Annotated in this window: 64 protein-coding genes, 1 other RNA gene and 12 pseudogenes (2 of these 77 only partly in view); 30 read left to right on the forward strand and 47 right to left on the reverse strand. The window is 38.9% G+C overall.

Going from position 1 to position 56,694, the window contains the following annotated elements:
* A protein-coding gene (gene exlX / locus MHH79_RS10080; RefSeq protein ID WP_003231419.1) for an expansin ExlX crosses the window boundary here: on the reverse strand, positions 1-385 show its 5' portion. Its footprint begins 314 nt before the window's first position; the window shows 385 of its 699 coding nt (coding positions 1-385); its start codon is at positions 383-385; its stop codon lies beyond the left edge, outside the window.
* Between the two features lie 267 nt (positions 386-652).
* Complete coding sequence (locus MHH79_RS10085) at positions 653-1,330, reverse strand: YoaK family protein (protein WP_123373231.1); 678 nt, start codon at positions 1,328-1,330, stop codon at positions 653-655.
* Positions 1,331-1,502: 172 nt separating this feature from the next.
* Between MHH79_RS10085 and MHH79_RS10090 the strand changes: the two genes are divergently transcribed.
* Together MHH79_RS10090 and MHH79_RS10095 are read left to right on the forward strand one after the other, a co-directional pair.
* Positions 1,503-2,540: a polysaccharide lyase family 1 protein gene (locus tag MHH79_RS10090; protein ID WP_123373230.1), complete on the forward strand. Its 1,038-nt coding sequence runs from the start codon at positions 1,503-1,505 to the stop codon at positions 2,538-2,540.
* A 256-nt stretch (positions 2,541-2,796) separates the two neighbouring features.
* Positions 2,797-3,479: pseudogene (locus MHH79_RS10095) on the forward strand (SOS response-associated peptidase).
* Positions 3,480-3,816: 337 nt separating this feature from the next.
* On the opposite strand, the gene MHH79_RS10100 reads toward MHH79_RS10095, so the two are convergent.
* The 8 genes and pseudogenes from MHH79_RS10100 to MHH79_RS10135 form a co-directional block, all read right to left on the reverse strand.
* Positions 3,817-4,122, reverse strand: a complete 306-nt coding sequence (locus tag MHH79_RS10100) for a hypothetical protein (RefSeq protein WP_024571746.1) — start codon at positions 4,120-4,122, stop codon at positions 3,817-3,819.
* 227 nt (positions 4,123-4,349) lie between these two features.
* A complete protein-coding gene (oxdD, locus tag MHH79_RS10105; RefSeq protein ID WP_123373229.1) occupies positions 4,350-5,528 on the reverse strand; it encodes an oxalate decarboxylase in 1,179 nt (392 codons plus the stop codon).
* Positions 5,529-5,650: 122 nt separating this feature from the next.
* On the reverse strand, positions 5,651-6,139 hold the full coding sequence (locus tag MHH79_RS10110) for a DUF4944 domain-containing protein (protein WP_123373268.1): 489 nt from the start codon (positions 6,137-6,139) through the stop codon (positions 5,651-5,653).
* Positions 6,140-6,163: 24 nt separating this feature from the next.
* A pseudogene (locus MHH79_RS10115) lies at positions 6,164-6,323 on the reverse strand (hypothetical protein).
* A gap of 39 nt (positions 6,324-6,362) precedes the next feature.
* Positions 6,363-6,517 (reverse strand): annotated as a pseudogene (locus tag MHH79_RS10120) (YoaP domain-containing protein); the annotation flags it as partial.
* Between the two features lie 42 nt (positions 6,518-6,559).
* Positions 6,560-6,744: pseudogene (locus MHH79_RS10125) on the reverse strand (hypothetical protein).
* 104 nt (positions 6,745-6,848) lie between these two features.
* Positions 6,849-7,346: a hypothetical protein gene (locus MHH79_RS10130; protein ID WP_123373228.1), complete on the reverse strand. Its 498-nt coding sequence runs from the start codon at positions 7,344-7,346 to the stop codon at positions 6,849-6,851.
* A 101-nt stretch (positions 7,347-7,447) separates the two neighbouring features.
* A complete protein-coding gene (locus MHH79_RS10135) occupies positions 7,448-8,359 on the reverse strand; it encodes a VanW family protein (RefSeq protein ID WP_123373227.1) in 912 nt (303 codons plus the stop codon).
* Between the two features lie 346 nt (positions 8,360-8,705).
* Here MHH79_RS10135 and MHH79_RS10140 point away from each other — a divergent pair, with 346 nt between their 5' ends.
* The 3 genes and pseudogenes from MHH79_RS10140 to MHH79_RS10150 all read left to right on the forward strand — a co-directional run bounded on the left by MHH79_RS10140 (position 8,706) and on the right by MHH79_RS10150 (position 10,351).
* A complete protein-coding gene (locus MHH79_RS10140; protein WP_015251949.1) occupies positions 8,706-9,188 on the forward strand; it encodes a DUF2975 domain-containing protein in 483 nt (160 codons plus the stop codon).
* Between the two features lie 9 nt (positions 9,189-9,197).
* A pseudogene (locus MHH79_RS10145) lies at positions 9,198-9,430 on the forward strand (helix-turn-helix transcriptional regulator).
* A 126-nt stretch (positions 9,431-9,556) separates the two neighbouring features.
* Positions 9,557-10,351 (forward strand): DUF817 domain-containing protein, encoded by a 795-nt coding sequence (locus MHH79_RS10150; protein ID WP_339244593.1) that lies wholly within the window; start codon positions 9,557-9,559, stop codon positions 10,349-10,351.
* 117 nt (positions 10,352-10,468) lie between these two features.
* Here the strand turns inward: MHH79_RS10150 and MHH79_RS10155 are convergent, their stop codons facing one another.
* Positions 10,469-11,341: a LysR family transcriptional regulator gene (locus MHH79_RS10155; RefSeq protein ID WP_004399248.1), complete on the reverse strand. Its 873-nt coding sequence runs from the start codon at positions 11,339-11,341 to the stop codon at positions 10,469-10,471.
* 100 nt (positions 11,342-11,441) lie between these two features.
* Between MHH79_RS10155 and MHH79_RS10160 the strand changes: the two genes are divergently transcribed.
* Positions 11,442-12,320, forward strand: coding sequence for a DMT family transporter (locus MHH79_RS10160; RefSeq protein WP_041849917.1), 879 nt, complete (start codon positions 11,442-11,444; stop codon positions 12,318-12,320).
* 173 nt (positions 12,321-12,493) lie between these two features.
* Here the strand turns inward: MHH79_RS10160 and MHH79_RS10165 are convergent, their stop codons facing one another.
* Together MHH79_RS10165 and MHH79_RS10170 are read right to left on the reverse strand one after the other, a co-directional pair.
* Complete coding sequence (locus MHH79_RS10165) at positions 12,494-12,925, reverse strand: hypothetical protein (RefSeq protein ID WP_227057544.1); 432 nt, start codon at positions 12,923-12,925, stop codon at positions 12,494-12,496.
* Positions 12,926-13,188: 263 nt separating this feature from the next.
* The gene (locus MHH79_RS10170) at positions 13,189-13,821 is read right to left on the reverse strand and encodes a type 1 glutamine amidotransferase family protein (protein WP_339244602.1); all 633 of its coding nucleotides are present in this window, start codon (positions 13,819-13,821) and stop codon (positions 13,189-13,191) included.
* A 255-nt stretch (positions 13,822-14,076) separates the two neighbouring features.
* Between MHH79_RS10170 and bla the strand changes: the two genes are divergently transcribed.
* On the forward strand, positions 14,077-14,997 hold the full coding sequence (gene bla / locus MHH79_RS10175) for a class A beta-lactamase (protein ID WP_340035132.1): 921 nt from the start codon (positions 14,077-14,079) through the stop codon (positions 14,995-14,997).
* A 239-nt stretch (positions 14,998-15,236) separates the two neighbouring features.
* Here bla and MHH79_RS10180 read toward each other — a convergent pair whose 3' ends face one another.
* Both MHH79_RS10180 and MHH79_RS10185 read right to left on the reverse strand, forming a co-directional pair.
* Positions 15,237-15,608 (reverse strand): DUF3221 domain-containing protein, encoded by a 372-nt coding sequence (locus tag MHH79_RS10180; RefSeq protein WP_015383836.1) that lies wholly within the window; start codon positions 15,606-15,608, stop codon positions 15,237-15,239.
* Positions 15,541-15,906 (reverse strand): hypothetical protein, encoded by a 366-nt coding sequence (locus tag MHH79_RS10185; RefSeq protein WP_251187729.1) that lies wholly within the window; start codon positions 15,904-15,906, stop codon positions 15,541-15,543. The genes MHH79_RS10180 and MHH79_RS10185 overlap by 68 nt, the downstream gene beginning before the upstream one ends.
* Before the next feature lie 83 nt (positions 15,907-15,989).
* On the opposite strand from MHH79_RS10185, the gene MHH79_RS10190 reads away from it, so the two are divergent.
* Positions 15,990-16,253: a hypothetical protein gene (locus MHH79_RS10190; RefSeq protein ID WP_340035133.1), complete on the forward strand. Its 264-nt coding sequence runs from the start codon at positions 15,990-15,992 to the stop codon at positions 16,251-16,253.
* A 356-nt stretch (positions 16,254-16,609) separates the two neighbouring features.
* On the opposite strand, the gene ppsA is transcribed toward MHH79_RS10190, so the two are convergent.
* Together ppsA and xynA are read right to left on the reverse strand one after the other, a co-directional pair.
* Positions 16,610-19,210: a phosphoenolpyruvate synthase gene (gene ppsA / locus MHH79_RS10195; protein WP_340035134.1), complete on the reverse strand. Its 2,601-nt coding sequence runs from the start codon at positions 19,208-19,210 to the stop codon at positions 16,610-16,612.
* A gap of 668 nt (positions 19,211-19,878) precedes the next feature.
* Positions 19,879-20,520, reverse strand: coding sequence for an endo-1,4-beta-xylanase XynA (gene xynA, locus MHH79_RS10200; protein ID WP_015251938.1), 642 nt, complete (start codon positions 20,518-20,520; stop codon positions 19,879-19,881).
* Positions 20,521-20,821: 301 nt separating this feature from the next.
* On the opposite strand from xynA, the pseudogene MHH79_RS10205 reads away from it, so the two are divergent.
* Both MHH79_RS10205 and MHH79_RS10210 read left to right on the forward strand, forming a co-directional pair.
* A pseudogene (locus tag MHH79_RS10205) lies at positions 20,822-20,998 on the forward strand (ATP-dependent DNA ligase); the annotation flags it as partial.
* A 306-nt stretch (positions 20,999-21,304) separates the two neighbouring features.
* Positions 21,305-21,444: pseudogene (locus MHH79_RS10210) on the forward strand (hypothetical protein).
* A gap of 87 nt (positions 21,445-21,531) precedes the next feature.
* Here MHH79_RS10210 and MHH79_RS10215 read toward each other — a convergent pair.
* Complete coding sequence (locus tag MHH79_RS10215; RefSeq protein ID WP_340035135.1) at positions 21,532-22,155, reverse strand: hypothetical protein; 624 nt, start codon at positions 22,153-22,155, stop codon at positions 21,532-21,534.
* Between the two features lie 496 nt (positions 22,156-22,651).
* On the opposite strand from MHH79_RS10215, the gene MHH79_RS10220 reads away from it, so the two are divergent.
* Positions 22,652-22,882, forward strand: coding sequence for a hypothetical protein (locus tag MHH79_RS10220; protein WP_123373222.1), 231 nt, complete (start codon positions 22,652-22,654; stop codon positions 22,880-22,882).
* A 9-nt stretch (positions 22,883-22,891) separates the two neighbouring features.
* On the opposite strand, the pseudogene MHH79_RS10225 reads toward MHH79_RS10220, so the two are convergent.
* The 6 genes and pseudogenes from MHH79_RS10225 to MHH79_RS10250 all read right to left on the reverse strand — a co-directional run bounded on the left by MHH79_RS10225 (position 22,892) and on the right by MHH79_RS10250 (position 26,439).
* Positions 22,892-23,246 (reverse strand): annotated as a pseudogene (locus MHH79_RS10225) (UPF0715 family protein).
* 57 nt (positions 23,247-23,303) lie between these two features.
* Complete coding sequence (locus MHH79_RS10230) at positions 23,304-23,471, reverse strand: hypothetical protein (RefSeq protein WP_340035136.1); 168 nt, start codon at positions 23,469-23,471, stop codon at positions 23,304-23,306.
* 729 nt (positions 23,472-24,200) lie between these two features.
* Positions 24,201-24,503, reverse strand: coding sequence for a hypothetical protein (locus MHH79_RS10235; RefSeq protein ID WP_007409833.1), 303 nt, complete (start codon positions 24,501-24,503; stop codon positions 24,201-24,203).
* 210 nt (positions 24,504-24,713) lie between these two features.
* Positions 24,714-25,100, reverse strand: a complete 387-nt coding sequence (locus tag MHH79_RS10240) for a hypothetical protein (RefSeq protein WP_340035137.1) — start codon at positions 25,098-25,100, stop codon at positions 24,714-24,716.
* Positions 25,075-25,446, reverse strand: coding sequence for a hypothetical protein (locus tag MHH79_RS10245; protein ID WP_340035138.1), 372 nt, complete (start codon positions 25,444-25,446; stop codon positions 25,075-25,077). The genes MHH79_RS10240 and MHH79_RS10245 overlap by 26 nt, the downstream gene beginning before the upstream one ends.
* 108 nt (positions 25,447-25,554) lie before the next feature.
* Positions 25,555-26,439: a hypothetical protein gene (locus tag MHH79_RS10250; protein ID WP_340035139.1), complete on the reverse strand. Its 885-nt coding sequence runs from the start codon at positions 26,437-26,439 to the stop codon at positions 25,555-25,557.
* A gap of 230 nt (positions 26,440-26,669) precedes the next feature.
* On the opposite strand from MHH79_RS10250, the pseudogene MHH79_RS10255 reads away from it, so the two are divergent.
* The 7 genes and pseudogenes from MHH79_RS10255 to MHH79_RS10285 form a co-directional block, all read left to right on the forward strand.
* Positions 26,670-27,338, forward strand: a pseudogene (locus tag MHH79_RS10255) (SAR2788 family putative toxin); the annotation flags it as partial.
* Between the two features lie 30 nt (positions 27,339-27,368).
* The gene (locus tag MHH79_RS10260; protein ID WP_071577897.1) at positions 27,369-27,734 is read left to right on the forward strand and encodes a hypothetical protein; all 366 of its coding nucleotides are present in this window, start codon (positions 27,369-27,371) and stop codon (positions 27,732-27,734) included.
* A gap of 180 nt (positions 27,735-27,914) precedes the next feature.
* Positions 27,915-28,190 (forward strand): annotated as a pseudogene (locus tag MHH79_RS10265) (SOS response-associated peptidase family protein); the annotation flags it as partial.
* A gap of 274 nt (positions 28,191-28,464) precedes the next feature.
* Entirely contained in the window at positions 28,465-28,839 is a 375-nt protein-coding gene (locus MHH79_RS10270; RefSeq protein ID WP_340035140.1) for a YoqO family protein, read from the forward strand.
* A gap of 861 nt (positions 28,840-29,700) precedes the next feature.
* Positions 29,701-29,850 carry a tetratricopeptide repeat protein gene (locus tag MHH79_RS10275; protein ID WP_340035156.1) on the forward strand — a complete coding sequence of 50 codons (150 nt, stop codon included), beginning with the start codon at positions 29,701-29,703 and terminating at the stop codon, positions 29,848-29,850.
* Between the two features lie 18 nt (positions 29,851-29,868).
* Positions 29,869-30,255 (forward strand): hypothetical protein, encoded by a 387-nt coding sequence (locus tag MHH79_RS10280; protein WP_340035141.1) that lies wholly within the window; start codon positions 29,869-29,871, stop codon positions 30,253-30,255.
* A complete protein-coding gene (locus MHH79_RS10285; protein WP_340035142.1) occupies positions 30,245-30,388 on the forward strand; it encodes a hypothetical protein in 144 nt (47 codons plus the stop codon). Before MHH79_RS10280 ends, MHH79_RS10285 begins: the two co-directional genes overlap by 11 nt.
* A 153-nt stretch (positions 30,389-30,541) precedes the next feature.
* On the opposite strand, the gene MHH79_RS10290 is transcribed toward MHH79_RS10285, so the two are convergent.
* The 4 genes and pseudogenes from MHH79_RS10290 to MHH79_RS10305 all read right to left on the reverse strand — a co-directional run bounded on the left by MHH79_RS10290 (position 30,542) and on the right by MHH79_RS10305 (position 32,133).
* A complete protein-coding gene (locus MHH79_RS10290) occupies positions 30,542-30,742 on the reverse strand; it encodes a hypothetical protein (RefSeq protein ID WP_123373215.1) in 201 nt (66 codons plus the stop codon).
* A 221-nt stretch (positions 30,743-30,963) separates the two neighbouring features.
* Positions 30,964-31,325, reverse strand: a pseudogene (locus MHH79_RS10295) (UV damage repair protein UvrX); the annotation flags it as partial.
* Positions 31,326-31,333: 8 nt separating this feature from the next.
* A pseudogene (locus tag MHH79_RS10300) lies at positions 31,334-31,477 on the reverse strand (T7SS effector LXG polymorphic toxin); the annotation flags it as partial.
* A gap of 98 nt (positions 31,478-31,575) precedes the next feature.
* The gene (locus MHH79_RS10305; RefSeq protein WP_340035143.1) at positions 31,576-32,133 is read right to left on the reverse strand and encodes an SMI1/KNR4 family protein; all 558 of its coding nucleotides are present in this window, start codon (positions 32,131-32,133) and stop codon (positions 31,576-31,578) included.
* Positions 32,134-32,260: 127 nt separating this feature from the next.
* Here MHH79_RS10305 and MHH79_RS10310 point away from each other — a divergent pair, with 127 nt between their 5' ends.
* On the forward strand, positions 32,261-33,697 hold the full coding sequence (locus tag MHH79_RS10310; protein WP_340034306.1) for a flavin monoamine oxidase family protein: 1,437 nt from the start codon (positions 32,261-32,263) through the stop codon (positions 33,695-33,697).
* Between the two features lie 249 nt (positions 33,698-33,946).
* Here MHH79_RS10310 and csaA read toward each other — a convergent pair whose 3' ends face one another.
* The 7 genes from csaA to MHH79_RS10345 all read right to left on the reverse strand — a co-directional run bounded on the left by csaA (position 33,947) and on the right by MHH79_RS10345 (position 38,741).
* The gene (csaA, locus tag MHH79_RS10315) at positions 33,947-34,279 is read right to left on the reverse strand and encodes a chaperone CsaA (RefSeq protein ID WP_340034308.1); all 333 of its coding nucleotides are present in this window, start codon (positions 34,277-34,279) and stop codon (positions 33,947-33,949) included.
* Positions 34,280-34,343: 64 nt separating this feature from the next.
* On the reverse strand, positions 34,344-35,069 hold the full coding sequence (locus MHH79_RS10320; RefSeq protein WP_340034310.1) for a helix-turn-helix domain-containing protein: 726 nt from the start codon (positions 35,067-35,069) through the stop codon (positions 34,344-34,346).
* A 14-nt stretch (positions 35,070-35,083) separates the two neighbouring features.
* The gene (locus MHH79_RS10325; RefSeq protein ID WP_340034311.1) at positions 35,084-35,827 is read right to left on the reverse strand and encodes a GNAT family N-acetyltransferase; all 744 of its coding nucleotides are present in this window, start codon (positions 35,825-35,827) and stop codon (positions 35,084-35,086) included.
* Positions 35,828-35,904: 77 nt separating this feature from the next.
* Positions 35,905-36,480, reverse strand: a complete 576-nt coding sequence (locus tag MHH79_RS10330) for a WHG domain-containing protein (RefSeq protein ID WP_340034312.1) — start codon at positions 36,478-36,480, stop codon at positions 35,905-35,907.
* Positions 36,481-36,485: 5 nt separating this feature from the next.
* Positions 36,486-37,187, reverse strand: a complete 702-nt coding sequence (locus MHH79_RS10335) for an MBL fold metallo-hydrolase (protein WP_340034313.1) — start codon at positions 37,185-37,187, stop codon at positions 36,486-36,488.
* A gap of 76 nt (positions 37,188-37,263) precedes the next feature.
* Positions 37,264-37,746 carry a GyrI-like domain-containing protein gene (locus MHH79_RS10340; RefSeq protein ID WP_014480008.1) on the reverse strand — a complete coding sequence of 161 codons (483 nt, stop codon included), beginning with the start codon at positions 37,744-37,746 and terminating at the stop codon, positions 37,264-37,266.
* A gap of 53 nt (positions 37,747-37,799) precedes the next feature.
* Positions 37,800-38,741, reverse strand: coding sequence for a YafY family protein (locus tag MHH79_RS10345; protein WP_340034314.1), 942 nt, complete (start codon positions 38,739-38,741; stop codon positions 37,800-37,802).
* 205 nt (positions 38,742-38,946) lie between these two features.
* Here MHH79_RS10345 and csk22 point away from each other — a divergent pair, with 205 nt between their 5' ends.
* Positions 38,947-39,492, forward strand: a complete 546-nt coding sequence (gene csk22, locus MHH79_RS10350) for a mother cell-specific sporulation protein Csk22 (protein WP_326209383.1) — start codon at positions 38,947-38,949, stop codon at positions 39,490-39,492.
* A gap of 26 nt (positions 39,493-39,518) precedes the next feature.
* On the opposite strand, the gene czrA is transcribed toward csk22, so the two are convergent.
* Positions 39,519-39,842, reverse strand: coding sequence for a Zn(II)-responsive metalloregulatory transcriptional repressor CzrA (gene czrA / locus MHH79_RS10355; RefSeq protein ID WP_003231284.1), 324 nt, complete (start codon positions 39,840-39,842; stop codon positions 39,519-39,521).
* A 192-nt stretch (positions 39,843-40,034) separates the two neighbouring features.
* Here czrA and MHH79_RS10360 point away from each other — a divergent pair, with 192 nt between their 5' ends.
* Positions 40,035-40,712: a lysozyme family protein gene (locus tag MHH79_RS10360; RefSeq protein ID WP_003231283.1), complete on the forward strand. Its 678-nt coding sequence runs from the start codon at positions 40,035-40,037 to the stop codon at positions 40,710-40,712.
* 89 nt (positions 40,713-40,801) lie between these two features.
* Here the strand turns inward: MHH79_RS10360 and MHH79_RS10365 are convergent, their stop codons facing one another.
* Together MHH79_RS10365 and MHH79_RS10370 are read right to left on the reverse strand one after the other, a co-directional pair.
* Positions 40,802-41,338 (reverse strand): DUF420 domain-containing protein, encoded by a 537-nt coding sequence (locus MHH79_RS10365; RefSeq protein WP_003231280.1) that lies wholly within the window; start codon positions 41,336-41,338, stop codon positions 40,802-40,804.
* 136 nt (positions 41,339-41,474) lie between these two features.
* Positions 41,475-42,257 (reverse strand): VLRF1 family aeRF1-type release factor, encoded by a 783-nt coding sequence (locus tag MHH79_RS10370; RefSeq protein WP_123373206.1) that lies wholly within the window; start codon positions 42,255-42,257, stop codon positions 41,475-41,477.
* A gap of 170 nt (positions 42,258-42,427) precedes the next feature.
* Here MHH79_RS10370 and MHH79_RS10375 point away from each other — a divergent pair, with 170 nt between their 5' ends.
* The 5 genes from MHH79_RS10375 (at position 42,428) to desR (ending at position 47,036) form a co-directional block, all read left to right on the forward strand.
* A complete protein-coding gene (locus MHH79_RS10375) occupies positions 42,428-42,925 on the forward strand; it encodes an N-acetyltransferase (protein ID WP_014477061.1) in 498 nt (165 codons plus the stop codon).
* Positions 42,926-42,988: 63 nt separating this feature from the next.
* Positions 42,989-43,966: an LD-carboxypeptidase gene (locus MHH79_RS10380; protein WP_340034321.1), complete on the forward strand. Its 978-nt coding sequence runs from the start codon at positions 42,989-42,991 to the stop codon at positions 43,964-43,966.
* A 161-nt stretch (positions 43,967-44,127) separates the two neighbouring features.
* Entirely contained in the window at positions 44,128-45,186 is a 1,059-nt protein-coding gene (desE, locus tag MHH79_RS10385; protein ID WP_340034323.1) for a fatty acid desaturase DesE, read from the forward strand.
* Positions 45,187-45,305: 119 nt separating this feature from the next.
* Positions 45,306-46,418, forward strand: coding sequence for a two-component sensor histidine kinase DesK (gene desK / locus MHH79_RS10390; RefSeq protein ID WP_169037870.1), 1,113 nt, complete (start codon positions 45,306-45,308; stop codon positions 46,416-46,418).
* 18 nt (positions 46,419-46,436) lie between these two features.
* Positions 46,437-47,036 carry a two-component system response regulator DesR gene (gene desR, locus MHH79_RS10395; protein WP_004399356.1) on the forward strand — a complete coding sequence of 200 codons (600 nt, stop codon included), beginning with the start codon at positions 46,437-46,439 and terminating at the stop codon, positions 47,034-47,036.
* Positions 47,037-47,643: 607 nt separating this feature from the next.
* On the opposite strand, the gene MHH79_RS10400 is transcribed toward desR, so the two are convergent.
* The 6 genes from MHH79_RS10400 to MHH79_RS10425 all read right to left on the reverse strand — a co-directional run bounded on the left by MHH79_RS10400 (position 47,644) and on the right by MHH79_RS10425 (position 52,770).
* Positions 47,644-48,507: a LysM peptidoglycan-binding domain-containing protein gene (locus MHH79_RS10400; RefSeq protein WP_340034325.1), complete on the reverse strand. Its 864-nt coding sequence runs from the start codon at positions 48,505-48,507 to the stop codon at positions 47,644-47,646.
* A gap of 247 nt (positions 48,508-48,754) precedes the next feature.
* Entirely contained in the window at positions 48,755-50,530 is a 1,776-nt protein-coding gene (gene recQ, locus MHH79_RS10405) for a DNA helicase RecQ (RefSeq protein ID WP_340034326.1), read from the reverse strand.
* Between the two features lie 141 nt (positions 50,531-50,671).
* Positions 50,672-50,858: non-coding RNA, 6S RNA (gene ssrS / locus MHH79_RS10410), on the reverse strand.
* Positions 50,859-51,094: 236 nt separating this feature from the next.
* Positions 51,095-51,721, reverse strand: coding sequence for an FMN-dependent NADH-azoreductase AzoJ (gene azoJ, locus MHH79_RS10415; RefSeq protein WP_003231260.1), 627 nt, complete (start codon positions 51,719-51,721; stop codon positions 51,095-51,097).
* Between the two features lie 150 nt (positions 51,722-51,871).
* Positions 51,872-52,363, reverse strand: coding sequence for a TraR/DksA family transcriptional regulator (locus MHH79_RS10420; RefSeq protein ID WP_340034329.1), 492 nt, complete (start codon positions 52,361-52,363; stop codon positions 51,872-51,874).
* 74 nt (positions 52,364-52,437) lie between these two features.
* Complete coding sequence (locus MHH79_RS10425; RefSeq protein ID WP_015383861.1) at positions 52,438-52,770, reverse strand: hypothetical protein; 333 nt, start codon at positions 52,768-52,770, stop codon at positions 52,438-52,440.
* Between the two features lie 77 nt (positions 52,771-52,847).
* Here MHH79_RS10425 and MHH79_RS10430 point away from each other — a divergent pair, with 77 nt between their 5' ends.
* Positions 52,848-53,075, forward strand: coding sequence for a hypothetical protein (locus MHH79_RS10430; RefSeq protein WP_015383862.1), 228 nt, complete (start codon positions 52,848-52,850; stop codon positions 53,073-53,075).
* Here the strand turns inward: MHH79_RS10430 and yocM are convergent.
* On the reverse strand, positions 53,062-53,538 hold the full coding sequence (gene yocM, locus MHH79_RS10435) for a salt stress-responsive protein YocM (RefSeq protein ID WP_003231255.1): 477 nt from the start codon (positions 53,536-53,538) through the stop codon (positions 53,062-53,064). The two genes, MHH79_RS10430 and yocM, sit on opposite strands and share 14 nt — an antisense overlap.
* Positions 53,539-53,604: 66 nt before the next feature.
* Here yocM and MHH79_RS10440 point away from each other — a divergent pair, with 66 nt between their 5' ends.
* Both MHH79_RS10440 and MHH79_RS10445 read left to right on the forward strand, forming a co-directional pair.
* Positions 53,605-53,868, forward strand: coding sequence for a hypothetical protein (locus MHH79_RS10440; RefSeq protein WP_004399338.1), 264 nt, complete (start codon positions 53,605-53,607; stop codon positions 53,866-53,868).
* 4 nt (positions 53,869-53,872) lie between these two features.
* Complete coding sequence (locus MHH79_RS10445) at positions 53,873-54,106, forward strand: hypothetical protein (RefSeq protein ID WP_003231251.1); 234 nt, start codon at positions 53,873-53,875, stop codon at positions 54,104-54,106.
* 84 nt (positions 54,107-54,190) lie between these two features.
* On the opposite strand, the gene MHH79_RS10450 is transcribed toward MHH79_RS10445, so the two are convergent.
* Together MHH79_RS10450 and MHH79_RS10455 are read right to left on the reverse strand one after the other, a co-directional pair.
* Positions 54,191-54,535 (reverse strand): PH domain-containing protein, encoded by a 345-nt coding sequence (locus tag MHH79_RS10450; RefSeq protein ID WP_003220141.1) that lies wholly within the window; start codon positions 54,533-54,535, stop codon positions 54,191-54,193.
* Between the two features lie 353 nt (positions 54,536-54,888).
* A complete protein-coding gene (locus MHH79_RS10455; RefSeq protein WP_003231245.1) occupies positions 54,889-55,092 on the reverse strand; it encodes a DUF6501 family protein in 204 nt (67 codons plus the stop codon).
* A gap of 229 nt (positions 55,093-55,321) precedes the next feature.
* Here MHH79_RS10455 and dhaS point away from each other — a divergent pair, with 229 nt between their 5' ends.
* Positions 55,322-56,694: the 5' portion of an aldehyde dehydrogenase DhaS gene (gene dhaS / locus MHH79_RS10460; protein ID WP_100506383.1), read on the forward strand. It continues 115 nt past the right edge of the window; the window shows 1,373 of its 1,488 coding nt (coding positions 1-1,373); the start codon lies at positions 55,322-55,324; its stop codon lies beyond the right edge, outside the window.

The following is a 56,694-nucleotide window of genomic DNA, read 5'->3' on the forward strand; positions in this document are numbered from 1 at the left end:
CACGCCATTTAATATTGATTTTTCCGTCTTTCATATTGCCGATTTTACGGAAGGCATTAGGTGACAGATCAAGAGCTCCCCGAGCGCCTTCGGGATAAAGATCAGTAACATATACGGTTGTTTTCCCTTTTGGCCCTTCAACTTCCAAATAAGAGCCGGCAAGTGCTGCTTTTACTCCTCCGTAATTGAGATCCGCCGGATTTATTGCAGTAATCTCCATATCGGAAGGAATGGGATCCAGCAGGAAAGCTCCTCCTGAATAACCTGACCCTGTATACGTTGCATAACCTTCATGCAGGTCGTCATATGCTGCCGAAGCTTGCGGGGAAAAACAGAAGATCGTCAACAAAACCATACCAACAAATGCACTCATGATCTTTTTCATATTTGGTCCTCCTCAAACCAGACTTCAAATGAGAATCATTATCATTATAAGACTCAATCCATCTGCTTTGAAAGAGGAAATAGATTCATAGATGATTTTAAGGCAAATTCACTATCATTCATATATCAAATGTAGCGTACTTATGAAAAAGCCAATACAAATGAACGAATGTGCACTTCAGCCGAATGTCTTATTTTGCCCTCTCAAAATTCGCATAACAATAACGAAATGAGACAGGCTGTTGTGATAACAGCTATACAGGAAAAGCTATTTTTCCCCGCTCAGTTTCAACTTAGCTGTCATCATGATGCCAAATATCAGCACAATCGGAACCCAAATAATGTAGTGATAAAAATCAGGCTCAGCCAGAGCAACAATAATAGCCCCCACACAATACAAAATAATAGCCAGTGCTCTTAACACAGTATCTCTTAAGAAAGTCTTCTTCTGCATCTTAAAAAACAATCGGCCGGATATATCCTCTAAAAGAGAAGCCAAAGTGCCGGTCAACACAGTTGAAGAAATACCTGCGATCCCCAGTTTTTTTGCTGCTATAGTTTGAATTCCCATAGAAATGCTCATGAGTATAATCAGAATGTGCACAGGAACAAATGACCGGTAAAAAGAAAGACAAGCAAAGACAAACAAAATGAATGCTTCAAGTGCGAGGGCTTTTGTTACAGCAGCAGGCCAAAGGGTATTTTCCGCCTTTCCGACCATCAATGTAGCAATGATCACGCCGCATATAAATCCGATTAGCGCAGTCAAGGAATTAAAAACAGTGACCTGAATGGATTTGCCGATAGCTAACCCCAATAATACAATGTTTCCAGTCATATTAGCTGTGAACACATGTCCCAGGCTTAAATACCCGATTACATCCACGATTCCAGCTGTTAAACATAAAAGTGATAGCAAGGTGTTTCGATAAGCTGCTGCAGTCAACGGTGTATCAATCCTTTCTTCTATTTTAATTGTTAGTATGTCTTTTGGCGCAATCTCTATTTTTTAAGTAACCCAACATTAATTAGGAAGATAGAACCTATCATTCCTTTCCATTAACTGTAATAATAATCCCCGCAAGGAAATTATTAAAATTGAAAGGAAGCATATTGTGATGAAACGACTTTTTTTATGGTTCACCGTCTTTAGTTTGTTTTTGGTTCTCTTGCCTGAAAAAGCATTAGGTGCAGTCGATTTTCCGAATACCTCAACAAATGGCCTTTTAGGTTTTGCCGGAAATGCCAAAAATGAAAAAGGCATTTCTAAAACGGGCACAACGGGTGGAAAAAACGGGCAGATTGTTTACATTCAAAGCGTAAATGATTTAAAAACCCACCTAGGAGGATCCACTCCGAAAATTTTAGTGCTTCAAAATGATCTTTCCGCATCTGCGAAAACAACAGTTACCATTGGCTCAAATAAAACACTCGTGGGCTCTTACGCGAAAAAAACGCTGAAAAATATTTATTTAACAACTTCATCAGCTTCTGGAAATGTCATTTTTCAAAATTTAACGTTTGAACACAGTCCGAAGATTAACGGAAATAATGATATCCAGCTTTATTTAGATTCCGGTATGAACTATTGGATTGATCACGTCACATTCTCAGGTCATAGCTATAATGCAAGCGGAAGCGATTTGGACAAACTCGTGTATATCGGAAAATCCGCAGATTATATCACGATCAGCAACTCAAAATTTGCGAATCATAAATACGGTTTGATTTTAGGATACCCGGATGATTCTCAGCATCAATATGACGGCTACCCCCACATGACAATCGCCAATAATTATTTTGAGAACTTGTATGTTAGAGGCCCAGGTCTGATGAGATACGGTTACTTTCATGTTAAAAACAATTACAGCAACAATTTTAACCAGGCGATTACAATTGCTACAAAAGCAAAAATATATTCCGAATATAATTACTTTGGGAAAGGCAGTGAAAAAGGCGGCATCCTTGACGACAAGGGCACTGGTTATTTCAAAGACATAGGCAGCTATCCATCACTCAACAAGCAAACCTCTCCGCTGACTTCTTGGAATCCCGGGTCAAACTATAGCTATCGTGTCCAAACGCCGGAATATACAAAAGAATTTGTCACGAAATATGCCGGATCACAAAGTACAACTCTGGTATTTGGCTACTGATATAAAAGAGGCCCTGCGTTAAAAACGCTGTGCCTCTTTTTATACTATAGGCTATTTTTAAGCGATCCTTGTAATTCCATCAAGATCCAGCGTCGGTCAAACTAAAAAGCATATGTTCTTTTCCACAATAACTTCTTAACTGGCTTTCTTATTATACCAGTTTATCGCAAGTGAAAAGAAATCATTGTTCTGAACCTGTATTAAATGAACGTTCGTCCGACAAACTATTCAAAAACCCCTAAAAAGGATGATGGATATGTGCGGCAGGTTTACTTTGTACTCTGCATTTGATGATATTATTGACCAGTTTGACATCGATCAATTTTTCCTAAAGGTGAATACCAGCCAAGCTATAATGCCGCACCATCACAAAACATCCTTGCAATCATCAATGATGGATCAAATAATCGCTTAGGCAAGCTTAGATGGGGACTTATTCCACCTTGGGCAAAAGATGAAAAGATCGGTTATAAAATGATCAATGCTCGAGCCGAAACAATTACCGAGAAACCGGCCTTTCGAAGACCGCTTGTCAACAAACGCTGCATCATACCAGCAGACAGTTTTTATGAATGGAAACGGCTTGATTCCAAAACCAAAATCCCAATGCGGATCAAATTGAAATCATCTGCTCTTTTTGCGTTTGCTGGCTTATATGAAAAGTGGAGCACACATCAAGGATACCCTCTTTATACCTGCACCATCATAACAACTGAGCCTAATGAGTTCATGAAAGATATACACGACCGAATGCCGGTTATATTGGCCCATGATCATGAAAAGGAGTGGCTTAACCCCCAAAATACAAGCCCTGATTATCTGCAAAGTTTGCTGCTGCCTTATGATGCTGATGACATGGAAGCATACCAGGTTTCATCATTAGTAAATTCACCTAAAAATAATTCAGCTGAGCTTCTTGATGCAGAAAATCAAATGTAGTGATTGAAATTCTCTAGCAAGAACTTGTCAAATAGCTTTGTTCCTTAGGTGCCAATCCCTCTAGTAATTATGAATATTTAGTACATAGATCAATTAGTTATTTTTTGTATCAGTTTGAAATAATTTTATTATGTAAACTTAAATAAGCAATGTTATCCCTTTCATATAAAATAGTTTACATTTTTATAAAATCGCTTCACTTTTCTATTTTGTCAGCAAAAAAAAACTGAACCACATTACACTGATAAAACCTGCCGCACCTGTGATTGCAAATATGATATAAGCCATATAGGTAAATACATACACTTTCCCTCCTATGAATTAAATGAAATTTCTTTCATCTTACATGAAGGTCTTCTTTCTTTTGTTTATCCAGTGTAATACTTAATAATATGTTGATGAATGCAGCTGGAAAATATATAAATCCCACTCCAAGAATGCCTAGTATTGTACTTAAACTTACTATGTAATTCTTTGTCATCGTTTGACTGTCAATCAATAATAGAAGTGAAATCAATCCAGCTAAAACACCTATAAACCAAGCATCGCCAACAGCATAAGAATCATCCAGCATCCCTAACCATCGCCCCAATATAGAGCTCCCAATAGCAGTCAAACTGGATAAAAATATGAGTGCTTTCATTTCTTGTCCTCCTTTAAAGCCAATCAAACTGGTAGAAATTAGCCATTGAATTTCCATTAGCGGGTGGTTATCATTTCCACATTAACATTTTAAAGCTCATTACAATACGATTCAAGCAGAAAAACCCTACATAACGTATATATAGGGATTTAATAAAACACAGGCCAAAATTCAGCTCTATCTACTTTAAAAAGATATGAAGGGCAGCTGTGTGATCTGTTACGTCTTTACGTACCGGGATATTTCACAACAGGCACTTTCTTCTTACGCAGAGAATCAAGCATGACTGATCCAGCATTCAAGTTGCTTTGCACTAATTCTTTAGGCGTCAATGCCATCCACTGATTGAGTGACACATCTGCATAGCGGTTACTTTTGAACATTTCTAAAAACCATAATGTTTCTGTACCAGTGTTTTGTATATAGTGTCCGGCATTAGAAGGCACGTATCCAACGTCGCCTGCTCTATAATCAAATGTGCGGGCAGTCCCATTTCCGATAAATACCGTCATTCGTCCCTGTCCTGTTAGATAATATTGCCACTCATCGCTATTGGGATGCCAATGAAGCTCTCTCATCGCGCCAGGCTCAATCTGAACAAGTGCAGCGGCTATCGTTTTTGAAATTGGGAAGTTAGAAGAATCCACTATTCGTACACTCCCCCCTGGCATTTGAATTGGGGGTTGATTTAACAACTCGTGTTTAAAGGTCATGGGGACTTTTCCATATGGTGACTGAATGTCTTCACTGGCGACTGATCCCGGCACATTCCCTTGGTAGATATAGACTTGCTCAGACGGAAGAGAGTTGAAAGCATTCTCCGGGACACCGAAATTTGCAGACAGAACGTCTTTTGGTGTGTGTGCAAGCCAATCTGAAATGGTTAACGTTGAAAACTCAGAAAAGTTTCCATCATCGAATACGAGCAGAAACTCGCAGTGTTCCAATCCCTGTATGGAATGCGGAATTCCTGCCGGGAAGTACCAAAGGTCGCCGGGACCAACATCAGCAATGAAATTTCGTCCGTCTTGGTCAACAGCGGTGATACGTGCCCGTCCCAAAAGCATATAAGCCCACTCCGCTTGCTTATGCCAATGAAGCTCACGGACGCCTCCCGCAGTTAAGCTCATGTTTACACCTGCAATCGCAGTCGAAATCGGAAGCTGTCTTACGGTGATTTCTCTTGACCAGCCGCCGTGATCTAATTTCATGGGAGCGTCTGAGAATGAAAATCTCAAGTTAGGAATCATACCCTCATCTGTAACAGGCGGAACAAGTATATTCGGATTTTGAATATCCCGTATTATATTTCGCGGGCCTGCATCAATAGCTCCAGCTCCATCACTTCGAATAGGCTGCGGCACGTTTCTGTCTTCATGATTGATTGGTTGTTGTTCCAACAGCATGCACCTCGTTTTAGAAATGAACAAGATTTTATTTCAGCCTATGCAGAATCTTAGATTGCTGTGCCTAGGAATCCGTAAATAAAAAAGTGACCACCAATGTGATCACAAATACAGCGAATAAGCTATTTTTTATACCATGGCTTCTTATGTAATTTGATTTCTTCTGTCTGTTTTTTCTGGCCTGTCTTCCACTCCACTTTCACTAAGACATCATGTCCTATCACTTCATCTTCAGGCATATAATTAAAGGTGGCGATATGGTCCTCCATGCGTCCCCCACCCGGCATTTCATCACCTGTGTACTCTGATAAGTCGTACTCATCTACGTTATCATCTTGATACTTTTCGCCATCTACATACAGAGTAATTCTTTCAACAACAGTTCTTTTCTCATCTTTCTTACTCCCCTGCCAATACAAATTCAAAAAGTAATTAGGTCCAATTGAAGTTTTTCCTGATTTTTCAAGGTTAGACATCCACAGTCCGCTTTTCCCGCTGCCCTCATATTTCACTTTGTTTCCTGACACCATTACAAATAATGTGATGATGCAGATGATCAAGAATCCAGCAATGATCAATAGCCATTTCTTAATATTGTTCTTTTTTCTCATGCTTTTCCCCACTTCCCTAACTCTTTAGTAGGAAAATATGATCAAAATGTTACCGAAAAGAAAATAAAAAAGGGCTAATGATCTAACAGATGACTGTCTAAACTTACTTTTGACTTAAATTAAAGCGCTCTCTAAAGACAAGATTAAAACGTATAACAGCTCTTAAATGCATTTTTTGTTTCATTGAGTCAATAACCTTAAAATGGCTTTTTATTATTAAAAATCAAGCTAGTGTATTAAGTAATTTTTCAAATTTATTTATACTCATGATCTCGTGAGTCACAAATCTCCCATCAAAAAAACGCTAAAAGTTGTCCAAATAGCTGGTGACTTTTGTTCCTCTTCTTTTGATGATAACTGAATTGACTGAAATTGAACTGTGAAAATTTCGAAATTAAAGATTTTTAATAATGAAACGGGCTACACTTGTTTAGGTGTCACTGTCATTATCAGTAAAATGTTGCGCTGAAATGCGCAGTCAGTCACAAAGTCTCTATTCGTATTCAATAGAGACTTTGTGATCATCGACAACATTTCACTCCCATCGGATAATGTATCCAAAAGTCCTCCTCTGGTTCTTCTCTATAGTCATTAATCACAGTCACTTTGACATTTGACTCAGCTATGATTGGTTTTCCAACAATTATCTTCGTTTTTTCCTCAGGCAAAGTAAGAGATCGAATCATCAAAGCCATTCCATCTTTACTGTCTAATTAACGCCATCTTCAGTGAATTTAAAGGTCTGTTTTAAATTGCGTCCTTCTTGCCCCTTCTGTGTCCAAATTATAACAACCTCTAATTCAGAGGCCTTATCTGCCAGCATAAAATGATTGAACTTCAGCGGTGAGCCATCATTTAAACTTTCAGCTAACATTTTAGAATCTTCTTTTGGTTTGACACAATTTTCATCGGGACATCCAAAAAGCGAAAACCTTGTGATTGAATTAGGGTCATTTCTATACAATTGCACATCCACTGTAGCTGCTTTTCCCCCTATATTTTTGACTTCCAAGGAATATACTTGATATTCTCCTTTTTGAGGTCTCGCAAATTCCTTTGCATTTTTTGCTTCACTTACTTTTACTGACCACTGGTCTGTTTTTTGTGTAATAGGCAACACCGTAAAAGTCAGGGCATGCGCTTTTGATTGGCAAAACGTAAATCCAACTGCTGTAAAAACAATTACAGAAAATAATACCCTTTTCACTTCATTTATCCCTCCTTCCTTTTCACTGGCCGTTCCTTAAAGAATTGATTTTGAGCAATCTACAAGCTCTCTTAACCAAAACCTTACCTAAGGTTTTGTCTTTACTGCTCTGCATTTATTTCTTTCGGTATCCGAGATGGAGCTTTGGGGATTTTTCTCAATTTGCTGTTTATCACATCAGAAGAGTATAGCGTAATAATCATACTTCCCCCATACCTTTTTGCCCGAATTAAGATTGGTTGGTTATATTGGTTTTGAAAGCGAAAGTCAGGACCTCCCCAGCTTACCGTCGCATCCCGTCCGGGCGGTACATATGGTACACTTCTAGTATGAGAATAGCGCTGAACGATCTGCAGTCCTGCACGATCAACTGCATTAAATAGAGTTGAGGACACCTGACAAATTCCTCCTCCTACACCTTCAGACAACTCCCCTTTTACAATAATGGGTGCACTTTTATATCCTTTGTTCCGAGTTCTCATTCCCACAACTTGGTTAAATGAAAACGTCTCATTAGGGAAAACAACGTGATTGTCGATTGCTTTTGCAGAAAGAGAAATATTGTGTGAACGGCTTTTATTGCTTGAGTTAAAATAGGTCACGTACTGACCAAGCTGCTGCGCACTGATGTGAGCTAGCAGCTCGCTGTCAACTTTCGGATAAATGTTCATTTCCGGCACTTCTATCTTGGAGGGACCTTGCCCATAAAAATACGCATAAAACTTTTCCATAAACGCCTGTTGATACAGTTTGTAGCCAACCCTGCCCGGGACGATGCTTCCATGATCGTTAAGGACAGCATTTATCGGCTCACGGTACACTTTCTGATCAAGCTGTTTGATGAATTTACTGTATTTTTCATAGTCAACCATTGGAGTGCCGGGAAGAGGCATTGTAAAGTCTTCACGGTTAACAGTGGCAATCGTCCGTCCTTGCTGTGTGACCGTTAAACTGTCCTGCGGCTCACTCGGCTGAGCCAATAAAAAAAGACCAGTGATCAAAATTTGTATCATAAGTCGGTTTACCTCCCGATCATTAGTATGAACAGCCGCTTATCCTTTGATGTATTTCTTCCCATCGTTTGTTTGAATCTTTAGACGTTGATAAAAACCTTCATAAAAGAGCTTAGCTTTATGTTCACACCGATCCCTGAGCTCACTGAGGCACACGGTTCATTCAGTCGGCAAGTTTGCAGTAGTTCAGCATCTCCCAGTGATGAGGGATGCTTTTTTGTCTTGTCAAAAATGAAAAGGGTCTCCTATAACAACAACAAATCAATCCATTTCAATATTTTTTTATTGAGAAACGATAAATTTTTTGTTACATTCAATTAGACAACAAATAAATGAGGTGCTTGTTATGAATCGAATGTCGACAATTTTTTTAAAGATAGCTTTGGTTCTTATTGGAATTCCAATTCTTGCTTTATGCATTTTTTTAGTGCCTAAGATAGCTAACTATTCAGCAGAATTATTTCCAAATATCGCTTATATAAAATATCTCGTTTTCATCTATTTGTATGTAACGGCGATACCTTTTTACTTTGCTCTTTATCAAGCGTTCAAACTTTTAAGCTATATTGACAAAAACAAAGCTTTCTCGGGTTTGTCTGTAAGAGCTTTGAAGAATATAAAATATTGCGCAGTCACTATCAGTATCTTTTACGCAGCAGGCATGCCTGTCTTTTATCTGATGGCCGAGATAGACGACGCCCCGGGTATCATTGTGATCGGATTGGTTATTATTTTTGCTTCAATGGTGATTGCGGTCTTTGCTGCTGTTCTTCAAAAACTGTTAAAAGAAGCGATAGATATAAAATCAGAAAATGACTTAACGGTCTGAGGTGATGACATGGCGATTATTATCAACATTGATGTGATGCTTGCTAAGAGGAAAATGAGCGTAACAGAGCTTTCAGAGAGAGTTGGCATCACCATGGCTAATCTTTCGATATTGAAAAACGGAAAAGCAAAGGCTATTCGATTATCAACTTTAGAAGCGATTTGCAAGGCTTTAGAATGTCAGCCCGGGGATATATTGGAATACCGAAGTAATGAAGACACACAGGATTCGTAAAAAAATAGGTAAGATCAACAGAAAAATAAAGTGATTGGCGGTGAGCTTATGGACATAAACTTATATCCATCTAGCTACTATACTAAGCGTCCCTTCCATACACGAAGAATACAACTATGGAGGAGGCATACATCATGAGAGCAATAAAACAAATCGTTCATTTTGGCTGGGAACAAGCCCTTTCATGTTTGTTTCCTGCCGTTATTTTTGCCTCTTTGGCTATTACGCAAATCATCCCACTGCCCTTCTTGCCGCGATATGACTGGCTGCTCATTATCTGCGTTCTCATGCAATTGTGGATGGTGCGTTCCGGTCTTGAAACACGGGATGAATTAAAAGTGATCACATTATTCCACCTTATTGGGCTTGCTCTGGAACTTTTTAAAGTCCATATGGGCTCCTGGTCTTACCCAGAAGAAGGATACTCCAAAATATTTGGAGTACCTTTGTATAGCGGCTTTATGTACGCAAGTGTAGCCAGTTATTTGTGCCAGGCATGGAGAAGGCTTAAGGTTGAGCTGGTTAAGTGGCCGCCTTTTTTTGCAGTTGTTCCGCTTGCCGCAGCGATTTATTTGAATTTTTTCACCCACCATTTTTCTATAGATATTCGATGGTGGTTATCTGGGCTTGTCATCATTGTCTTTTGGCAAACATGGGTTACATACGAGGTGAATGGAGCTCGTTACCGTATGCCGCTCGCACTTTCTTTTGTACTCATCGGATTTTTTATATGGATAGCGGAAAATATCGCTACGTTTTTTGGAGCTTGGAAATATCCAAACCAAATCGATACATGGAGTCTTGTACACCTTGGAAAGGTAAGTTCATGGCTCTTGCTAGTGATTGTTAGCTTTCTTATAGTAGCATCATTAAAACAAGTTAAGGAGCAGAGTCCCACAAAGACAGAGATGGATGAATCTTTTTCTTAGCATACAAGGTCCCAAATAGAGTGACAAGCAACGTTCAAATGGTTGCTTTTTTCTTTTATGTAACTCTGCCGGTGAGTATTCATCTTCTTCAAATTTCATCGCAACACGATAACTGATTCAGATTACAACTGCTTTCAACACTTTGACAAACTCATGCGCCGCCGGCGTTATCTCTTCAAATGAATGTGCGATGACGCCAATATCGCGTGTGACCCTAGGAAAGATGTCCTTTTTAATCAACTGATGCGGGACGGATGAAAGTGTAAAGTTTGAAATGATGCCGATACCCAAGTTATTTTTGACCATATTAATCAAGGTTTCGGCATTTTGCACAGTTAAGTTTTCCTTTAATTCGATGTTGTATTGCGAAAATGCGTTTGACATCGCGATTTCATGACCGCCTTTACAAAAAATGAGGTCATCTTGATATGTTTCAAGGTCGACATGCTTTTCAAGTTTTAATTCGTCACGCTGCGGCGGGATGACGGCCACCATATAGTCGTTACACAATAGCTGATTTTCAAACGGTTCAAATGGAGATGCTGCGATCCCGATATCAACCGTACGATCTTCAACCCATCCTTTTATTTGGTCAGAGGTTCCTTCGATCAATTCTATGCGGATCAGCGGGTAGTTTGATCTGAATGCCGCAATCGCCTGTGGCATGATATTTGTTGAAACTGCAGGAAATGAACCAATTTTCACCTTCCCGTTTAACAGCTTGTTTTCCCGGTTGGCTACTTGATATATTTTGCTTTCAATTCCCTTCATTTGTCTCGCCAGCAGCAATATTTCTTTTCCGATGTCAGTCAGCATTAAACCATGATGTTTATCCCTGATCAATAATTTGAGCTGCAGTGAGCTCTCCAGGTTTTTTATCGCTTTACTTACCGCCGGCTGAGAGATGAACAATTCTTTTGCCGCTTCTGTAATATTTAATTTCTCCCCGACTTTTACAAATATGTGAAGATGGTTCATGTTCATAACCATTTGGTTATACCCCCAATAATAAAAATGTATTTCAGTTATACATAAATGTAACATATGATAGAAACCAGCACGATATTTTAACAAGAAAGGCGGCTTCATTATGGTAAAAGTTATGCTGGGAATCATATCTGTCACACTTATTTGGGGTTATACTTGGGTTGCGATGAAAGTAGGAATTCATGACATCCCCCCGCTTTTATTTTCGGGTTTGCGCCTGTTCATCGGAGCAGTTCCTTTATTTCTCATTCTCTTCATCCAAAGAAAAAAGCTTTCAATTCAAAAAGAACATCTCAAAAGCTATATCATCATGAGCCTGTTGATGGGGCTGGGCTATATGGGAATTTTGACGTATGGAATGCAGTTTGTCGATTCAGGGAAAACCTCTGTTTTGGTATATACAATGCCTATATTTGTTACGGTGATCAGCCATTTTTCATTAAACGAGAAAATGAATGTGTATAAAACGATGGGACTGGTCTGCGGCCTCTTCGGACTGTTATTTATATTTGGAAAGGAAATGCTCAATATCGATCAAAGCGCTTTATTTGGGGAGCTGTGCGTACTTGCGGCAGCGCTTAGCTGGGGAATCGCGAATGTGTTCAGCAAGCTACAATTCAAGCATATCGATATTATTCACATGAATGCCTGGCACCTTATGATGGGAGCCGTCATGTTATTGGTGTTTTCCTTTATATTTGAGGCGGTCCCTTCAGCCGAGTGGACATATCAGGCGGTGTGGTCATTGCTGTTTAATGGCTTGCTTTCCACCGGCTTTACCTTTGTCGTATGGTTTTGGGTGCTCAATCAAATCCAAGCGTCAAAAGCATCCATGGCATTAATGTTTGTTCCCGTATTGGCCCTATTCTTTGGATGGCTGCAATTGCACGAACAGATCACCATCAATATTATCCTCGGCGCACTGCTGATATGCTGCGGGATTTTTATGAATACATTTACATTTTCACGACGGAAAGTGTGAATGATATACATTTCCCCTGTCATTTGGGCTTCATGTGACAGGAGACGACTATTACGAGAAAGTCCTTCTAGAATCGTGACGACAGCCTATTAAACAATGAAAAAAGCTAATGTCTGCATGTAGACATTAGCTTGGCTGGCGTTTAGGCTGGTGAGAATCCAGATTCTTTTTTATTACCATTCTGGCTGATCAAACTGAAAACCGTATAGACCTTTTACTTTAACATCTCCACAATCTGGATCTTTTGTCAAAATCAAATAATGAGTCTTATAAGGCATCGTCTCAACTCGATCAGTTGCACTCAAATCAAAATGATCCCCTGAGAAGTTTTTTTCACTAACGGTTATTTCATATCCTGACAAAGTCATTCGCATGATTCTTGCGTTAATTGTACATCCTTCAGTATCGAAAATGGTGAATCTGTACCCAAAGTGAGATGTCCAATGGTTTGAATTTAGGTCATCAGACTTCATAAACCATTTTTCATTTTCTGTCATTGTAAAACTCACTTTCTCCTCATCTTTCACGATAACGGCTGAAGCTTCCCCTACATGGATAGTGAAAGCCAAAAGAAATGTAAAAGCTAACATCAACATCTTTTTCAAAAGAGTTCCTCCCGATATCTTTTACTTCAATATATTGGAAGGGTCTGTTCTGATCAAGACAGTCTTCTCCAAATGAATCTTTAGCACCATGAAATGAGCCTTAATAAGAACAGTTTTAACCCAAATCAAACTCTATTCGAAATAAGGCCTACCAATCTATATTCTTTTTTAGAGTTTCTGCATTTCTTTATTTAGCTCCTAGACACATATAAAAAATGCTCCTATAAGTTCAGGAGCACTACTAAAAACTGCTAAAGTGTTTTCTATCGATTTATTGTATTCATTAGCTCAAAGAAGTATTCAGGCTTTTGAGTCTTATTTAGCTTATACCATGAACGCAAAGTATCTGGTGCAAATACATCTAATTTTTTCAATACTTCTACCGCAAATTCCAGAGGAGCAATTCCTGATGCAGTAACCAAATTTTTATCAGATACTGCTGGTTCCTTTTCATATAGTGTTTCTCCTTTGTAATTAGGGCAGACCATTTTCATATACTCTAGGTCATTGCTTGTGTGCTTTCTCGAATTTAAGTATCCTTCATTCGCGAGGCCCAGGGTTGCCCCACAAATTGCAGCAATAGTCGTGCCGAGCTTTAAAGCGTCGCCAACTTTTTTCAAGATCGGCTGATGAATATCTTCTCCCCAAGTGTTTCCTCCGGGTAAAATGATAAGATCTTGACTCCCAAGAGTACATTCGTCAAGAGAAATATCTGGTTTTATGCTTAATCCTCCCAACGTAGTTATCATTTCTTTATTAACCCCTACTGTAACTACTTTTAAAGATGCTGCATCTTGTTTAAAGTATCTCCCTGAGTTTAGTTCCGCAATTAAATATCCATATTCCCAGTCTGACATTGTGTGAAATACGTAGAGATAAACTTTTCTCGTTTGCATCCAATAACACTCCAATCACAATTGATAAAGCTTTCTAATAGATGACTTTGCTGACAGCCATTGTCAGCATATGTAATCTGATTTGCCTATTCTTATATAATACCATGTAGGTGGGCAATTGCCCTTGTTCTGCCAACTTATTGAAAATATAAGATAATTTGATTCTATGTTTACTAGCGCAAAGGGGTTTGTTACACTAACTGTCATGGGAAACATTTCAAAGATAATACAAAATCATTTGAATGAGGAGGCCTGATGAAGTTGAAAAATAAAACGTCAATAAAATTCGGAATATGTGTTGGGCTTTTATGTTTAAGCATTACTGGTTTCACACCTTTTTACAGCTCAACGCATGCCGAAGCAAAATCCATAGAAGACACAAACATGGCAAGCTGTATAACGAATAAAGAATTTGTTCAACTTGAGAAAAAATTTGATGCCACGCTTGGTGTTTATGCAATTGATACAGGTTCAAACAAGACAATCGCCTATCGGCCGAATGAGCGATTTGCTTACGCATCAACCTATAAAGTTCTAGCCGCAGCTGCTGTCCTGAAGAAAAACTCAATTGAAAAACTTAATGAAGTCATCCACTACAGCAAGGACGATCTTGTTACATATTCTCCAATCACAGAGAAACACCTAGACACAGGCATGAGCCTAAAAGAAATCTCGGAAGCGGCTATCCGTTACAGCGATAATACCGCTGGGAACATCTTGTTGCAACAGCTTGGCGGCCCTAAAGGTTTTGAAAAGTCACTGAAACAGATTGGGGATCATGTAACGAAAGCTAAACGATTCGAGACGGATCTAAACTCTGCGATTCCTGGTGATATTCGTGACACCAGCACCGCAAAAGCACTGGCAACCGATCTTAAAGCCTTCACTTTAGATAACACTCTCACGACTGACAAACGCACGATCTTAACCGATTGGATGCGAGGCAATGCTACTGGTGACGAACTGATTCGGGCAGGCGCTCCAATAGGATGGGAAGTCGGCGATAAATCTGGAGCCGGAAGCTACGGGACACGAAACGACATTGCTATCGTTTGGCCGCCTAACAGAGCTCCTATTGTTGTGGCAATTCTGTCAAACCGCTTTACGAAAGATGCTAATTATGATAATGCTCTTATCGCTGAGGCTGCAAAAGTCGTCCTTAACGATCTCAAATAAAAAATTTGAAGCACAATATTGCGAATTCCTTTATCCTTTTGCCATAAAGGAAAAAAGACATTACTTTTGTAAACCCCGCCGTTCATTTTTAATGAACGGTTTTTTCATATTCTCACTAATACCTCTCTTTCTTTAAGTATCTTAAAACACGAATCGTTAACATGAATGGCAAGTTTTCATTTATGAAACCAAGTAAAGTTTGAAACAGACCATCAGAGGTTATCTATACGAGAATTCAATTATTTTTTTTGTAATAATTTATATTGTTGTATCGTTGCACTTGGTGGATTTGACTCTTTTCGTGTATGGAACCACACTTTTATTTTTTCACCTCTTTTGAGATCTTCTGTGTTATCAATCTCACTTAATCCTACAATTATTATGTTATTTTTAAACTTGTTCATAAGTTGTCCTTCAGAAAGATTGTAATCTTCTTTTACTGGAGCTTTTGTATCGGTAATGAGAATTGCCCTTTCATTGTCTTTAAGCACGACATAGCCTACTAGGCTCTGCATCTTTGTTTCTTCTCCGTGTTGTTCATTTTTATTGCAGCCTGCAAGGAAAATAATGAGTATAATGAGCACTATCAAGCTTACTCCGATTTTCGGCATCTTTCTCCCTCCTCTTTAAACTCTTTTTGATCTTTAAAATAAACAACAGGATATCACCCAACCCATCTACTTCTTTTTGCAATTCATAACAGCAGCATACTCCATTCTCCAATTCCTCAACCTTCTTCTTATTCTTTCTCAAATATTTGCATGTGGTAGCCCTCGATATTATCCCCTTACTCATTTTTGCGCCTTCAAATATATTATTGAAGGCCGCTTCTTTCTGGATTCCAGCATAAATATACTTATCCTTACTGTCGTTTACTATCGCAACTTCCATTAAAATCAAAATTTTCACATTTTATGATCCATTATTCACTTCCAAAACAACTTCCAATCGCTACATAATATATGTATTAATTGTAAATGGAGTTGGTATAATTGAACATGAGGAAAATCTTATTGAGTTCTGCTTTATCCTTTGGCATGCTCATATCCGCGGTTCCCGTATTGGCTGCTGGCACTTCGTCTGAGGTTGCAGTAAAAAGTGATGAGTATGATTATGACACTATATACCGCATTAGTCCTCTGCCAATGGACTTCCAGCCAACAATAGAATACAACGGTTATACTTATAAGCTTACACGTCATTATTTTGATTACTCAATCGGGTTTTACACGGCTATTTATACAAAAGTTGTTTAAATTTATAAAGGAGCTTTTTAGCTCCTTTTTCTCTTGTTTTAGATATTTTTTTCTATGTGGTCCCCTATCAAATTCTCCAGTTCTCTTTGACACGAACAAAATCTAAAGTTTGGTTTTATGCTGGTAATAAAAAATTCACTTTAAAGAAGCGCCGCCCGCAAAATGCGGCTTTTGCACACTACGCCAATTTTATATAGAAAAGCCAGACCTCCTCCAAGAGGTTCCAGCTTTTCTTAATGTGCTATCGATCTTCGTTAGTTCAACGGGAACTTTATCATTCGGTACAAATGCAGCCTCCCAGCTTCTAGTTAGGGGTGATGGCGGAATATCTGATGGCTCTTTACACACATCAGACATTATAAGATTTCAATGTAGCCTTCTGTACCATGAACGCGAATTCGTTGCCCATCTTTTATCAGCTTGGCAGCATTTTCAACGCCAACAACTGCAGGTAAGCCATATTCACGGGCTATAACAGCTCCATGTGTCATCAGTCCCCCAACTTCGGTGACTAGGCCTTTTATGGATACAAACAATGGTGTCCAGCTTGGATCGGTAAAGGAGGTAACTAATATATCTCCATCTTCTAAATCAGCATCTTCCATGTTTAAAATGACACGCGCTCGGCCCTCTATCACTCCGGAGGAAACAGGTAGACCTACAATCGCTCCGGCTGGGAGATTTTCTCGTTTATACTCACCTGTAACGATTTCACCATCAGACGTGATAACACGTGGTGGAGATAGTTTTTCATATAATGTGTACTCGTCTTTTCGTGTACTGATGATTTGATAATCCAGTTTATGTGTGCGTACGACTTCGTGAAGTTCTTCAAAAGTGAGATAGTATATATCTTCTTTTTCACGAATAACGCCCGCTTCTATGAGTTGTTCGGATTCTTTCAGTAAAGCCTGCTTATAAACGAAGTATCGATTAACCATTCCGTATTTTGGATATTCCCTAAACCCGCTGAAATTCCGGATGATATCTATCATTCGTTTTGTTTCTTTGGCTTTTTGTTCACCATCCGGTAATTGCTTTAATCGATCTAATAACTCTTGTTCTTTCTTCAAAGCTTCCTGTCGCCCTTGCTCAAATTTCCGATGGCCGACATTAGGCTCAAAATTTTTAATATTATTAAGAATCATTGGGACAAGTGTAGTTGGTTTTTCGCTCCATCGAGTTCTTGTAATATCAATTTCTCCGGTACATCGCATTCCGTATTTGCTGAGATAATCATAGATCGCGTCTCGGGTTTTGCTTCCGCCATCAAACTTAGCCAGTTCATCCAAAAAATTATCATCTTTTACATGTTGTAAGTAATCAATTACCTCTGGATAAGGACGAATCACATCTGCGACGTCTAATAGCGCAAGACCCATTTCTGAAGTAATATTATGGGGTACAGATTGAGAAAGCGTATCTGCTGCATTTTTTTCACCTAACCACTCGTTCATTTTTTCGTTAATCCATAATGAAGCATTCATAGCAGTTCGAATCACAACCGAACTTTCTGGGTTAAATAAAATCTTCTTTAATTCTTGGATATCTTCTAGAATAAAACGAAATAAATCTGATCCTGATTTCGTTTGGATGTTTTGTTTTAACTCTTCTATCGATGTTTGACTGCTCTCAATCAAATCAGACACGATTGTCGGATCGTTTTCAACTTGAGCCGGCATATCTGCATTGCCTCTGCTGGGATTGGGTGCTGTTTTATCATTTGGTATCGACTTTATGAAATCTCGTCGGTTTATTATGGTCATAAGTGCGTCTTTTAAGAGCTGATCGTGCTGCCCCATGCCTTTTAAGAAAACTTCTCTGCTGTCAGGGGATGCCAGATGATGTGTGACATCAACAAATAGCCTTCCACCGGCTTTACGCATGGGTGCAGCAGTCGTCAACAGAAAAAAAGACAATCCCAGTGGTTTTATGGCATCCGTCATCATTTGTTGATGACCAACAGAAATATAGACGTGATTTTCTTGGTCACTCGCTTCAGGAATGGGAAATAAAGTAGTGATTGGACGACTCTGTACAATATAAAAAGTATCGCGGGCCAAACACCATTCGATATCTTGAGGCTGGCCGAAATGAGCTTCGATCTGTCTTCCAATGCGTGCCAGCTGTAAAATTTGTTCATCAGTCAGTGTTTGAGCCTTTTGCTGATCAGAATTGATCTGCTGTGTTTCTGTTCCGCCTTCTTTTCGTCCGTAGATAGCCAATTTTTTAGTTGCTATTCTCTTATCGATGATTTGCCCATCCTGTACTTTATAACAATCAGCAGATACCAAGCCGGAAACCAGTGCTTCACCAAGTCCAAAACCGGCATCGATGGATAACACCTTTCGGTTGGAGGTAATCGGATCAGCGGTAAATAAAATCCCCGAAGCCTGAGGGAAAACCATCCTTTGAACGATAACGGATAAATAAACTTGGCTGTGGTCAAATCCATTTTGCATACGGTAAATAACCGCGCGATCCGTAAATAGGGACGCCCAGCATTTACTGATATGCTGCAAGATTGCATCGACGCCAATAATATTTAAATAGGTGTCTTGTTGACCGGCAAAAGAAGCATGTGGTAAATCTTCAGCAGTCGCACTAGAACGCACGGCATAGGCATGTTCCTCGCCAAACTGGGAGAGATATTGAGCAACTGCTTTCACAACATCAGAAGGAATGCCTACTTCCATAATGATTTGCCGAATCTTTCTGCTGGTTTTACCAATTTGATCTCGGTCCTCAACTTTTAGCATGGTCAATTGATCCAACAACACTTGTAACGTTTCGTTTTGTTCGATGGCTTTTTGATATCCTACTGTTGTGACACAAAATCCTTCTGGTACTTGTATACCTTGAATTTTTGATAATTCCCCTAAATGTAACCCTTTTCCTCCAACAAGCGAAAGCTGTGTTTTTTCAATTTCATGTAAACCGAGAACCAAAGAACTCATTCTACATCTCTCCTTCAAAAAAAATATTGACAAGAGCTTCCTAGCAGGATATAATAAAATTATAAGATGGATATCTATAACTTCTAACTAGAAAGCGCACGTAGTGTGATTATATCACCGTGGCTATTTTTGTGCAATATAAAAAGAACCTGGGCAATTTCACCAGGTTCTTTCTTAATTTCCATAGCTAGTCGCATTAAAAAACTTGGTTCGAGCTGATACAATCCTCTAAGGAAATCCTAAAGTTGGGTTCTTTTCGAACTAACCTGTCTTGTTCCGTAGAGTCCCCATTTATAAATTAGACTTTTTGTTCTTAACAGTCCCACCTTTAACTAGTATAAAGTTATGAGGATCTGGCTAACTACTGAGATATTTTTATTTTGAGTAAGGCTTATGTTTGATATAGAAGGGTTATGTAAAGGTGTCTGTTGTGAGCAAGCGCTGACTACAAAAAATTGATAGCATTCTCATTTAAATACCATTCTATTAACCTATAGGAAAAGTTATAAAACCAGATGGAGAATACCCTACCTCCAGCAATTGCAAGGCCGTTCACCTAGTAGAAAACAACCTTTAACCATTACTAATGATTTTAATAATCATTGATTATAAAACTTCTCAAGGAACGATCAGCAGCCCGTTAGCTACCCCTGATTAAAGATGATCTGCTACCACACTGTTACGTTAGAACTTCCACTACTTTGATATCCTTCTGTCGCCATGACTTGGTAAGCCCAATTACTGCCCAGATTCATTCCATGGCTCTTCCATGCGTTAACATGATTGCTGAAAGTGATTGTAGCGTTGCTTCCAGTTGGTCTCTTCGTCTGGCGAACACTCCAGTACTGCGTAAAAGTAGTGCGATCGCCATCAATGGAAGGTGCGTTATAACGTGTAGTTGTATATATGTCATATGTACCTCCATCACTCTTTACAGTACCTTTATACGTTCCGGTAGGCCTATAAGTACCCCATGAATCCACCACATAATATTCTATGAGAGGTGATCTCGTCCAACCATATAATGTTAAATATCCATTGCCATTCGGTGCCCAAACTCCGGCATTATAGTTTATCGTCCTAAATGGCGAACCTGTAGTCCAACCTTTACCAACAACAAAATTTCCGGTATTAGACCAATTAACACTGTAATTCCCGCCAGACCCATTGACAGCGTTTACTATACCGCCCCCATCAGTCCAATTTTGCCAGTAGTCTGTGCTAGCTGCAGAGGCGGTTGCCGAAAACAAGCTAATACTCATTAAAGCTGCCGATAATCCAACTAAGAAATTCTTTTTAAACTTAAACATATGTTACCTCCTATAATATTTTTTCCGACTTTGAGGCAGCAGCCGTATACATTTAAAACATTCTTAATTACTAACGCCAAAGCTTTTGATCGTCCCCTTCAGTATAATACCACGAATTCATGAGCGAATATTAAAGGTATTTGTAATTTAATTACAAATACCTAAAAATCACATAATAAATGGTTTTGTCCTGCCATATCCTGATCCTTTTTTCGCAGGATCACAATTCTTGTTTCTAAATCTGATAGAGCAATATCTGTAATGAATTCCTATTGAACCGTTTCGTATAAAGGAGATATACATTAGAGATTGTGAAATCATTGTAGCTGAGCCAGATGGTGCTCTTGACTTTGCAGCTGTAGTGCAACGTTTCATGTCCAAAAAATCAGCTTATAAGATTGTCGATGTTATCTATAAAGACGATCAGTCAATAGCCTCTAAGCCGCTCACTGTGCGTAAGACAGTTTTGAAATCACTATAGTTATAAAATTACTCACGATTAATTTAGATAAAATAAGACAAGTTTTATTACGTTTTCAATCACATTAATAAAGTAATCCTTGCATTCCTTTGCCCGCCATGCTTTATTGAGATAGCGTGAGCTGAATTGTATAAGCCGATTACATGCCCTTTGCGGCACACACGATGTGGTGTGTTCAAAGAGGTATGCCAAAGCCTTACACAGCGCAGTTCATCGCTTTTTTATTTCGTCAGGTCACATGTGAGGTCACGATTTTAACAATAAATCCATCTTATTTGCTGCTGCTTCTAATTGCATACTTAAATTGTTTGAGATTACAAAGAGTATCGTGATGTAAAGTACGGCCACTGTGACAATTGCGATTACACACTGTTAAAAGCTCTGTGAAGAGTGGAATATTCTTGCGTGAATGCCGGCGCTGTGGGATGAAAAAGAGCATTTAGTTTAATAAATTCCAGTGTATGTATAATCTAAAGACATTGAGGTCAAGCCCTACAGTTATTTTTCTATAGGGCTTTGAAACTGTTACATTAGTAGCTTTCCTCTGTGTCGATTGAAGTGAAAGGTTCTAACTCAATGGCCTCATGTACTTCTGGGAAAAGATAAATTTCTCTCTGTTGCCCTTCACTGTATGCTTTAACCAATGGAGCAATGGCATCTGACCATTTTTTAAATTCCGTAGGGTTTATTCTTGGAGTAGGAGTGTAAGCGTGATGAATTGCATACGCAGTTGTTTTATTTAAAACACTTCTAGGAATCATTTCATACCATGTGTCAGTTCTATTATGTCCTCCCAACGCTGTACCATTTACACCATACCTACGTGGAGCTGTTGCATACAGAATGTTCCCCCTTGAATCAGTTAAGAAAACAATTACTGTGCCTGTGAACCCTTTCCACTTTTTACTAGTCCATGTTTTAGTGGTTGCATCTAATCTTCCACTTGAGGATATAATAATATTGGTTGCCATTCGTCTATGATCCCCTAATTCTGTATGCTGTGAGCCCCGTAAAGGAAATGTCACACGCTCATCACTTTCAATACTTTCTACGTAAGGATTAAAGTTTAAGTAATCATTTCTGTAGTCAAACGATACAGGATACATTGCGTCGTCCCAATTTTGATAGAATTTTTGGAATTGATAATTATACACAACAAAACACCTCAGTAAATAATTTAGGTCAATGACCAAAATCAACATATTCAGTTATCTCGAACAAAGTTCCTAAATTTTTACAATCAAATACGTCAATGTAGGTTCCTTAAAGATCGCAACCTTAACTCAAGAACTGTATAATTTATCTTCCTCTTCATCATTTTTTAGGTATTCATAAATGTTTTCAATTGTAACTAATAACTCACTCATTTATCTTCACTTTAAATTTCAGAAATAGTTCCATAATTAAAATAAAAATATCTTCTGTTCGCTTTTCTTATATATTTAATGTTCTTGTTTAAGTTCTTTCTGTTTATTCCGTTTGTAACCTGTATAAGAGCCGCCCAAAATAGCTATAAACATTGCAATCCAAATTAAAATATTCAAGTCAAATCCCCAATTTTAAATAAAACACTTCTTTTATCTTGATTCTCTCGGATTAAGACACGTAATCGTGTTAAGGTTAATGCATGACTGCATTAGGAGTGATACATTGCTAAAAGTTGCAAAAATTTCGGTTTCTTGCATTGCATTAGTCTTGTGCGTATACTCGCTGTTTAATCAAAATGAATTATTGTTGCTGGTTGTTCAATTGTTTGTTGCAGCCCTTTTATCAGTAGTCGGAGTTGAAGCGATATTAAGCAAACAAAAACTGTCTGGATATTTACTGTTTGGATCAGCAGCCTTCTTACTTGTTGTAAACGGTGTGAAATTCATGATTTAATTTAATGTGTTAATGCCGCAGGAATATAGAGTCCCAAAACCAATAAATGAGAGCTACAACAATACTCATAATGTAATAATTTAAGCTTTTTAGCACAGCCAGAGCACTTGTTGGATTAGTCACAGCAAAAAACGATAACGCAGCTACAAAAGCTATTACTGTGTAAATAAAAAGATTAATTAAATTAAACTTTTTTTCCCCTTCTTCTCAACCACATTTGCAAAGGAACGGCAAACACCAAGTAAGTGATTAAAGCATAAAATCCTATGATGCCAATAGTGACTAATGCGATTATATACAGACCAAAGATTAGAACATATGACAAACTAAAGATTATCAGAGTATAAACATAACTTTTTAACATTTTATTAGATAGCAAGTTTATCCTCCTGTCTTCGAAAAACCTTATTAATGCAAAACTTTACTTAAGCCATATAGCTTTAGCAGCATCCATTACTCTAGATTTTTCATCAAGATATGCATATTTTCTCTCCCACTCGCTTTTTTTCCAAGCCTCTTGGTTTGCAAACGTTAGTTTAATTGGTTTTGGATACTCATCCTTTGACCAGCCATCTTCAATATGGTTCAACTTAGGGTCATTATCATCGTAATACTTCTACCAAACAGTAATCATTTTTAACATTATTGTCCCACCTACTTCTCTTTAAAATTTCAGTTTCAAAGTACTTTATTCCTTGAGAACAGTGCGTTCAGTACTTAGTCTGGATCAATACCACTACTATCTAGATTATCACTTAGCTGACCTAATAAAAGGCCAATCTCATCTCGATTAAACTTAAATTCTTCCTAAAAGTCCCTTCTTCTTTATTATCTGTTCCAGTTGCATTTGATAGGGAACAGGAAGTCGAATTAAATCTTTCGCCAGTCCAAATAGTTAAAGGATTAAGTCATTAGAACTGTTGCTAGACTTAGAGTACCGGCAGTCAATCTTTGTTTTTCTTCTTCAGAAAGTTCACTTATTTTAACCCATTCTTTATCACTAGCCAATTAAAACCCACCTTAATTATATTCGGCGCAGCGCGCCTGCTTTCCTGGATTCCGGATACGGCCGGATCTTATCTTCAGCTGCAGGTGCTCCTGTAGCCTTAAAATAAAGTTTGATTAAATGAACTTAATAAACCTTGATAAAAGTACAAATAGAAAAAACGTGTTTTGAAAAAAAGATTGATCAAAACACGTTTTTTCTATATTCATTTCAATCATCGTTTTATAAAAAAGTTTGATCATTTTATGTCTAGAATCTTCAACAAACGCGCCAGTTTGAGGAATAGTACCTTATAATAAAAACTGCTGAGTGCTACCTAGACTGAATACTCCACCCATGTGTTTTAAGCTTTTTTATATAATCTTCAACACTAATTTTTTCAACTTCAATTGCTAACGGCGTCAGTGAAACAAGGCACTCATTTGAAGTATAATTTATTGTAACTTTTACCACCTCGTATCCATTATGGAAGCCTGAATCAAATCCAGGATCGTCAATTATATCTCCTACTTGAGGGCGAAAGTCAGATTCAAATGTTTTCACTAATGTTTGAGTATTTTCCTCTGTAGGTTCTTGATTAATTGATGAGACAAATAATATTAAATTTATATTCAAAACATTTACCCCCTTTCTATGCTGTTTAAATAATCTTTAGTTTAATTCTATTGTTATTGATGATTGAGTGCAAAACAAATTTTAACTTGCCATCACAAATTAATTGTGCATTAAATGGCCCGTTTGTTGAATTGCAAAAATCTGTATTGTTAATGTGATTCTATCAAACTTTTTTATAAATTATCGGACTTTGTTTTACATAATCAATCTTTATTTTAAAGCTACAGCTCCGATATCTGGCATCGATCTCTCTTCAGCTTCCGCAACACTTTCAATGATTCTTGAAGCAGCGTCATAAAAAGCTGTTTCTGAGCACTCAGAATTAAAAATATTTAATAACTTTTCTTCTGTGAATTCCCTTAGCATATCTGCAATCATTTGGTTTTCACAATCATAAGAATTAAAACTTAAGTAGGCTAAATCACTGAGCGAAGATGATTCACCTTCTGGGATTTGTAATTCAATTTGCCGGGGATCATACATATAAAAACTACCAATGTATGGCTTATAAATAAGCTCGATATCAATATATGTTTTATGATTACCCTTAGGAAATCTAACCAGAACAATCTCACCCTTTTCCGGAACAAAATCCACAATCGTTCCTCCAAAATTTAAATGTTTTATCTCCCTCCTTAGTAATTGGTGTTGTGTGATAACCATAACTTTTGGCTTGACTACTAGAGATCACGTTGCCTCCATAAACATTTTCATCTTGACCATTACGTGATTTAATTTCTCTAGTTGTTAAATCATTTGCGTAAATGTCATATTTCTCATTCTCTTCTTGTTGACTTAAATATTTGTCATTAAGTGTTTTACTTTCTTGACTTGAATCATTGTCATAATAACTTTTTCCTTCATTTTCATCTTCATGATTTCCCTCTAATTGAGTATCCACATATACTTTTGTATTGTTGTCAAATTTGCTACACTGTACCATAAGAAATTCCCGATAATACCTAAACATATAATTATTAACTTTTTTATGACTTCTCCTTAAGTTCTTCGCCATTTCTCATGCTATTGTACATATTTTAAAGCAACTTACTTAAATTAATTTTTTATCAATACAATACATATCGAATCCTTGTTTTATAATTCTTACCTGTCCATCAGCTGCAGACCAACTTTCACTTATCTTTTCAATAAAAGAAAAAAGTTTGTGTTCTAATTTTCTGGGTATCATCTTCATAATATTATGAAGAATTTTTCTATATCGAAAACTTTTTTCAAACTCAATCCTCAATTCATTTAATTGCTTATTCCATGTATCCAACTTTTGATCGTTGAGACTGTAGGAAGATCGTTTAAATGAGTAAGGAGGATATATAGAATAAAATGCTACTGTAATACCTTTGTAAAGGATTTCTGAATAATATTGATTATTTTTAACTCCCCAACTAAGGTCATTCTCCTCAAAAAACATATTAATCTGTGATTCTAACTCTTTAAATCTTAAGAATGTTTTATATAAGAAAGGATTCTTTCTTGCTCTAGTTACATGAGCATAAATTGTTGGAGCTTCTGTTATCTTGGCCCAAATCGTACGATGGGTTCCATCACCGTAAACAGCATAAAAGTCATCATCTTCATAATGAATCAATTTCACTGGTGAGTGTTGATAATAAGTGTGAAATTCTTCTAGGCTTTGTTTTTCCAAGTATTCAAAAGCTTTTTCACATCGGCCGATGTCAATATTATCTGTACCGTTATAACATGCGTGATCAAACCAAGATACACCACTGGTTCCCCTGAACCCTAAACTCTTAATTTTTTTTAGCGGAGCATCCCTATATTGTTTTTCGCTCTTTTCGATTACATCATAATACAATTCATATGGATACTCACTTATATTTGCGGTTTCCTTCATTCCCTTAATATGAGATTCCAATACACCCTTTTCAAGCAGCAATTTTTCAAGTTTATTTCTCAAATCTCTTCCCCCCAAGCAAATGAATGTCTAAATATCATTGACAATTCAAGCCTACAGGTAAATTTTACATTTTTTCTTTACGATGATAAAGAATCGTTTCGAAAATCTAATTAAAACTGCTGTTTTATTCAGAACTTAATGTCCTTTATTCCTTTCCCTCTTCCGTCCATTGCAGATGCTAGCCACTTCATAGTTTCTTTAATATAGTTTTAATAATAAAAGCTTCATGAGAAATTGAAACAGATGATTTATCTGTCGATGGTGAGTTAGAACTAGATTTAGACACAAGTAGTATGGTTGTTTCTGCAGAAGCAGAAGATGATTCTGGAGAAGTTTTCAATGGAGAATTTAATGTTGAATTACAAGATATAAATGATGATGGAGATTTCATTGCAACTGTAACTGATACGAAAACTGGGGAAGAGTTTAATGTAAATACTGCTGAAGTACATGCTTCTTGGTACCCACTAGTTTGGATTGCTATCGTGGTTGCACGTATAGGTATAAAACAAGCTATTAAAAAATTCGGCAAAACTAGTGTTAAACAAGCAACCAAAAAGTATGGAACTAAAACATCTGCTTCAAAAGCTGTCCGTAAAGTTAGTATGAAAAATTTAGACGACCACTACCGTAAGCACAAAAAAGAATTTGGCAACATTACGAAATCCCAATATCTAAATAAAGCTCGAACTTTTTTAGGAAAAGCAACTAGCAAAACTGTTCTTGAAAAAAGAAGCAAGAAAAAATTTGGTGGCAATTATCGTTATTATAAGTATAATAAGAAGACCAATGAATTCTTATCTGTAGAACGACAAGGGAATAAAGATACTATAATAACGTACTTTAAGCCAAAACATCCAAATAAAAAAGCTGGTTATAATTATTATAAAAATCAATAGGAACAATATATATATTAAAGAGGGATTGCTATGACTAAATTATATACATGTTTAATTTGCGGATATAAAGGATTAAGTGAAAACCCATTAAACAATGATGGTGAGTATCAAAAAACATTTGAAATCTGCCCTTGTTGCGATTTTGAATACGGCTACAGTGAAGATCATGAAGTAAGCTTAGGTTTTATTGTAACGCCAGATTACTTAATTGAAGCGGCAATTCAGTTATACCGAAAACAATGGATTGAGAATGGCATGAAAATTGCAAATCCTAAATATATTCCAGATGAATTAAGAAACGGTGACTGCTTAAAATTTGAGGTGTTATTAAAGCAGTTGAATAGCCTAAATCTCGATACAGAAAACTTTGAAATCAAGGGATTTAATGGTTATTAGGCAGCTTCAAGCCCCCGGTATGGGGGCTTTCTTATTATTGTAAAGACTATCAGAAGACTGTTTAAGTATTAATATCATTGATTATTCTTTCTCCATATTCCCCTGACCAACACTTCAACTTCTTTAACCTCAACTGTTTGCTGCATCACATCCCTCCTTTTTGTTTTTTGTGTATCAAGCTTGTACAATGACATCATCAAGCAATTCAACATAGATCAATTCTTACCTGAAGGTGAATATCACCCAAACTATAATGTCGCTCCTTCACAAAACATCCTGACAATCATTAACGATGGATCCAATAACCGTCTGGGCAAGCTTAGATGGGGCCTTATCCCTCCTTGGGCTAAAGATGAAAAGATCGGATACAAGATGATTAATGCTCGTGCCGAAACACTGGCCGAGAAACCAAGCTTTCGAAAGCCACTTGTCAGCAAACGTTGTATCATACCCGCTGGCAGGTATACAGAATTCCGTTCTGCATTTTCTTCCCGAGCTTCCACCCACTCATAGTCACCCACCGTCCAGAAACGCGGTGAAGTTTGACCGTCGCTGTCTTGATTTTTCAACTCTTGCTGAAGTTCTTTAAAAAACTGAATATCTTGATTCATTCATTTCCTCCTATCTGTTTAAAATCTCGATTTTAAGTTAACTTTAAAGTACATGGTCTTGAGAAATTCCCCTTTAATTGGTAAGCTGGCACCTAAGATCATACAAAGCAGGTGATGTCTTGAATAAAATAATCGGAATAATTGGATTAATTGTTTCCTTAATTGTGCAAGGGTTTTCAGCAAGTGGTTCGTTGACTCACGAGATTGCTATGGCTTGTCTATTTGTATTCCTAATAATTTATAATTTTGAACATGCTAAGGATTTCTCTAAAAAATCTCTAATTGTTTTAGGAGCAATCTTTATAGCTCTAATGCTAGGTATTTATCAACTCATTTCCTTTACCGGTGATTATTATGATAGGCTTAACTTAAATATTGGACTTATTATCTTACTTGAAATTGCTTTGATTATTGTTTTGGTATCTATTGCAGTAAATTTAATGAAGTTAATTGCGAATCGGTTAAGGAAAACACCTGATGGTAAAGAGTTTTAACTCTTTGCCTTGTGGTCTCTTCTTATGTATGAAATCAAATGCTTTCCCTAATTCATTCTCTTCTGTTACCGCTGAGTAATAAATAATTACTTTGGCCATTTCTTATATTGCATTAAGGGTTAATTAGTCGAGATCATTGAGGGATTAAAATATGGCCAAATAAAAAACGATGGATGCTCCATTTCCATTAAAAAGACAAGGTTGAATATGTAGTACTTCACTCAGAACATTTGGCTTATTAAGGATATAATAAGTGTTCTTATTAATTTTTCCTGTTACGATAACGATCAAAAACAGAGTTATCTATCCCATTTCAAGCCAGATATTCTGCTTTTTTTAAAAATGTTCTTGATTTTCACTTTTATATATATCCATAAAGCATTCGGACATAACCATTACTTATTATATAGGGATTTAACTACCAATATGTGGGGGTCTATTAACATTCAAATACTCAAAAGCAAGAACAAATGTACTCATAGCACTTCCATTTCCACACCCTATCCAAATTTTCATTTTCCTAATTTCACATTAAATCGTCCTTTTTCACATCGTAATCGTTATCGTAAAAGCTTATAGTATCAACGTTTTTCCTTCTTTAAATTTTCCCTTTTTTATCAATATCCCCTTAAAACAACCACTTTTCCCTACTCCCGCTTATTTTTTACGATCGTTTACCCTCTATTCACTAATTAAAGTATCAAAAATCCTTATGTTTACTGTCTTTTTTAGCTCATTATAAATTTTTACGATAAGCAGGTTATTCGTGTTGAAGCAGCCCTTAACATTTATAAAGACCAAAAAAACTATACTGTTCGCCGAATACAATGTGCTTTTGTTGTAGCAGGCAACTTTGATGATCTGGAAAGTCATGAAAAAGCAGTTCCGCATCTTCAAAGAGCATTAAAAGATTCGAAAGCTATAAACAAGCACAAACTAATTGGTGCATCGTTATATAATTTGGGGAACTGTTATTATAAGATGAAAGAGTATGACAAAGCTGCTGAATAAATTGAACAAGCAGTCTCATTGTACGAAAACGATAAAAGTGATCTTCTCCCTCATACATTATTTACACTGACACAAATTTACTTCAAAATGAAGGATATTGAAAAAGCCTTTATTCTTTATAAAAAAGGAATCGAGAAAGCACAAGCCATAAACGATGATGTCTTAGTTGCTGAGTTTAATTACTTAAAGGCTTTATATATCGACTCTATAGATAAACGCACAGTTTTCCGAACTTTTTCTGTACTTAAAGATAATGTTATGTATCCAGATTTAGAGGAATTAGCACTCGACACGGCTAATTATTGTAAGGAGATAGGGCAATTTGAAAACTCAACCACCTTTTTTGACGTTATGGTGGATGCCCGAATCCAAATACAAAGAGGAGAGTGTTTATATGAAATTTAAACTTGCATTAGCCACCTTGTCAGTTGTCGTTGGATTAGTAATTTTCAGTGGCTTTTCATCCTCGAATGACAAAGAGTTCCATGAAGCTAAAAGGAATATTACTTCTATTCAACCAACCAAGTTTTTTGTCTAATATTTAACCCATTAGAAACATTATCGAGCAATGGGTGCTACTAATTTGTCAACTCTTGATTAATCATTAGCTAATTAAACTAAAAAGACCGCACTACGAAATACAGTCAGTTTGGTCTTTTGTCTTCAAAATAAAATTTTAATGGAAAGTTTGTTACCACATATGCAAAGCAAGAAACGAAAGCCCCCATGCTAATATGCCGAACATTACGAAGAACCTAAGAAAAGTTTCATATTTTGTAAGTCTTCGTTCTCTTTTTATTTTACTCAATCTCCAATAAAGAGCGTAGCCAGAGAACAATAAAATTATTTGTCCCAGTTGTGACACCGATTCTAAAAATTCTATCCCATTCATTGATTTTACCTTGTTTATTTATGAGAAAAGTAGGTTTTATTATCTCAGATGAAAAAACCATTTCCAACTGTTTAAGTAAAAATAAGTAAGCCATATTGTGTCTAATGGTATAAGAAAAGATGTCCTCTGTGTCTAGTAAAACCATAGTGTATGGTGGCAGAATACGTTATGTTTCTCTATTAAAATTAGCAAATTAACATTGTAGTTTTATCATCTTAACTTTATGATTTATGTCCACCAGTCAGCCCTGCTCTGTGAAGCGCAGTACCAGCAGATGTATAAGAAACTGCTCTAAGAATCGCTTTCGATCCGTATTTACCTCTAATCCCATCCATTACAAACCCAAGTTTCCTTCTCTTTTCATTATCCACTTCAAATAAACTCAACTGTTGATTAACAATATTTGATAACGTAACTGAGATACTTCTCACTGTTTTACCCGAGTAAAACTTATCAAGCAACATTTATATATGTCCATCGTGATATTTGTGGGAAGATCTATTGTTTTAGCTCGGTGAAATCCACCACCAAGATCATCTTTACTGTATCCAATACCCAGACTGATTGTTCGACCAGCTTTGTTGTCTGCACCTTACCGGAAAACTCGGTGTCATCTAGGTCAGCTACAGACTTAAACGCTTTTTTAAGCTTCACCATTTGCGACCTTAGTTCCTTATACTCTTTGGTTCTTTTATCGGTCTCAGAGAGTAATGAATCAGCCTCAAATACCTTCATATTATTCTCCTTCCTAGACTACTCTATGTAAATTTCACCACAGTAATCTATTTGAATAACAGAAAAAGACAGCCAAAATGACTGTCTTATACATCACACTATCTTGTTCTATAATAATTTTCTGCGGTATAGTAGCGCCAATCCCAAAAAGGTTCCCCATTGGCCAATATATACCGGTCTAAAAATATTTCAAAGTTTAAATTTAATGGATTATATTCTAAACCACTTTCAAATATATAGAGATAGTTGGGATCACCTTGGTTCACTTTATCTTTATCGATCATTAAATGGCATTCTTCCAATAAGTAGCCAATTGGAATACCATTGATATCTTCAAACAAATCCTCATATTTTAACTCCTCTTCAATCTCTTCAAGGCTAAATAGCTGAAGTCCTCCACCTATATTCTCCCCATCAGAAAGAATCTCAAAAATTTTCGCACCGTTATGCAGTGTCATGAACTTCTGATAATCCTCTGGAAGGGTAATCTGATGTTTAGCTTCAAAACTTTGAATGTCGTTAAGGGTTGCTTTGTCCTGTGAAAATGTAACAAGGAACTCCATGATATCCCCTTCAGAACAAAACAATTGAATGGCTCCTTTTTCATCTAAAAGACTTTTCAAGCCATTTACCGTCTTATGAACAAAGTTAGTCACATACATCACCCCTTTATTTCCTTTTAACAATAACCTTTCAAATTCCAAAAGATGTGAACAGATCGTGATAGGTGCTCTTTTCAGTGAATATAATGCAATAAATTCTAAAAAGAGGTGCCTCCAAAAAGTGAATTCTCTAATGAATGATGACATGGTAAAGATCATTAGAAATGGCCTTAGCGCATCGCAGCATCCAAAGCACATTCTTATTATAGGAGCTGGATTGTCCGGGCTTGTATCAGCATCTTTGCTGAAAAATGCCGGTCACAGAGTAACGATTCTCGAAGCGAGCGGCAGAGCGGGCGGCCGTGTCTGCACTTTAAGATCTCCCTTTAGTGATGATTTGTATTTCAACGCTGGCCCGATGCGCATACCGAATAACCATTCGTTAACCTTAGAATATATAAAAAAATTCAAATTGCCAACAAATGTATTTCTCAACAGAACCCCTATGGACATCATTTATGCAAATGGAATCAAAACACGTCTCCAAGTTTTTGAACGAGCTCCTGGAATATTGAGATATCCAGTTGCACCAAATGAACAAGGGAAAACGTCTGAAGAGCTGATGCTTTCTTTACTGCAGCCTATTCTAAATTTTATCAATCAAAATCCAGCGAGAAATTGGCGGATCGTCGAAGAACAATACAAAAATCATTCGTTAAGCTCTTTTTTAAACACGTATTTTTCATATGGCGCGATCGATATGATTGGTGTACTTTTGGATATGGAAGCGTATATGGGGATGTCCCTTGTTGAAGTATTGCGGGAATCTATCTTTTTTTCATCGCCCGCTCACTTCTATGAGATAACTGGCGGCATGGATCTGCTGCCTCACGCGTTTCTTCCTCAATTAAAAACAAACATTCTATACCATCAAAAAATGATGAAAATGTCTCAGGGGGAAAATAGTGTTACGATCCATTGTCAGCATCAACAAACGGCAGAATTCACATCATTCACAGCTGATCTCACTATTGTAACCATTCCTTTTTCAACATTGCGATTTGTAAAAATCGAACCATACCATTCATTCTCGTACTATAAACGAAGGGCAATCCGTGAGCTAAACTATATCAGTGCAACAAAAATCGGCATAGAGTTTAAAAGCCGATTTTGGGAAAAAGCCAGGCAGCGCGGCGGCAAATCTATTACTGATCTACCGATTCGTTTTTCGTATTATCCAAGCAGAAATATTGGAGCAAATGGACATGCCGTCATTCTGGCCAGTTATACTTGGGCTGATGAGGCACTGATATGGGACAGTCTTTCAGAAGGAGAGCGAATCCAGTATACTTTACTGAATTTATCTGAAATCTATGGTGATATTGTGTGGTCTGAATTTGTGTCTGGCACTTCTTTTAGCTGGAGCCAGTACCCGTATTCTGCGGGAGGTTTTACAGCTTTCGAACCAGGACAAGAATTAGAGCTGTATCCCTATATTCCTGTCCCTGAGGGCAGAGTTCATTTCGCCGGAGAACACGCCTCACTCACTCATGCGTGGATGCAAGGCGCGATTGAATCTGGAATACGTGTTGCTTATGAGGTCAATCGCTTACCTTAGATCATGCTCACCTTCTGTACTAAAAGATTATTACATTTCATATAATAAGATCTTGATTAGACGGACAAATTCAATCACAAAAACAAAGTAATCCTTGCAATCCTTCGCCCTCCATGCTATATTCATATAGCGATGAGCTGAATTGTGTAAGCCGATGTACATGCCTTTACGGCACACACGAATGTGGCGTGTGGTGCATCGCCTCAATACGCAAAAGACGTTTGCCTTAGGCAAACGTCTTTTTTTGCGTTATCCGATTTTTGTGCCGTTTGGGACAGGCTGATCCGGCTGCAAAAGGACGACGTCGCCCTGGCCGGGTATACCGCCGAGGACCAAGACTTCCGATTTAAATCCGGCGATCCGGCGGGGCGGAAAGTTCACGACTGCTATGACTTGCTTGTTGATGAGATCTTCTGGCTTGTAATGCTTCGTGATTTGTGCGCTCGATTGTTTTATGCCGATTTCAGTCCCAAAATCTATCACAAGCTTGATTGCCGGTACTCTTGCTTCAGGAAATTCTTCAGCTTTTACAATTGTTCCCGTTCTGATATCTAATTTCTCAAAGTCTTCAATAACTGCCATATCAATAACTCCTTTTTCTCCTATTGTAAAGGAGATATTCAAGATTCGTTTAACCAAAGAGCCATCATTTTTTATCTGAATATAAGGTGTTTCGATACAGGCGAGGCGGCATTCCTGTGCTTTTCGTGAACCATCTTGTAAAAGAAGAAAGGTTTTGAAAGCCCAGCGCCTCGCTCACGACGGTAAGGGTTTCATTTCTCTCCATCAGCATTCGTTTTGCTTCCTCAAGGCGAAGGTCAGCAATATAGTTCTGCGGGGACTTCCCTGTCTGTTTTTTAAACCAGCTTGAATAGTAAGCTGGGTGATAATGCTCGATTTCTGCCAGCTTCTTAATCGTCAGCCGCTCAAATAAATGGCTGTGAATGTATGCAATTGAGGCATAGCTATGGGATTGAAGCTTTTCTTTTATGTATTGTACTAGCATATGAAGCGAGTTGGCTGTTCCGGCCTTTGCTTCCTCTGTCAGCAAGTACCTGATCGAAGACCAGAAAGGATCGAGTGCAGCTTCAATTCCCGATCCTGCACGATACTCATCAATTTTCATTGCATGAAGCGGAACATCCAGTACAAGACATTCATTTCTTCCGATAGAACGGAAGCGATGCTCACACTGCGGCGGAATATATATAAAATGGTCCGGATTTAATTTCACCTGGCGCCCCTCAGTCTCAAGATCTATACTCCCTTCAAGCGGAAAAAGAAATTGGCTGTACGCGTGCTTATGTGAATGATAAAGGCGTGTGTATGTCCGTTTTTCGCAAATCATCTCTTGAAGCGAATCCATCAGCAACCCCCTTCCTTTGGTCAGCTTTTAATCCGGTAATGGTGTTCCGATATAGGCGAAAATCCGATTTTTTCATATAAAGAAACTGCCGCCAGATTGTCTTTCATCACTTGTAAAAACATGCGTTCCGCTCCGTTGTTTTTTGCCCATTCAGTCAACACCCTGATCACTTGGGTTCCTGCCCCTTTTCCTCTGTGCTCCTCAGCTGCAACGATATTACTAAGTCCGCCATAACCATCAATGACAGAAACCGTGCCAAGCGCTGTCAGGCTTTCTTTGTCATACATCTTGAAAAAAGTTTTACACGGCGGCATGCGTTCGAAAATGTGTTTGTAACCTTTGTGACGCTCGGGTGAAAACCCTTCTAATTGAATAAATTCATCTATCCAAACAGATGATGGCTCTTGTTCCCACTTGTATGTAAATCGGCTGTTGTCATTTGTTCGGCTCATAATTGACCGGCACAACGCTGTCATCTGGAAGCACTCGTCTACCTTTTCATAACGGCTGTCTGCCAAAGCGTCATCAAGCCCTTTCGGTGATGCGTTGCTAATATGAAAACAAACAGGTAAGCCTAAACTTTGATAAAAAAGTTCGGCCTCTAGCTGAAAATTCCCTTCAGGCATATCCGCAGACGTCCATACGCTATTTGCCCTTTTGGTTACGCCAAAATTCGCTCTGAGAAGCCATTGCCCTATGCTTTTTTGAAAATAAGCCGGCCATGAAGCTGCCGCTAATCGTTCAATCTTGTGAATGTCATCCATTGCATAATGCCTCTCCCCTATGTATACTCCCTTGATATTATACAATATTCAGAAATATAAGACATCCATTTATTTGTTTACATAATATTTTTATTGTTTATTAATAATCCTGACAAAAATGTCCGAATTGAAAATGACAGGCTTTCTAAAATGCCCTCCTCACGTTCAAATGCTTCTTTTGCGATTAAAGCAGTAAAGCCATGCAGCAGGCTTCTGAGCCCCCTTGTCGCATGAATGGCAGTCTTTTCACTTGCATAGCCGTTTTCAATGAGCAGCTTCGTCACAAGACAGACAATTTGGTCAGAGACGATTTCCATCCGTTTGTCCTGAACCTTAAGCAGAGCCGCTTCATAATATCCGGGATTTTCAATTGCAAAATCAACATATGCATGTGCTAAAGAAAGCATCGCGGAATCTCCCTTTCGTTCGGTTACGGAGTCCGCCATTTGATCAAAAAGCTTTGTCAGTCCTCTAACAGCAAGTTCTGCTCTGATCGCTTGCAGCCCGTTGATATGGTTATACAATGACGGGGGGCGCACATTCATTTTTTTAGAAAGTGCCGCAAGTGAGACACCATTTACCCCTTCCTGATCGGCAATCTCCGCTGCAGCGTCTACAATCATTTTTTGGGTCAAACCTATTCTCGGTGACATGCTCATCATCCTTTCTTTGCTTTTTGGATCGCCTGTCTCATCCGCTCTGAAGGTGATCGCAGGAATTTTCCATGTCCGACAGCGAGACAGGAAGGCGCCTTATCTGCGAGCAATTGTGCACTTTTGATGGCCTCCTCCTTATTCCATGTGGCGAAAGCGGGAAAAGGAAACGTCCATTTTATCTGGCCTGATACAGCGATTCCTCCGTGCAACTGAAACGCATCTCCTGCTATTAAAGTGCCGTTTCTTGTATCAAGAAATGACATGCTGCCCGGTGTATGGCCCGGTGTTGGAATGGCAAGCAGGGAACCAATTGTTTCACCGCCCGTCAGCAGTTGGTGAGGCTTTGTTTGTATGTGTTTCGGAATACCTCCTTTTATAGGCGTCTGCGGCTCATCTTGCCGCAAGGATGTGTCACCTTGGAGCAAGAATGAATCCCGTTCCGAGATCATGACCTTTGCATGCGGAAATGTTTGTGCCAATGTATCCAGTGATCCGACATGGTCCCCATGTGCATGAGTCAGTAAAATATGCCGAAGCGGTTTTCCAAGCTGATTCACAGCTTGAATAATCCCTTTATAGCTGCCTGGCAGTGCGGCATCAATAAGGGTGACTTCGTTTTCTTCCTCTACTAAATAGCAATTAACCGGAAACAATGCTGGAAAAAAAGTCAGCTGCCAAACCGTTTGGTACTGAGTCATTCTCAATTTTTTATTCCTCCTAACAAAAACTAATGGCGTTAGTTTTATTATTAACTAACACCATTAGTTTTTCAAGAGTTTATTATTTTTTTATCGCTACATAAATGTTAACTTGTGCTCGCTGTGGCACTGCGGCACTTTGATCATACATCTCAAAGTCACCTGTAAACGTGCGCAGATGCCGCTTATCCCAAGTCCAAATTTCCTTCCACGTTTCAAGCACAATCTCTTCAATAGGGCCGATTCTGGAAGTGAAAACGGCGTAAGCGGAAGCCGGCAAATCAATGTTTTCATATGGTCCCGGAAGAATGTCGTCGTATTCCTGAAACGTTCCGACTGAAAACGTATAAAACCCATTCGTCTCTTGTTCATAATTCGAATATAAGGCAATAATGCTCTTGTCTTTTTCAGCCTGTGATAAAAGAGCGCTCATATCCTGCTTCCAGAATTGATCCCACAGTGCCGGAATCCTCCTTTCTTCCGTCATTTCCAGTGCGTTGCTTGTCCGTTGTGACAGTCCGGCAAATCGTTTCCGGTCTAAGTGTGTTATATGTGAAAAGCCCATACGATCTCCTCCTTTTTTTAAGATTATAGACAAAGAAACCTGACAGCAGTGTGTCAGGTTTCATATATTCTTTGCATGTGATGAATGGTTTCTTTTACTTTATCCCGTATATGAAGAGGCTGCAGAACCTCAATATCCTTTCCGAACTGGAGCAAAAAACCGATCAGCCATTGATCTTCTGGAAGTGAAATCACCGCCTGGCAGGTTTTATCTTCCTCACAACAGTGAAGGACATCATATCCGAACCATTCACCTATGCGCTGACGTGCTGCCGGCTGAACAAGAATAACCAATTCAGTTAAACGGTCCTTTTGGTACCAACTCTTATCCCATGGCAAAGTGTCCAGCTGAATGTCTTTTCTGATAAAGGTCTGATGTAAGATGGCCAGATCTTTCATCCGGTTTAGTTTAAAAAAACGAAAATCATTTCTCACCAAGCAATAAGCGTATAAATACCAGTGCCCCGCCTTGCAAACCAATGTATAAGGTTCAGTTTCACGAAGAAGAGTTTCCCCGCTTGCGCTTGTATATGTAAAAGATATCGTTGACAACCGATCGATGGCGGCGCTGATTTTCTCACGAAGCGTCTTTTGATCCTCGGTATGGCCCCATGCCGTCATGTCAATAAACCATTTTTCTGTTTGGTGCTTAAATGCTTGAGCAGATTGCTCAGGTATAAGGTGTTTGATTTTTTGATAGGCTGTGCTGTGAGAAACGGGTTCATACATAGATGAAACGCTCTGCAAAGCGGAAGCAATTGCAAACAATTCCTCCTCCTTCAGCCACTCTCTTTCAAGCCGGTACGTTTCCATGATGCCAATTCCGCCCCCGGAACCCTGTGAGGTCACAATCGGAATACCAGCCCTATTGATCGTCTCAATATCACGGTAAATTGTTCTGACAGATACTTCAAACAGCTCAGCAAGCTCTGCAGCCTGCACTTGTTTTTTGCTGATCAATAACACAACCATCGCTAACAAACGTTCCAGTTTCATTCTGCGCACCTTTTCTTCTTGTATTTTCCAACAAAACAATCATAACATTTTGATAAAGCTTGGGCATATCTATTATGCGGCGGAATACACCTTGCATATGCTATGAAAACAGGGGTTTCCCCTTCTTTTTTGTGTTCAGTATTTATTTCAGCTACTATTTCCAACCGGATAAGCATACACTTCTCAACGGAGGGGATTTCACATCATGCATCTTACACTTCAGAGCGTTTATCCTGCCATGATCATCATCTTTTTTCTGTATAAAAAAATTAAAAGGTCCATCGGATACCAGCCGCTGAAGCCCTGCTGGCTGTTCACCCGTATCATTCTTTTCTCGCTGTTTGCTTTTGGACTTTCAATCTTCAGCGCCATTCACCCTTTTTTATATGGATATCTCATTTTGGGCATTCTTGGCGGATGGCTCCTTGTCTTTTTCGCTAAGAAAAACATCTCTTTTGAAAAACGCAGAGGAAAGATCTATTTTCGGACTCATATTTGGGTAGAAATGATTCTCTTAACCTTATTCCTGTCAAGATTTCTATATCGAGTGACAGAGCTTTATCTTACCTCACCTGATCTAAACAGCCTTGGATCTTACAGTCAGTCAATCGGAACGGACCCTCTGACAATAGGCGTCTTTTTTCTGATAGCCGTTTATTATATCGGTTTTTCTTCTTTTGTCATCAAGCTCAGCAGAAACGAACTCGAACAGCACGGACACAATAAAGAAAAAGACATCCTTGCCCGCTAGCAGCGAGTTAAGCAAGGATGTCTTTTTCAATCATGCTGTGTATGATGGATCATTTGCTGAAGAACATCTAAAACATGTTCATCCTCCGGAGAGTAATAAATCGATGTTCCTTCTCTGCGCGATTTGACAAGCCGGAGATTTTTTAAAAATCTAAGTTGGTGGGACACGGTGGATTGCAGTAAATTCAGCTTTTCTGCAATTCCGTTTACTGCATGCTCACCCTGGGACAATAAATGGAGAATTCTGATTCGGGTAGGATCAGAAAGCGCTTTGAATGTTTGCGCGACTAGAAACAGCGTCTCCTCGTCAAGATCAGCAGCCGATTGTTCCGTTTCTCTAAATTCAGTCATATGTATCACCTTTCTTTATTCATAGTTTTATCTTATAACAAATGCGCTTGAGTGCAAAACAGCCTGCTTGTGTTCCATTTCAATCTCATAGTTTAAATTTATGTTTCAAATCAGGTTTTTACTTGGTCTGATTTGTCGTTCTATGTCATAATAAAAAGGTCATACTGCTCCAAACATTGAGGGTGAAACACAGTGAAGAAAAAGAGAAAAGGCTGTTTCGCTGCTGCGGGTTTTATGATGATTTTTGTCTTTGTCATCGCCTCTTTTTTATTGGTCCTGCTTTTTTTCAACCGGGATTTAATCAAAAAACTTCCGATCGATACGAAAACCATTGTTTTGGAACGTTTAACCGATTACAAACCCTTGGTGGAAGAAGAGCTTGAAAGCCAAGGACTCTCTAATTATACATCACTCATATTAGGCATGATGTATCAGGAGTCAAAAGGAAAAGGCAATGATCCCATGCAGTCCTCTGAATCTCTGGGGTTAAAACGCAATGAGATAACAGACCCTCAACTCAGTGTTAAACAAGGCATCAAGCAATTTACCCTCATGTACAAGACCGGTAAGGAAAAAGGCGTGGATTTGGATACCATTATTCAAAGCTACAACATGGGGGCAGGTTACATTGATTTTGTAGCTGAACATGGAGGAACGCATACTGAGGAATTGGCAAAACAATACTCCGAGCAGCAAGTCAAAAAAAATCCTGATCTGTATACTTGCGGGGGAAATGCGAAAAATTTCCGCTATCCGTATTGCTACGGTGATTATACGTATGCAGAAAAAGTAAAAGAAAAAACAAAAACTGTTGAAGAATCTTTGCAGGTTGCAACACTTGAAACCATGGAATCCAAGGCTCATGAATAAGAGTCTATCAATTTACTGACAAAAGCCCAAAAATGAATTTGGGCTTTTGTCATGTTTACATGTAAAAAAAGCCATACTGAGTATGGCTTTTAATAATACGGTGAAATCATCAAATATACAATAACGCCTGTAAGGCTTACATACAGCCATAGAGGCATTGTCCATCTCGCAATTTTTTTGTGGCGCTCTACCTGCATGCTGAAGCCTCTGATCAGCGTAAACAGCGCAAGCGGCACAATAATTGCAGAAAGGCAGATATGTGTAATTAAAATAAAGAAATAAATCGGGCGCATAATACCTTCTCCGCCATAGAGCGTGTTTTCCGCAATCGAGTGGTACGTCACATAGCAAATCAAAAATAGTAATGTTGTTGTGAATGCGGCCAAAATAAAGCGTTTGTGAGCTTTGATATTTTTCTGTTTAATCATAATCAGCGCGGCCAATAAGAAGATAAACGTAAAGCTGTTGAATATCGCATTCAGCATTGGCAAAATGTGAATATTCGCATGGCTGAACTGATCTAATTTAGGCATAAAAAACAGCACTGCGATTAAACCGTTAATCAGAACTGTCAGCGTAAGGACAATCCCCGTGTAATTTTTCGGTTTATTTTCTGTTTGGTTCATTTGGTGACCTCTCCTAATTTGTACTGGCTATCCAAATCGTATGCAAATTCAAAGAAGATGTCAACGGTTTCGATTGCTTCGTCAGAAATTAGACACACTTCAAAGGCCGGAGGCTATTAGCCCCGGCCTGTTAGGTTTACGCCTCTTTTATCAAATGTTCAATGACCTTATGTTCATTTTCATTCAGCAGGTTCTTTTGAATTTTCGAATGAATGGGTTTATTCATATGCTGATCCAAGATATCGGCCGTTTCTTTATCCCCGGCAATAACCATTCGTTCCCATCTTTTCGCGGCAGCTTTTTGATCAAGGCTGGCAGCCAGCCGCTTATACAGTCTCGATTGGTTCTCTGTTACATGTTCCCTCATCCGGTTCTCTTCAAATGGTGGCGCTTTGTCTACAGCGGAATGGCTATTCTTCCAAGACTCATTGATCATATCATACTCATAACGCTCCACCGCCTCAATTTTTCCTAAAACAGTTTCAATAATTTTCACTTCATGCTGCTGAGTTAAAATAAACGCCGTACTTGGGTATGCCTGGCGCAAACCCTTCAGCTGATCCAGGACAGCTGTTTCTTCCCAGTAAAATCTTGTATCTACAGGGACTTGAAGCTTAATAGGTTCCCATATGCCGCTGTCGGAAACAAAAAACACGAGACTGCGGGGCATGTCTTTTCCCATTGCATTCAAGTATTGATTCATTTTAGCCCTGATCCCATCCAGACACTTTTCCTCCTCTGGATCACTAACTGCCAAATACTCTTTTAATCGGCTGAATCCTGACTTTAGGGCAATCTTCCATTCTCCCCCCTGCTGCTCTGGATCTCTCATGTCTGTATTGAGATACAGGGAGAGAATTTTATCCGGCGGTTCCAATTGGACATACTGTAATTTGTTAATCAATGAATCAATCGCCATTCCGATTCCTCCTTTATTACAGATTAGTTTTCTTTTTCCTCTCTTAAAAACGCTCAAACCTGACTTTGCGCTAATTTCTAGTAATAATGGAATTGTTGTTTACAATACGCCTCTCTTCTAATACAATTGGTAACTGTGTTTCTAAGCTGTTTTTTGAAAGGAGTTTGATCTTGTTTACTATTAAAGAAAAAAATCGTCAAGAGCTTGAAGAAGAACTAAATGATTTAGAATTTCAAATTTATCGCATGCAGGAGAATATGAAGGATTTATCTAAAGATGCCAAAGTGCTTGGTATTGATCAATCGAAACATGATGAGTGGATGATTGTTTCCTCGATTGATGATGGCCAAACATGCAAAATTATGCTAACTGATTGTAAAACGGCTTACCGAGGAAAAGGCTGTTTTTCACTTGTAGCGTCTTACAAGGACGATGCCATTCATATAGGCGATATAAAAGGCCCTCCGAATCACGGGTTTGGCTCCATTTGCATGAAATATTTAAAAGATATTGCAAGAGACCATAATATACCGAAAGTCACCGGAGACATCGCCAAACGGGATTGGAATCATGTAGACCGGCTGATTCACTTTTATGAAAAACATCAATTCAAAGTATGTATCGATCATGATACCCAATCCGGCAGCATTAAGTGGGTTGATTTGTAAAAAAGTCTGGAAGAAAGAGCCAAGATATGCTGTAATGGTATAAAACCATTGATGGAGGGTTCTATGTACGCCTCAAAACTGAAAAAGGGAGACGAAATCCGGATCGTGTCTCCCGCGACCAGCATGTCTATATTATCAAATGAAGCAAAAATCCAAGCAAAAACGGCGTTAGAACGCTTAGGTTATCGGGTAACCATCGCTGAACACGCAAATGAATGTAACGAATTTGATTCATCCTCTATCGAGTCAAGAGTCCATGATCTGCACGCTGCCTTTTTTGATCCAGGCGTCAAAGCGATTTTAACGACACTCGGAGGGTTTAATTCAAATCAGCTGCTGCGTTATCTTGATTACGAGAAAATCAAACGGCATCCAAAAATTCTGTGCGGCTATTCCGATATAACCGCTCTTTGCAACGCAATTTATCAAAAAACGGGTCTTGTTACGTATTCAGGTCCCCACTTCTCAACATTTGCAATGAAAAAAGGACTCGATTATACACAAGAGTATTTTCTATCTTGCTGCGCTTCGGACGACCCGTTTGAAATTCTTCCTTCAAGTGAGTGGAGCGATGACCGCTGGTTTTTGGATCAAGAAAACAGGCGTTTTTATCCTAATAACGGACCTGTTGTAATCCAAGAAGGTTATGCGGAAGGCACTTTAGTAGGCGGAAACCTATGCACGCTTAATTTGCTGCAGGGTACGGAGTATTTTCCTGAAACAGAACATACTATTTTATTGATTGAAGATGATTATATGTCAGATATCCACATGTTTGACCGTGATCTGCAATCACTCATACACCTCCCCGCTTTTTCACATGTAAAGGCGATTTTGATCGGCAGATTTCAGAAAGCATCAAACGTATCAATGGATCTTGTAAAAGCCATGATCGAAACAAAAAAAGAATTATCCGGCATCCCGATCATCGCAAATATAAATGCCGGACATACCTCGCCAATTGCCACGTTCCCTATAGGAGGAACATGCAGTATTGAAGCTATTTCGGGTACATCACGAATATGGATTGATAAACATTAATCAGCTTGTAAATTTTTTTACAAGCTTTTTTAGCGCAATCGGTTATGCATGCCGCACGAGACATGACAAATGTCATATAGGAGGCATGATGTGTGCTACTACAAAAGACTTCTCTCATTAGCGTATACTGAACCGAGACACACAATGAGAGGATACTTACTATGACTGAACAAACCATTGCACATAAACAAAAACAGCTGACAAAGCAAGTCGCTGCATTTGCTCAGCCTGAAACAAAAAACAGCCTGATTCAGCTTTTAAACACGTTTATCCCATTCTTCGGCCTGTGGTTTCTTGCTTATCTCAGCCTCGATGTCTCCTATCTTCTTACGTTAGCATTAACGGTGATTGCCGCAGGTTTTCTGACAAGAATTTTTATCATCTTCCATGACTGCTGCCATCAATCTTTTTTCAAACAAAAACGCTATAACCACATTCTCGGTTTTCTGACAGGTGTCCTGACTTTATTCCCGTATCTTCAATGGCAGCACAGCCATTCGATTCATCATGCAACTAGCAGCAATCTGGATAAACGCGGAACAGGAGACATCTGGATGTTAACAGTAAACGAATATAAAGCTGCATCCAGACGAACAAAGCTTGCATACAGACTTTATAGAAACCCGTTAATCATGTTTATTCTCGGACCGATTTATGTTTTTCTGATCACGAACCGTTTTAACAAAAAAGGCGCAAGACGCAAGGAGCGTGTAAACACATACCTTACGAATCTGGCAATTGTCGCGTTGGCTGCCGCTTGCTGTCTGATCTTTGGCTGGCAATCGTTTTTACTGGTGCAAGGCCCGATATTTCTGATTTCAGGTTCAATCGGTGTTTGGCTGTTTTATGTGCAGCATACCTTTGAAGATTCTTATTTTGAAGCGGATGAAAACTGGAGCTACGTTCAGGCTGCTGTTGAAGGCAGTTCATTTTATAAACTCCCGAAACTGCTTCAATGGCTAACAGGCAATATCGGTTACCACCACGTTCATCATTTGAGTCCAAAGGTGCCTAACTATAAGCTTGAAGTTGCTCATGAACATCACGAACCTTTAAAAAACGTACCGACAATCACCTTAAAAACAAGCCTGCAATCACTTGCGTTCCGTCTATGGGATGAAGATAACAAACAGTTTGTGTCATTTCGGGCTATAAAACATATACCTGTAAGCCTTCCGCCTGATTCACCAGAAAAACAGAAGCTGCGGAAGAATGCCTGATGATAAAGGAGGTCTTCTAATATACTAGAAGGCTTCCTTTTTATTGTTGGAGGGTGCATTCTGGCTTTCACAATGATAAAGTTACAAGTAAGATGAAAAGCTGAAAATGAGGTAAGATCATGATTAAAAAGCATTTAACATTTCAAAAACTAAACGGGATTACGCCCTATATATGGACGATATTTTTCATCCTCCCCTTCTACTTTATATGGAAATCATCATCTACATTTGTTATTATTGTCGGCATCATTTTGACGCTTTTATTTTTTTCGGTATATCGATTTGCTTTTGTCTCAAAAGGCTGGACCATTTATTTGTGGGGATTTTTATTAATTGGCATTTCAACCGCCTCCATTACCCTGTTCAGTTATATTTATTTTGCTTTTTTTATCGCGTATTTTATTGGAAACATTAAGGAACGCGTCCCTTTTCATATTTTATATTATGTCCATTTAATAAGCGCAGCCGTCGCAGCCAATTTCAGTCTCGTATTAAAGAAGGAATTCTTTCTGACACAAATTCCTTTTGTCGTCATAACCCTCATCAGCGCAATTTTATTGCCCTTTAGTATAAGAAGCCGCAAGGAGCGCGAACGGCTTGAAGAAAAGCTCGAGGATGCAAATGAACGGATTGCAGAACTGGTAAAATTAGAAGAACGTCAGCGAATTGCCCGCGATCTCCATGATACGCTTGGGCAAAAGCTTTCTCTTATTGGTTTAAAAAGCGACTTAGCAAGAAAATTGATATACAAAGATCCCGAACAAGCAGCTCGTGAACTGAAAAGTGTTCAGCAAACAGCGCGAACTTCTTTAAATGAAGTAAGAAAAATCGTTTCCTCTATGAAGGGCATCCGGCTCAAGGATGAATTGATCAACATCAAACAAATTCTCGAAGCAGCTGACATTATGTTTATCTATGAAGAAGAGAAATGGCCCGAAAATATCTCATTGCTGAATGAAAACATTTTGAGCATGTGCTTAAAGGAAGCTGTCACAAATGTCGTCAAACACAGCCAGGCTAAAACTTGCCGAGTTGACATTCAGCAGCTCTGGAAGGAAGTTGTGATAACAGTGTCTGACGATGGAACATTCAAAGGAGAAGAAAATTCCTTTTCAAAAGGACATGGCTTACTCGGGATGAGAGAACGGCTTGAGTTTGCAAACGGAAGCCTTCACATCAATACCGAAAACGGAACCAAGCTTACCATGGCAATTCCTAATAATTCAAAATAAACATAAAGGATGGCTTATATGATTAGTATATTTATTGCAGAAGATCAGCAAATGCTGCTGGGCGCTTTAGGATCACTTCTAAACCTCGAAGACGATATGGAAGTCGTAGGCAAAGGTACAACCGGCCAAGATGCTGTTGATTTTGTCAAAAAACGCCAGCCTGATGTATGTATTATGGACATTGAAATGCCCGGAAAAACAGGGCTTGAAGCTGCTGAGGAGCTAAAAGATACAGGCTGCAAAATTATCATCTTAACCACCTTCGCCAGACCCGGTTACTTTCAGAGAGCTATTAAAGCTGGCGTTAAAGGCTATTTGTTAAAAGACAGTCCGAGTGAAGAGCTGGCCAACGCCATCCGTAGCGTCATGAACGGAAAACGCATCTATGCACCAGAGCTGATGGAGGACTTATACAGCGAAGCTAACCCTCTTACAGATAGAGAAAAAGAAGTGCTTGAACTTGTGGCTGACGGTAAAAACACAAAAGAAATCGCTCAGGAACTCAGCATCAAAAGCGGGACGGTGCGGAATTATATCTCAATGATTCTAGAAAAGCTTGAAGTGAAAAATCGAATTGAAGCCATTACCCGGTCAAAGGAAAAAGGCTGGTTTAAATAAAAAAGGATCTTGGCATCTGCCAGGATCCTTTTTTTAACCTGAAATTCCCGTTTGAGAACCTCGCCGCAACCAGAAGAATTAAACTGATCCATATCCTCGCTCCTATGCCCGCTGAACGATTGCTTGGTTAACAGCCCAATAAAAGACTGGATTGAATGATATCCCTGTTAAAATGGTCGGCCATTGCACATCAGCAGAATTTCAGATATTGATTGTATTGTATTTTCAGCATGACAAAGTTGTGCCACTTCGCTCCCGAAGCTGCCATGCCCTACTGCAAGAGCCTAATAACACAATTAAAAACCGTCTGAAATCAATCCGAATCCGTCAATGGCATCTGCTACATCCAACTGCTTATTATCTGCCAAAAAAGATACAACACCAGCTCGTTTCGCTGATCAAAGATAGTAACAACCAGCTATAAATGTCATGATGCCGAATGTCTCTGTAATACGGAATCAATCTTTTAACCCGAGAGCCCCTGAATCGCACATAAAGAGAAAAACGGGACCACTTTCTTTTATCAGCATATGATATAAACAGCTCTAAGCAGAACAAAAAAAGACACAAGCCAAAAGCTCATGTCTTTTTATCACAATCTATATTATTAGTTTAAGACTTTAACTCTTACAGTTTTGACGCCCCAATTAGAAGCATCACTTTTACTTGGTACAAATACGTCGATTTTATTTCCTTTAATAGCGCCGCCAGTGTCTGCTGCTGTTGCTTCCCCGTAGCCTTCAACATAGACTTTAGAACCTAGCGGAATTACATTAGGATCAACCGCAATAACTTTCGCGTTCGGGTTCTTATTTAAGTCAATGCCTGTAGCTGTAACGCCGGAAATGCCGCCGTCGTTAGCAGTGTAAGCAGTAGCAGTAACTGTTAGTTCTTTTGAAGCTTCTTGATTATTTGTATTTGATTGAACAGCCTTCTCCTCTGTGTTAACAGAAGTTTCTGCCTCAGCCTTTGTTTCTTGTTTAGGTTGCTGTTGTACAGCTTCTTGTTTAGGTTGCTCTTTTTGCACAGCCTCTTGTTTTGGCGCAGCTTGAGGTGCGTTTGTTTGCGCATTCTCAGTAGCTGTGTTTGCTGCTGTTGCCTGACCTTTTACTGAAAGAGTTGATCCAGCATAGATCATGTCAGAGCTTAAGTTATTCCAAACTTTCAGGTTGTTGACTGTCGTGCCGAATTTTTGAGCAATCTTAGAAAGCGTATCTCCCGCTTTAATTGTATATTGCCCAGTCGTGGTTGTTTCTTCTGAAGAAATGGTCAGTTTTTCTCCTGCAATGATTTTATCAGAAGTTAACTTGTTCCATTCTTTTAAGTCCTTTAGGTTCACTCCATTTTTCTGAGAGATTCCCCAGAGCGTATCACCCTTTTGCACCGTAATTTCTTTTGCAGAAGCGTGAGCTCCGAATGCAGTTGTTGAAAGTGCAGCAACTGCCACAAAGGACATAATCGTCTTCTTCATAAGTAAATCCTCCCTTGTTAGCTTTTTATTGGCGGCTAACAGGTGATATCGTAACACACGTAAATGTCAAATCAATAACAAAAAGATATGATTTAGATTACAGTTCCTTTACATGAAGGATTTCTCTCTGATGGAAAGACTTGCTGAACCCTTGATATAATAGGCTTCGCAGGTCTTTTTATTTTGAGGCAAAACAGAGAAAATAAAATGTGTTTTTTATAGAAAAAAAGATTGTTTTTCTGTTTTTTTAGTCTGTCATCCTTGCATAAGCTTGTATTTCTTGTAAAAAAAGCCGGCCGTATTTTGCTCTTTTTTGTTCTCCGACTCCTTTTATAGACAAAAGTTCATCATCATTTACGGGCTGTTTTCCTGACATTTCTTTTAACGTTTGGTCAGAGAAAACAACAAATGGCGGAACACCCTGCTCAGCCGCAATTTCTTTCCGAACCATGCGCAATCGTTCAAATAGCTCGTCATTTTCAGTAATCGCTGCCGCTTTTAACGCTTCTTTTCTCGCTACTGATAATTCTCCTTTCAGCACATTCCTTCCTTTACTGCTGACAAAAAGAGTCGGAAATGTTCCGTCTGACATCCTGATGAAGTCGTCAGAAATAAGAAATTCGATAAAATCACTGATTTCGCCAACGGATTGGTGTTTTAATATCCCGTATGTTGAAAGGTCGGAAAAGCCGTTTTCAAGAACTTTTTTATTTTTGGAGCCGGCAAGCACCTGGGCAACCATCGTCTTGCCAAACCGTTCTTTCATGCGAATGATACAAGATAAGACCATTTGCGCCTCCCGCGTCACGTCATGGGCCGCTCTTGTATCGGTACAGTTTCCGCACTGTCCGCACGCATCAGGCTCCTTTTCTCCGAAATACATAAGGATAAAACGCTGCAGACAATCTTCCGTATGACAGTAGTCGACCATTTGTCTCAGCTTTTTTAAATCCTGCTTTTGTTTCTCTTCATGTTCTGATTGCTCAATTAAGAAGCGCTGCACCATAATATCCTGCGGTGAAAACAGGAGAACACATTCACTGGCAAGACCGTCCCGTCCAGCTCGTCCTGCCTCTTGATAATAGCTTTCCATATCTTTCGGAATTTGTGCATGCAGAACAAATCTAATATTTGATTTATCAATACCCATTCCAAAAGCAGAGGTTGCCACCATCACTTGAAGCTCATCATTAAGAAACCTTTCCTGCTGCTCTTTTCTCTCATCATCAGCCAAACCTCCATGATACCGGCCTGCCCTGACCTGATTTCGTTTCAATCTCTCATATATCCGATCAGCTTCTTTTCTGGTCGCTGTATAGACAATTCCTGCTTCATGCCTGTTGTTTTGCACATATTCGTCTATAAACCGATCTTTATTTTCTCCTTTTACTACTTTAAAGGTTAAATTCTCTCGGGAAAATCCGGTATATACCGTGTTCTCTTTTTGAATATGCAGCTGTTTGCAAATATCATCATGAACCTCGGGTGTGGCTGTTGCTGTTAACGCCATGATGACAGGCTTGTCGTGTAATTCACGGAACAAGATTTCAATATTCCTGTAGCTTGGCCTAAAATCATGGCCCCATTGAGAAATACAGTGCGCCTCGTCTATTGCGACCAAAGGAACAACTATACCCTGCAAAATCCGGATAAACTCTGTGGACGTTAGTCGCTCTGGTGTAATGTAAAAAAGCTTATAAGCCCCTTCTTTGAGTCCGTTCAGCCTCTCATATATTTCCTGATTGGATTGTGTGCTGTTAATGTAGGCGGCGTTAATTCCCGCTTCTTCTAACGCATCAACTTGATCCTTCATCAAGGAAATCAACGGTGAAATGACGATCGTCGTCCCTTCAAACATTAATGCCGGAATTTGATAGCAAATCGATTTGCCGCCTCCCGTCGGCATAATGCAGGCCGTATTTTGCCTCGCTTCCGTCACCAAGCGGATCGCTTCATCTTGGCCGCTCCGAAACTTCTCATAACCAAAATAATGAGCCAGAAGGGATTGGGCTCTATGTAACATAACGTGTAAACCTCGCTTTTCCTTGAATTTCTCCCATCATATCATAAAAAAGCGGCCTTCATTTCTTTCACACAAAAATGGAATATTCACTATACCAAACCTTTTTAGATAAAATAAAAAGCCATTTCCGAAAAGGAAATGGCTTTCGCTACGTCTTGCCGTATGCAAGTAAGAAAGTTTTAAACCACCACTCCTCAAAGTGGGTGTTTGCAGAAACGTTCCTGTCGTCCTCTGCAATGGAGGCATGACATTCCGGCTTCGATATAAAACTCCCTATTACAGCTTAAAGGTTAAAACTTAATTAACAATACGCACAAAGTAGCTTCTTTAATATAGTACACCATCAGGCGGTTTTAATCAAGAGGTCAGAACAATTGTTTAGAAAAACTTTTTCCAGTGAATAAAACTGTTTTTTCTCCAAAATACCTGACAATTCGACAAACAAAAAATATATTACAATAAAAAAAACAGCCTTTTTCGCTAAAAGCGAATAATTATTTTCTTCTATATTAATGTGTATATACAAAAAGACTCCTATTTGTAACGATAGGAGTCTTGGCTTTATTAGAATTTTGCAGCAAGATCTTTTGCTTCTTGTAAACCTTTTTCAACGATTTCTTGCGCTTGATCAGGTGCTGCATTATGTCCTTCGATGACAACTGTGTGCAAGTCTTGAACACCCCAGAAACCAAGAACTGTTTTCATGAAGTTTAATGACATTTCAAGTGCAGCCATTGGTCCTTCTGAGTAGACACCGCCGCGAGCGTTAAGAAGCGCAACTTTTTTGCCGCCCATTAAACCGACTGGTCCTTCTTGTGTGTATTTGAATGTAACGCCTGCGCGAGACAGATAATCAACATAAGTATGAAGCACTGCTGGCACTGTGAAGTTCCAAAGCGGGAATGCGAAAACAACTTTGTCAGCTTTTACAAACTGGTTCAGATATTTGTCAGCAATTGCTGCTTGTTTTTTCTCATCTTCTGTCATTTCCATTCCTTGACCTGCTTTAAATGTTCCGTTAATCATATCTCTGCCAAGGTAAGGAAGGTTTTCCTTATGAAGATCTAATTCAACCACTTCATCATTAGGGTTGTTTTCTTTATAAGCAGCTAAGAAAGCTTCGTAAAGTTTAGTTGAAACGCCTTCTTCAGCTGTACGGTCGCTTGATTTTACAAATAAAACTGTAGACATTTGTATTCCTCCCGGTAAACTTTTTATATTTACTTACAAATAGTATGTTACTTTCTTTTTTACGCAAAGTCAATCACTTTATTTTGAATATGAGATTTTTTTTCAAAAAAAAGCAAGTACATCTAATATCGGTGTACTTGCTTGCCATTTTTACTTCGAATCTTGTTCACGATCCAAGATTTCATACGTCTGCGAGCTTTTTTGATCAATTGTTTCTTTGTTGGATAAATCTTTTACCTGTTCATGAAACTCTCTTTCATAAGAAGGAGCATCTGTCTCCAGATCACCCTCCACATCAGCTTGGGCCTCAACTGTCATTCTTGCATAAGGAACAGCTTCAAGTCTTTCGTAAGGAATCTCTTGGCCGGTTTTTTCACACACGCCGTAAGTTCCGTCTTTCATCTTTTGTAATGCACGGTTGACCTCCTCTAACAGCTCCCGGTCAATCTCTCTCACTGTTTGGTCTGTCATCCGGTCTGTGACGAGCGTCCCGTGGTCTGCCATATGGTTGTCAACCCCATTGGAAAGCTCCCCCACTTCTTCCGTCATTGATTCTGTTTCTTTTTTCTCGCCAGACAATTCTTTTTGCATATCGAGCAATTTATGATAGAGATGCTGTGTTTGTTCTTTTGTCAGTGCCATGTATATCCTCTCCTTTCTATCCTGTTTCCCGTTTTGCCTTCTGTCAAACATGGGAACATCGATGGAAAGATGAGCTACTGCCTTTTTGAACGGATCGTGACCGCTGGCGTCGATGGTGCTTCGGATTTTCGTTGGCACTTTTTGTCCTTCTCTTCTGGCGGTATATAATAGGTTGCGCCTATATTTAATCTGCCGCTCAGTTCATCAATGGTCAGCTCGCCGAATTCAAGATGATAGTCAATTTTTTCGACATTCAGCGTTTCAATATGTATATAGGTTTCTTCAGACTCCTGTTTGCTGCTTTGTTTTTGTTTCTCAATCACTGAGAGTCTTTCTTCACATTCACGCAGTTTGTCAAGTTCTGGTTTCAAGCAATGCCTGATCAGCGACCGGAACATTTTTTTCATGACATCACGACCCTTTGCATACTCCTCTTTCGTCTACATATATAATGAGGTATATCCCATAGAAAGGAGAGGTTTTCATGCTTCCGACTAACATCAATATTTCTCATCTCAAGACTAACTCGATAGGCACCGGCTCATCCCTTACCTTTGGTTCTGCGGAGTTAAGGAACAGGTGCTCTGCTATCAAAAGAAATAACGGTTTTGGGGAACAAAATGCAGATGTTATTGTCATGGTCATTCCGATTGAATCAATTGATGACCGTGATGGGGCAGATGCACTCAGTATGAAAATCAATCATCAATAACAATGGTTTTCGCTTGACCTTCGTCTTTTTGAATAGTGATGTATAGGATTCCGTCTTTAAAAATGGCATTCATCTTTCCATGAAGATGATCGGAAAGCGGAATTTTCTTTTCAAAACTTCCGTATTTCCCTTCTTTTTGGCGAAAGTCCTGTTCATTAAAATAGGAAAAGCGCTGCCCCTTCACCACTAAATAATCTCCGTACGATAATATGTGAACGTCTTGTTTACGGTAGCCTGGAAGATAAATTAAAAACTGCACTTCCGCAACAGTATCTACAATATCCATGCTCGGAAATGAAGCATCTCCTTTCCCTCGCTGATCTTGCTGCGCAAACGGAAACGGAGATTGGCCATTTGTCATAAAAGGGGTTTTTTGGTCTTCATCAAATACCTGTTTCCAAAAGTCACCGCCGTACATCTGCTGTGCGAATTCCATCCACTGCTTCATCTTTTCGAAATCCATTTGAAGCCCCCTGTCTTAACATACTTTATAACCGCCAGCATACAACTATAGAAAGGAGGTTTGCCTGTGGTTCAACCAACTCCGTATATCAATATTAATATTTTCATGCTGAAAATTAATTCCTTTGAAAATGCTTCAGCGGTTAACGTAGGACAAAATTTATTGGCAGAATGGCAAAATTCAGATAAAAAAAATCAAGGCTACGGACAGAATTTTGGAGATGCGAGCGGATTTATGGGCACGAGAAGCCATGTGGATGACAGAGACCAAATTGATTCTCCGGCCTCTTTTGAAAGTGAAGCGGTTAACTCCTCAATCAAAAGGAAGTGATGAGATGTTCTTTTCTCCCTCCGTCGTGAATGTCGGCGGATTTAAAATCAATACGATGGACCGTGGTTCCTCTTTAACACTCGGTCCGTATCAGCAGGTCGATTACTTTTTATCAGCTAAAATAAATCAAGGGTTTGGAGAAGAAAATGGCGACTTTACTCCTCTTGTCGTACCGATTTCAAATGTATTAGATGCAGATCTTGTTGATTCGAACTCAGCGAAAAACAGTGTGGTGTAATAAGAACAGGGCGCACATGCCCTGTTCTTGTTTTTATATAAAAAAAAGCCTAACCATTTTTTGAACGGCTGGCTCATCAAATATTCAGCTGCACAAATGCTTTGTCAGCACCGCCTGAACCTCGCTTAAATCGGTGTCTTTCGCAAATTCTAATTCGAACGTTTTGCTTCTTGTCATCAATAAAAGCCCAGTGTCCGGATCAAACATTCCCGCTTCTTGGATGGCAAAGCTTTCAATTGTTTTATATGGAAGAAATACACGAACCTTCTTTTTGGAAAACATTTTATTGTCAAAGAAAATGATCCGCTTATTTGTAAAGCAAATTTGGTCCACTCGGAGCTTATAAATCGATTCTATTCTTTCCCCTTCAACGAGCAAAGCCTCAAGCTTCTTTGCGTCCGTTGATCTGCTAACAGAAAAAATACCCAATGAAGAACCCCTCTTTCTGCATTTATCTATTTGTTTTATCATTCACTACATAAAAATAAGTCCTTTATCCCTATATAAGAATACGACATAGAAGACATTTAAACCATTACGAACAGATTACATTTTTCAAATTTTTGATTTGTTTTTTGGCTTTTAAGCTGTTGTCATCAAGTAATACGCACATATAGAGAAAAAAGTTTCAATATTCAGCAATGTTTTTATAAAAAAGTGGTTTTTAATGATTTTTTTAATTTTGTTTTATATTTCCTGTTTTAACCACAAAAAAACCGCAGCTGAGCTGCGGATTATGTATCGATGTTTTAACAAAATCTGTCTGATGCTTCAAGGAAGCATTACATCTCTTCGAAGTATTCTTTATAATAGCCGCCGACTTTATTCGTATTGTCGACCACAAAGAGAAACTCCTCTGTTTCATTTTTTACTTCATATTCTTTTCCCGGCGTTAAAACGCGGTTTACGATATATTTTTTTGCGTTTGTCTGCACACACTTTACTTTTTTAATTGTTTCTTTTTCAAGCCAATTTTTATGAATCATGATGAAATCTCCTTTTCTTATCTATAAGCTTATTGTAGCTTTTTTCTTTTGTAAATTGCAATATCGGTTATTCATTGATTTTGCCTTGATTTCTATTATAGAATGTTTGTATACGCTTACGTTTGAAGCAACTATCACAGCTTATTTCTGCTATTCAATCCATGAATCAATGTGCTATCACCAAGAATCTCAGAACAGACCATAAAAAATGACTGGAGGTTTGTTACGGATGAGTTCTTTAACGATGCAAGTGACGAAAAGGCTGGAGACATTTTTACAGGGAACAAAGAAGCTTTATATTGACGGAAAGTTTGTTCCGAGTGCCTCAGGGGCAACCTTTGACACTCCAAACCCGGCGACCGGCGAAACCTTGATGACGCTGTATGAAGCCCAGGCTGCGGATGTGGACAAAGCGGTTAAAGCTGCCCGGAAAGCCTTTGACCAAGGTGAATGGAGAACAATGTCTCCAGCTTCGAGAAGCAGACTGATGTATAAGCTGGCAGACTTAATGGAAGAGCATAAAACTGAGCTTGCTCAGCTTGAAACACTTGATAATGGGAAACCGATCAATGAAACGACTAATGGAGATATTCCGCTGGCTATTGAGCATATGCGCTATTACGCCGGCTGGTGTACAAAAATAACAGGACAGACGATTCCGGTTTCCGGCGCTTATTTTAATTATACGCGTCATGAGCCTGTCGGTGTCGTCGGCCAGATCATTCCATGGAATTTCCCGCTCCTGATGGCGATGTGGAAAATGGGCGCGGCACTTGCAACAGGCTGTACAATCGTCCTCAAACCGGCTGAACAAACACCGCTTTCAGCTCTTTATTTGGCAGAATTAATTGACCAGGCCGGTTTCCCTGCCGGTGTAATCAACATCATCCCAGGATTCGGTGAAGATGCGGGAGAAGCGCTGACGAACCACAAAGCGGTTGATAAAATTGCCTTTACCGGTTCCACTGAAATCGGAAAGAAAATCATGTCCACCGCAGCGAAAAGCATTAAGCGTGTTACATTGGAGCTGGGCGGAAAATCGCCTAATATTCTTCTGCCGGATGCGAATTTGAAAAAAGCCATCCCGGGCGCTTTAAACGGTGTGATGTTTAACCAGGGCCAAGTCTGCTGTGCGGGCTCACGTGTCTTCATTCATAAAGACCAATATGATGAAGTTGTTGATGAAATGGCGTCCTATGCTGAGTCACTCCGCCAAGGAGCGGGACTTCATAAAGATACTCAAATCGGGCCTCTCGTAAGCAAGGAACAGCATGAGCGCGTTCTTTCTTATATTCAAAAAGGAAAAGATGAAGGAGCAAAAGCAGTGACCGGCGGAAGCTGTCCTTTTGAAGCAGGATATTTTGTCGCACCGACTGTGTTTGCGAATGTTGAAGACGAAATGACCATTGCAAAAGAAGAAATTTTCGGACCCGTGCTGACTGCAATTCCGTACGAAACAGTCGATGAAGTTATTGAACGGGCAAACCATTCAGAATATGGGCTTGCGGCCGGACTATGGACAGAGAACGTCAAGCAGGCACACTATATCGCGGACCGACTTCAAGCCGGAACCGTTTGGGTGAACTGCTATAATGTGTTTGA

Origin of the sequence: Bacillus sp. FSL K6-0993 (assembly GCF_037977205.1) — a bacterium.
Taxonomy (GTDB): domain Bacteria; phylum Bacillota; class Bacilli; order Bacillales; family Bacillaceae; genus Bacillus; species Bacillus subtilis.

Coding starts and splice junctions, on each gene's coding strand:
- MHH79_RS10090 (WP_123373230.1), top strand. CDS start 1,503: ATGAAACGACTTTTTTTATGGTTCACCGTCTTTAGTTTGTTTTTGGTT.
- MHH79_RS10100 (WP_024571746.1), bottom strand. CDS start 4,122: ATGAAAGCACTCATATTTTTATCCAGTTTGACTGCTATTGGGAGCTCT.
- oxdD (WP_123373229.1), bottom strand. CDS start 5,528: ATGCTGTTGGAACAACAACCAATCAATCATGAAGACAGAAACGTGCCG.
- MHH79_RS10110 (WP_123373268.1), bottom strand. CDS start 6,139: ATGAGAAAAAAGAACAATATTAAGAAATGGCTATTGATCATTGCTGGA.
- MHH79_RS10135 (WP_123373227.1), bottom strand. CDS start 8,359: ATGATACAAATTTTGATCACTGGTCTTTTTTTATTGGCTCAGCCGAGT.
- MHH79_RS10140 (WP_015251949.1), top strand. CDS start 8,706: ATGAATCGAATGTCGACAATTTTTTTAAAGATAGCTTTGGTTCTTATT.
- MHH79_RS10150 (WP_339244593.1), top strand. CDS start 9,557: ATGAGAGCAATAAAACAAATCGTTCATTTTGGCTGGGAACAAGCCCTT.
- MHH79_RS10155 (WP_004399248.1), bottom strand. CDS start 11,341: ATGGTTATGAACATGAACCATCTTCACATATTTGTAAAAGTCGGGGAG.
- MHH79_RS10160 (WP_041849917.1), top strand. CDS start 11,442: ATGGTAAAAGTTATGCTGGGAATCATATCTGTCACACTTATTTGGGGT.
- MHH79_RS10170 (WP_339244602.1), bottom strand. CDS start 13,821: ATGCAAACGAGAAAAGTTTATCTCTACGTATTTCACACAATGTCAGAC.
- bla (WP_340035132.1), top strand. CDS start 14,077: ATGAAGTTGAAAAATAAAACGTCAATAAAATTCGGAATATGTGTTGGG.
- MHH79_RS10180 (WP_015383836.1), bottom strand. CDS start 15,608: ATGCCGAAAATCGGAGTAAGCTTGATAGTGCTCATTATACTCATTATT.
- ppsA (WP_340035134.1), bottom strand. CDS start 19,210: ATGAGTTCTTTGGTTCTCGGTTTACATGAAATTGAAAAAACACAGCTT.
- xynA (WP_015251938.1), bottom strand. CDS start 20,520: ATGTTTAAGTTTAAAAAGAATTTCTTAGTTGGATTATCGGCAGCTTTA.
- MHH79_RS10245 (WP_340035138.1), bottom strand. CDS start 25,446: ATGGTACAGTGTAGCAAATTTGACAACAATACAAAAGTATATGTGGAT.
- MHH79_RS10260 (WP_071577897.1), top strand. CDS start 27,369: ATGACTAAATTATATACATGTTTAATTTGCGGATATAAAGGATTAAGT.
- MHH79_RS10285 (WP_340035142.1), top strand. CDS start 30,245: ATGAAATTTAAACTTGCATTAGCCACCTTGTCAGTTGTCGTTGGATTA.
- MHH79_RS10290 (WP_123373215.1), bottom strand. CDS start 30,742: ATGAATGGGATAGAATTTTTAGAATCGGTGTCACAACTGGGACAAATA.
- csaA (WP_340034308.1), bottom strand. CDS start 34,279: ATGGCAGTTATTGAAGACTTTGAGAAATTAGATATCAGAACGGGAACA.
- MHH79_RS10325 (WP_340034311.1), bottom strand. CDS start 35,827: ATGGATGACATTCACAAGATTGAACGATTAGCGGCAGCTTCATGGCCG.
- MHH79_RS10330 (WP_340034312.1), bottom strand. CDS start 36,480: ATGTCACCGAGAATAGGTTTGACCCAAAAAATGATTGTAGACGCTGCA.
- MHH79_RS10340 (WP_014480008.1), bottom strand. CDS start 37,746: ATGGGCTTTTCACATATAACACACTTAGACCGGAAACGATTTGCCGGA.
- MHH79_RS10345 (WP_340034314.1), bottom strand. CDS start 38,741: ATGAAACTGGAACGTTTGTTAGCGATGGTTGTGTTATTGATCAGCAAA.
- csk22 (WP_326209383.1), top strand. CDS start 38,947: ATGCATCTTACACTTCAGAGCGTTTATCCTGCCATGATCATCATCTTT.
- czrA (WP_003231284.1), bottom strand. CDS start 39,842: ATGACTGAATTTAGAGAAACGGAACAATCGGCTGCTGATCTTGACGAG.
- MHH79_RS10365 (WP_003231280.1), bottom strand. CDS start 41,338: ATGAACCAAACAGAAAATAAACCGAAAAATTACACGGGGATTGTCCTT.
- MHH79_RS10370 (WP_123373206.1), bottom strand. CDS start 42,257: ATGGCGATTGATTCATTGATTAACAAATTACAGTATGTCCAATTGGAA.
- MHH79_RS10380 (WP_340034321.1), top strand. CDS start 42,989: ATGTACGCCTCAAAACTGAAAAAGGGAGACGAAATCCGGATCGTGTCT.
- desE (WP_340034323.1), top strand. CDS start 44,128: ATGACTGAACAAACCATTGCACATAAACAAAAACAGCTGACAAAGCAA.
- desK (WP_169037870.1), top strand. CDS start 45,306: ATGATTAAAAAGCATTTAACATTTCAAAAACTAAACGGGATTACGCCC.
- desR (WP_004399356.1), top strand. CDS start 46,437: ATGATTAGTATATTTATTGCAGAAGATCAGCAAATGCTGCTGGGCGCT.
- MHH79_RS10400 (WP_340034325.1), bottom strand. CDS start 48,507: ATGAAGAAGACGATTATGTCCTTTGTGGCAGTTGCTGCACTTTCAACA.
- recQ (WP_340034326.1), bottom strand. CDS start 50,530: ATGTTACATAGAGCCCAATCCCTTCTGGCTCATTATTTTGGTTATGAG.
- azoJ (WP_003231260.1), bottom strand. CDS start 51,721: ATGTCTACAGTTTTATTTGTAAAATCAAGCGACCGTACAGCTGAAGAA.
- MHH79_RS10420 (WP_340034329.1), bottom strand. CDS start 52,363: ATGGCACTGACAAAAGAACAAACACAGCATCTCTATCATAAATTGCTC.
- MHH79_RS10425 (WP_015383861.1), bottom strand. CDS start 52,770: ATGAAAAAAATGTTCCGGTCGCTGATCAGGCATTGCTTGAAACCAGAA.
- MHH79_RS10430 (WP_015383862.1), top strand. CDS start 52,848: ATGCTTCCGACTAACATCAATATTTCTCATCTCAAGACTAACTCGATA.
- yocM (WP_003231255.1), bottom strand. CDS start 53,538: ATGGATTTCGAAAAGATGAAGCAGTGGATGGAATTCGCACAGCAGATG.
- MHH79_RS10445 (WP_003231251.1), top strand. CDS start 53,873: ATGTTCTTTTCTCCCTCCGTCGTGAATGTCGGCGGATTTAAAATCAAT.
- MHH79_RS10455 (WP_003231245.1), bottom strand. CDS start 55,092: ATGATTCATAAAAATTGGCTTGAAAAAGAAACAATTAAAAAAGTAAAG.